Annotated in this window: 33 protein-coding genes (2 of these 33 only partly in view); 21 read left to right on the forward strand and 12 right to left on the reverse strand. The window is 67.0% G+C overall.

Translation table 11 applies throughout. From position 1 onward, the window contains the following. The 3 genes from ACY34H_RS11990 to ACY34H_RS12000 all read left to right on the forward strand — a co-directional run. Positions 1 to 2, forward strand: a 2-nt sliver of a protein-coding gene (locus ACY34H_RS11990) for a cation:proton antiporter (protein ID WP_464977717.1). The gene continues 1,207 nt to the left of window position 1, outside the view; just 2 of its 1,209 coding nucleotides fall inside the window; its start codon lies off the left edge, out of view; the stop codon is cut by the window's left edge — 2 of its three bases fall inside, at positions 1 to 2. Positions 3 to 11: 9 nt separating this feature from the next. Beyond that, on the forward strand, positions 12 to 596 hold the full coding sequence (locus ACY34H_RS11995; RefSeq protein WP_464977718.1) for a DNA-binding protein: 585 nt from the start codon (positions 12 to 14) through the stop codon (positions 594 to 596). A gap of 130 nt (positions 597 to 726) precedes the next feature. Beyond that, positions 727 to 2,127 (forward strand): DUF6630 family protein, encoded by a 1,401-nt coding sequence (locus ACY34H_RS12000; protein ID WP_464977719.1) that lies wholly within the window; start codon positions 727 to 729, stop codon positions 2,125 to 2,127. A gap of 63 nt (positions 2,128 to 2,190) precedes the next feature. Here ACY34H_RS12000 and ACY34H_RS12005 read toward each other — a convergent pair whose 3' ends face one another. Continuing rightward, positions 2,191 to 4,233, reverse strand: a complete 2,043-nt coding sequence (locus ACY34H_RS12005; protein WP_464977720.1) for a GDSL-type esterase/lipase family protein — start codon at positions 4,231 to 4,233, stop codon at positions 2,191 to 2,193. A gap of 120 nt (positions 4,234 to 4,353) precedes the next feature. Further along, positions 4,354 to 6,408 carry a GDSL-type esterase/lipase family protein gene (locus tag ACY34H_RS12010; RefSeq protein WP_464977721.1) on the reverse strand — a complete coding sequence of 685 codons (2,055 nt, stop codon included), beginning with the start codon at positions 6,406 to 6,408 and terminating at the stop codon, positions 4,354 to 4,356. Positions 6,409 to 6,490: 82 nt separating this feature from the next. Here ACY34H_RS12010 and ACY34H_RS12015 point away from each other — a divergent pair, with 82 nt between their 5' ends. Then, the gene (locus tag ACY34H_RS12015) at positions 6,491 to 8,083 is read left to right on the forward strand and encodes a MutS-related protein (protein ID WP_464977722.1); all 1,593 of its coding nucleotides are present in this window, start codon (positions 6,491 to 6,493) and stop codon (positions 8,081 to 8,083) included. Positions 8,084 to 8,113: 30 nt separating this feature from the next. Here the strand turns inward: ACY34H_RS12015 and ACY34H_RS12020 are convergent, their stop codons facing one another. The 3 genes from ACY34H_RS12020 to ACY34H_RS12030 are packed head-to-tail and all read right to left on the reverse strand — an operon-like array spanning position 8,114 to position 13,925. Beyond that, positions 8,114 to 9,490 (reverse strand): glycoside hydrolase family 88/105 protein, encoded by a 1,377-nt coding sequence (locus tag ACY34H_RS12020; protein WP_464977723.1) that lies wholly within the window; start codon positions 9,488 to 9,490, stop codon positions 8,114 to 8,116. Further along, positions 9,487 to 11,094, reverse strand: a complete 1,608-nt coding sequence (locus ACY34H_RS12025) for a glycoside hydrolase family 43 protein (protein ID WP_464977724.1) — start codon at positions 11,092 to 11,094, stop codon at positions 9,487 to 9,489. The genes ACY34H_RS12020 and ACY34H_RS12025 overlap by 4 nt, the downstream gene beginning before the upstream one ends. A gap of 8 nt (positions 11,095 to 11,102) precedes the next feature. Then, positions 11,103 to 13,925, reverse strand: coding sequence for a TonB-dependent receptor domain-containing protein (locus tag ACY34H_RS12030; RefSeq protein WP_464977725.1), 2,823 nt, complete (start codon positions 13,923 to 13,925; stop codon positions 11,103 to 11,105). A 270-nt stretch (positions 13,926 to 14,195) separates the two neighbouring features. Between ACY34H_RS12030 and ACY34H_RS12035 the strand changes: the two genes are divergently transcribed. From ACY34H_RS12035 to ACY34H_RS12045, 3 genes are all read left to right on the forward strand, one after another. Further along, complete coding sequence (locus ACY34H_RS12035) at positions 14,196 to 16,526, forward strand: pectinesterase family protein (RefSeq protein WP_464977726.1); 2,331 nt, start codon at positions 14,196 to 14,198, stop codon at positions 16,524 to 16,526. Between the two features lie 144 nt (positions 16,527 to 16,670). Beyond that, on the forward strand, positions 16,671 to 20,522 hold the full coding sequence (locus tag ACY34H_RS12040; RefSeq protein ID WP_464977727.1) for a beta-galactosidase: 3,852 nt from the start codon (positions 16,671 to 16,673) through the stop codon (positions 20,520 to 20,522). A gap of 113 nt (positions 20,523 to 20,635) precedes the next feature. Continuing rightward, the gene (locus ACY34H_RS12045; protein ID WP_464977728.1) at positions 20,636 to 20,830 is read left to right on the forward strand and encodes a hypothetical protein; all 195 of its coding nucleotides are present in this window, start codon (positions 20,636 to 20,638) and stop codon (positions 20,828 to 20,830) included. 13 nt (positions 20,831 to 20,843) lie between these two features. On the opposite strand, the gene ACY34H_RS12050 is transcribed toward ACY34H_RS12045, so the two are convergent. After that, positions 20,844 to 22,148, reverse strand: coding sequence for an SGNH/GDSL hydrolase family protein (locus ACY34H_RS12050; RefSeq protein ID WP_464977729.1), 1,305 nt, complete (start codon positions 22,146 to 22,148; stop codon positions 20,844 to 20,846). A gap of 254 nt (positions 22,149 to 22,402) precedes the next feature. On the opposite strand from ACY34H_RS12050, the gene ACY34H_RS12055 reads away from it, so the two are divergent. Together ACY34H_RS12055 and ACY34H_RS12060 are read left to right on the forward strand one after the other, a co-directional pair. Then, on the forward strand, positions 22,403 to 25,420 hold the full coding sequence (locus ACY34H_RS12055; RefSeq protein WP_464977730.1) for a TonB-dependent receptor: 3,018 nt from the start codon (positions 22,403 to 22,405) through the stop codon (positions 25,418 to 25,420). A 109-nt stretch (positions 25,421 to 25,529) separates the two neighbouring features. Further along, a complete protein-coding gene (locus ACY34H_RS12060; RefSeq protein ID WP_464977731.1) occupies positions 25,530 to 28,628 on the forward strand; it encodes a TonB-dependent receptor in 3,099 nt (1,032 codons plus the stop codon). Between the two features lie 191 nt (positions 28,629 to 28,819). On the opposite strand, the gene ACY34H_RS12065 is transcribed toward ACY34H_RS12060, so the two are convergent. Both ACY34H_RS12065 and ACY34H_RS12070 read right to left on the reverse strand, forming a co-directional pair. Beyond that, positions 28,820 to 29,644, reverse strand: coding sequence for an arylamine N-acetyltransferase family protein (locus tag ACY34H_RS12065; protein ID WP_464977732.1), 825 nt, complete (start codon positions 29,642 to 29,644; stop codon positions 28,820 to 28,822). Between the two features lie 37 nt (positions 29,645 to 29,681). Continuing rightward, a complete protein-coding gene (locus ACY34H_RS12070; RefSeq protein ID WP_464977733.1) occupies positions 29,682 to 31,112 on the reverse strand; it encodes a glycoside hydrolase family 28 protein in 1,431 nt (476 codons plus the stop codon). Positions 31,113 to 31,360: 248 nt separating this feature from the next. Here ACY34H_RS12070 and ACY34H_RS12075 point away from each other — a divergent pair, with 248 nt between their 5' ends. Further along, complete coding sequence (locus ACY34H_RS12075; RefSeq protein ID WP_464977734.1) at positions 31,361 to 31,747, forward strand: hypothetical protein; 387 nt, start codon at positions 31,361 to 31,363, stop codon at positions 31,745 to 31,747. Between the two features lie 42 nt (positions 31,748 to 31,789). On the opposite strand, the gene ACY34H_RS12080 is transcribed toward ACY34H_RS12075, so the two are convergent. Further along, entirely contained in the window at positions 31,790 to 32,890 is a 1,101-nt protein-coding gene (locus ACY34H_RS12080; RefSeq protein ID WP_464977735.1) for an NADH:flavin oxidoreductase/NADH oxidase, read from the reverse strand. A 91-nt stretch (positions 32,891 to 32,981) separates the two neighbouring features. Between ACY34H_RS12080 and ACY34H_RS12085 the strand changes: the two genes are divergently transcribed. From ACY34H_RS12085 to ACY34H_RS12135, 11 genes are all read left to right on the forward strand, one after another. Further along, positions 32,982 to 33,866, forward strand: a complete 885-nt coding sequence (locus ACY34H_RS12085; RefSeq protein WP_464977736.1) for a LysR family transcriptional regulator — start codon at positions 32,982 to 32,984, stop codon at positions 33,864 to 33,866. After that, complete coding sequence (gene hisN / locus ACY34H_RS12090; RefSeq protein ID WP_464977737.1) at positions 33,863 to 34,633, forward strand: histidinol-phosphatase; 771 nt, start codon at positions 33,863 to 33,865, stop codon at positions 34,631 to 34,633. Before ACY34H_RS12085 ends, hisN begins: the two co-directional genes overlap by 4 nt. 227 nt (positions 34,634 to 34,860) lie before the next feature. Then, positions 34,861 to 36,057: a XylR family transcriptional regulator gene (locus ACY34H_RS12095; RefSeq protein ID WP_464977738.1), complete on the forward strand. Its 1,197-nt coding sequence runs from the start codon at positions 34,861 to 34,863 to the stop codon at positions 36,055 to 36,057. Positions 36,058 to 36,062: 5 nt separating this feature from the next. Continuing rightward, positions 36,063 to 37,106 (forward strand): aldose epimerase family protein, encoded by a 1,044-nt coding sequence (locus ACY34H_RS12100; protein WP_464977739.1) that lies wholly within the window; start codon positions 36,063 to 36,065, stop codon positions 37,104 to 37,106. A 106-nt stretch (positions 37,107 to 37,212) separates the two neighbouring features. Beyond that, the gene (locus ACY34H_RS12105) at positions 37,213 to 40,563 is read left to right on the forward strand and encodes a GDSL-type esterase/lipase family protein (protein ID WP_464977740.1); all 3,351 of its coding nucleotides are present in this window, start codon (positions 37,213 to 37,215) and stop codon (positions 40,561 to 40,563) included. Next, positions 40,560 to 42,911 (forward strand): glycoside hydrolase family 95 protein, encoded by a 2,352-nt coding sequence (locus tag ACY34H_RS12110; protein WP_464977741.1) that lies wholly within the window; start codon positions 40,560 to 40,562, stop codon positions 42,909 to 42,911. The genes ACY34H_RS12105 and ACY34H_RS12110 overlap by 4 nt, the downstream gene beginning before the upstream one ends. Before the next feature lie 71 nt (positions 42,912 to 42,982). Further along, positions 42,983 to 46,015 carry a TonB-dependent receptor gene (locus tag ACY34H_RS12115; RefSeq protein WP_464977742.1) on the forward strand — a complete coding sequence of 1,011 codons (3,033 nt, stop codon included), beginning with the start codon at positions 42,983 to 42,985 and terminating at the stop codon, positions 46,013 to 46,015. Between the two features lie 10 nt (positions 46,016 to 46,025). Beyond that, a complete protein-coding gene (locus ACY34H_RS12120; protein WP_464977743.1) occupies positions 46,026 to 47,675 on the forward strand; it encodes a GH35 family beta-galactosidase in 1,650 nt (549 codons plus the stop codon). Further along, positions 47,672 to 50,551 carry a glycoside hydrolase family 31 protein gene (locus ACY34H_RS12125; RefSeq protein WP_464977744.1) on the forward strand — a complete coding sequence of 960 codons (2,880 nt, stop codon included), beginning with the start codon at positions 47,672 to 47,674 and terminating at the stop codon, positions 50,549 to 50,551. Before ACY34H_RS12120 ends, ACY34H_RS12125 begins: the two co-directional genes overlap by 4 nt. Continuing rightward, on the forward strand, positions 50,551 to 52,722 hold the full coding sequence (locus tag ACY34H_RS12130; protein WP_464977745.1) for a beta-glucosidase: 2,172 nt from the start codon (positions 50,551 to 50,553) through the stop codon (positions 52,720 to 52,722). Before ACY34H_RS12125 ends, ACY34H_RS12130 begins: the two co-directional genes overlap by 1 nt. A gap of 199 nt (positions 52,723 to 52,921) precedes the next feature. Next, positions 52,922 to 53,692: a ThuA domain-containing protein gene (locus tag ACY34H_RS12135; RefSeq protein WP_464977746.1), complete on the forward strand. Its 771-nt coding sequence runs from the start codon at positions 52,922 to 52,924 to the stop codon at positions 53,690 to 53,692. A gap of 96 nt (positions 53,693 to 53,788) precedes the next feature. On the opposite strand, the gene ACY34H_RS12140 is transcribed toward ACY34H_RS12135, so the two are convergent. From ACY34H_RS12140 to ACY34H_RS12150, 3 genes are all read right to left on the reverse strand, one after another. Beyond that, positions 53,789 to 54,877 (reverse strand): DUF4214 domain-containing protein, encoded by a 1,089-nt coding sequence (locus ACY34H_RS12140; RefSeq protein WP_464977747.1) that lies wholly within the window; start codon positions 54,875 to 54,877, stop codon positions 53,789 to 53,791. Positions 54,878 to 55,038: 161 nt separating this feature from the next. Beyond that, positions 55,039 to 56,190, reverse strand: a complete 1,152-nt coding sequence (locus tag ACY34H_RS12145; RefSeq protein ID WP_464977748.1) for a matrixin — start codon at positions 56,188 to 56,190, stop codon at positions 55,039 to 55,041. 166 nt (positions 56,191 to 56,356) lie between these two features. Continuing rightward, on the reverse strand, positions 56,357 to 57,671 hold the 3' portion of the coding sequence (locus tag ACY34H_RS12150) for a beta-galactosidase (RefSeq protein ID WP_464977749.1). 1,055 nt of this gene lie beyond the right edge of the window; 1,315 of the gene's 2,370 nt are visible here — the last part of the coding sequence; the start codon falls outside the window, past its right edge; the stop codon is at positions 56,357 to 56,359.

A 57,671-nucleotide genomic window follows, 5' to 3' on the forward strand; every position in this document is an offset into this window, starting at 1 on the left:
AGGAGAACCCCATGGCACGCAACGGGCTCACGAAAAACCAGGTCAGGGCGATCCGCGACCAGCTGGTGGCGGCCGGCCGCTACCCGTCCGCCGACGCGGTGCGGCATGCGCTGGGCGATACCGGCTCGAAGTCGACCATCCACAAGTACCTGAAGGAGCTGGCCGGCGAAGACCCGGACAGCGCGGCGCTGCGCGACGACACCGAAAACGCGCTGCTGGCACTGGTAGCGCAACTGGCGCAGCGCCTGCATGCGGACGCCGAAGGCAGCGTGCAGGCGCTGCTGGCCGAGCGCGACCGGGCATTGCGCCGGAAAGACGAGGAACTGGCCGAATTGCGGCGCACCGTGGCCGCGCTGGCCGCCCGCGTGGCGACGCTGGAAACCCAGGGCGCTCCCGGCACGGCGGCCACCGTTCCGCGCGAGCATCCCGCGCCGCGCCGCGGCCGCATCGAAGGCTTCGGCGATTTCAGCGCCTTGCTGTCGAATTCGCGCTGTGGTCACCGCGACAGTTCGCCGTTCAGCATCCTGCTGGCCGGCGGCCGTTCCGAAGTCTTCGACCCCGCCGAAGGCGCCTGGCCCGGCACGCAGCCGGTGTAAGCAAGTGCGGGGAGGCCGCGCGTGTGACAGTGTGCGAGTTTTGCGGTCCCGCCGGGCTGTTATGCTGGCCGCTTTCCCAGCGCCGCCGACCACGCGCGCCGGTCCATCCGTTTCGAATTCAGGGAGCAGCGTGAACCTTTCCTCAGTGACCGCCACCATCGCCGCGCTGTTCCGCCAGCGGCGCAACACCGAAGAGGCGGGCTATCCCGTGTATCCGGACGCGATGCGCGACCCGCAGGGCAACACGGAGCGCTACGCGGAATACCTGCATCGGCTGCTGGAGCGGCGGCGTACGCTGCAGACCGACCTGAAACGGCACAAGCTCGATACGCGCCTGCGGACGCTGAACATGCGCATCCACGACGAGCCGCAATACGTCGTCTACCTGCATGCCGCCGGCGCGCCCCTTGCCGACCTGGGCGCCGAAGCCGCGCAATGCATGGCCAGCCTGGACACGAATTCGCGCTATATCCGCGAGCACGGCAGCGAGGAATGGCGCGGCGTCTACGCCCTGGCGGGCCACAGCCGGTTCGCGCTCGGCTTCGCGGCCATCGCGCTGCTGCTCGTGCCGGATGCCGGGCTGGCGAAGGCGTTTCACCGGCTGGTGTCGCCGCAGGACGATACCCGCAACCAGCTGTTCGACCTGCTGGTCAAGGCGTTCGACCCGGCCCAGCCGGTAGCCGCTGCCTATGCGTGGAACGGCTACCTCAAGCCGTGGACGGACCCGGTGCTGCGCGCGCTGGCGCTGCCGGCGGAGCGGCGCGCGGCCGCGCTGGCGGCGCACATGGAAAACTGGACGCGCCTGATGCGGCCGCACGGCTGGAAGCCGGACCTGGACACCGGCGCCGGCAGCGACCCGCTGTTCAGCGACTTCGCCTTTGAAGTGGCGCTCGCGGTGTGCGGCTGGGACATCGACGACAGCAGCTTTGCCCACCATCCCTACTATCCGCGCGAACTGGTGCAGCATTATCGCGCGCACATCCGGCATACCCGCGACGCGTGGCGTGCCGGTGGAGCGGGGGCGGGCGTGCCGGTCGACGCGCCAGCCGCGCCGGTACGCTCCGGCCTGGACGGCAGCCGGCGCAAGGGACTGGCCCGCTGGTTCGAACTGGTCAGCGACGGCGACCAGGCCGCAACAGACGCCGCGCTGGCGATGGGCATTGACGCCGGGGCCATCGAGCCCTATGAGCTGGCGGAAGCGCTGAACGGCGTCCACCTCGGCATCGACGCCGACATCAAGGACGACGACAGCGTCGCGGCCCGGATCCACATTCTTGGCGATGCCCGCGGACTGGGCGACTTCACGGAGCCGGCCCAACCGCCGGCCGGTATCGACCGCTGCATCGCCCTGCTGCGCGCCTGGGATGGCTGGCTCGCGGCGCGCGGCTACCGCCTGGTTCCGGTCGACCTGGGCACCGATGGCTGGAATGCCGTGGTGGTGCGCGGCGAGTACCTGGAAGAGTTGCGTGAGCTGAGCAGCGACCTCGGCATCCCGCTGGCCGAACCCGCCACCGTCTACAGCGACGGCTGATCCTGCACGATGCGCCGGCTCGGCGCCAGATCAGCGCCAGATCAGCGCCAGATCAGCGCAAGGTCAGTGCCGGTCGTTCGCCGCCTTCGGCGGCTGCGCCAGCACCCACATGAAATACAGCGCCTTCGCCGCCTTCGCGCGGGTGACCACCGTGCGCGGTTCCAGCAGCGTCCCGTTGATCATCTTCCCGCGTGCGATGCCCGTCTCCGAACGGATCAGGCCCAGCTCGTAGGCTTCGCGCACCTTGTCCGCGTAAGCCGGCGAGACCGCGGCGGTGTCCTGCAACTGCGGCCAGCGCACCAGCGGGTAGTACATCGGCCCCTGCGCGCCGCTGCCCAGGTTCGTACCGTCGCCTGGAGTGCCGGGCAGGACGGTCTTGCCGTTGTAGTCGGTCATGTAGGCCGGCTTCGCCGTGAACTTCGCATGGTAGGCGTCGAGGAGGATGGCGCCCATCGCTTCGCGCGTCAGCGGGCCGGCCGCGTGGCCGGACAGCGACGCCGCCGGCAGGCCCATCGCCTTCCTTAGCGCGCCTGCGAACTCGCCGGCCTGCATCGGCGCCCCCGGGTTGAAGTTGCCTTGCGCGTCCTTGCGCAGCGCGCCCAGTTGCAGCAGCTTCTCGATCTGGTTGCGGTAGTAGGCCCCATTGCCGTGGCGAATGTCGCCGGCGATCTCGGGGTAGATCGCGGACCAGTCGTTCGCGGCCACCGCCTTGCGCACGTCGCCCTTCAGTTGCGCCACGATGCCGGCCGCCACCTTGTCGCCTGCCGCGGCCAGGCGTGCCAGTTCCATCACCACCAGCCGCGCATACTGCTTTGCCAGCGCCTCCTTGAAGTGCGTGTCGATCCGGTTGGCCGGGTGGCCGTTCGCATAGCTGCCCTGCGCGGTCCTGCCCGGCGATTCTCCGGCCTCGATCGACATCACCATCGCCGTGATCGCATCGGCACCTTCGGCATTGTGGTATTCCACGCTGCGCGCATTCAGGTCCACGGTCGTCACGCCCAGTTCGGCGCCGAGTTTTCTCATCACGTCGGGGAAACGGCGCCTGGCGAACGAATTCCCGTAGGGCTGGCCGGCCTTCTGGGCAACATTGACCCGCGACATCGGCGTCACGAACACCGGCACCATGCCGCGCGCGCGGATCGCCGGCAGGTAGACGTCGCGGATCATTTCCTCGTACATCGCCTCGGTTGCGCCGCGGCCGAAGCGCCGCGTTTCATCCCCGGCTTCATCGTTGTGGCCGAACTGGATCATGACGACATCTCCCACCCGGCCGGACATCAGCAGGTCGTTCAGGCGACCCTCGGCGTACGCGCTGCGGACCGAGCGGCCGCCCATCGCGTAATTGAGCACTTTCACGCGCGCCGGATCGAACAGGCTGTCGAACACCTGGCCCCAGCCGCTCATCGGCGCCTCGTCGAAGGTGTAGGTCTGCATGGTGGAGTCGCCCAGCGTGAACAGGGCCGGTGCCGTGCCGGCGGGGCGCGCCTGTGGCGCGATCGGCGTCAGCACGATTTCCGCCACGCCGACCGGCACGCCGGCCTTTTTCGGCTCGATCTCGATGTCGATGGCATCGCGCCCGTTCACGTAGCGGTACGACCAGTCGCGGCCCTTGGCCGTTACAGGCGTTCCGTTCGGCAGCAGGCGGACCGTGTCCCAGGTCAGGGGGGAGCCGAGCCGGCTGGTCTTCATGCCGTTGATCGATACCGAGGTATCGGCGGCGTCGGACGTGGTGCGTACCTTCACCGCGTAGGCGCCCGGCGCTGCCTTGATGCGGAAGGCCATGCCGAAGTTGTTGTAGTGGTCGGTGGCGGCCTTCGGGTCGATGGCCGTTTCCGTAATCGTGCAACCGTCGCTGCCGCAGCGGATGCCTTGCGTGTGCACCGCGCGGGCAGGCAGGGCGGCGGTCCGCTCGACGAAGCCATGGCCGGTGGCGGCGTCATACATCGGCGCCTGGCCGTCCGACTTGACCGCTGCCGCGCCGGGCGCGGGGCGGCCCGTGAAATCGAAGCGCAGTTCGGACGGCGTCGTCGCGGCGCGCACCGCGGGCATGGCCGCGCATGCGGCCAGCACGGCGGCGATCGCGCGGCGGTGACGATTGGTTGGCATGGACATCTTGTGGTTTCTCCTGTGATCGACGGATAGGCGGCGGTTCGGGACCAGCCGCCATACTACCGATTCGAGAGAAATCATGCCGGATCGCGGAGCAGGCGGAACCGCCAGCCGGCATCAGTGCCGGTCGTTCTCACCCTTTGGCGGCTGCGCCAGCACCCACATGAAATACAGCGCCTTCGCGGCCTTCGCGCGGGTGACCACCGTGCGCGGCTCCAGCAGCGTCCCGTTGATCATCTTTCCCCGCGCGATGCCCGCCTCCGAACGGATCAGGCCCAGCTCGTAGGCATCGCGCACCTTGTCCGCGTACGCCGGCGCGATCGCGGCGGTGTCCCGCAACTGCGACCAGCGCACCAGCGGATAGTACATCGCCCCCTGCGCGCCGCTGTCCAGGTTCGGATCGTAGCCGGGAGAGCCGGGCAGGATGGTCTTGCCGTTGTAGTCGGTCATGTAGGCCGGCTTCGCCGTGAACTTCGCATGGTAGGCGTCGAGCAGGATGGCGCCCATCGTTTCGCGCGTCAGCGAACCGGCCGCGTAGCCGGACAGCGCCGCCGCCGGCAGGCCCATCGCCTTCTTCAGCGCGCCCGCGAACTCGCCGGCCTGCATCGGCGCCTGCGGGTTGAAATTGCCTTGCGCGTCCTTGCGCAGCACGCCCAGTTGCAGCAGCTTCTCGATCTGGTTGCGGTAATAGGCGCCTTCGCCGGTGCGAATGTCGACGGCGATCTCAGGGTAGATCGCGGACCAGTCGTTCGCGGCCACCGCCTGGCGCACGTCGCCCTTCAGTTGCGCCACGATGCCGGCCGCCACCTTGTCGCCCGCCGCGGCCAGGCGCGCCAGTTCCGTCACCACCAGCCGGGCATACTGTTTCGCCAGCGCTTCCTTGTAGTGCGTGCCGTCTATCTTGTTGGCCGGATGGCCGTTGGCGTAGCTGCCGTCATTGGTCTTGCCCGGCGTCTCGCCAGCTTCGATCGACATCACCATCGCCGTGATCGCATCGGCGCCGGCGCAGTTGTAGTACTCCACGCTGCGCGCATTGAGGTCCACGGCCGTCACGCCCAGTTCGGCGCCCAGCTTCTTCATCAGCTCGGGGAAGCGGCGCCTGGCGAACGAGTTCACGTACGGCTCGCCGGCCTTCTGCGCGCCGTTCACGCGCGACATCGGCGTCACGAACACCGGCACCATGCCGCGCGCGCGGATCGCCGGCAGGTAGACGTCGCGGATCATTTCCTCGTACATCCCCTCGGTGGCGCCGCGGCCATAGCGCTGCGCTTCGTCGGTGCTTTCGTCGTTGTGGCCGAACTGGATCATCACCACGTCGCCCACGCGGCCGGCCATCAGCAGGTCGTTCAGGCGGCCCTCGGCATAGGCATTGCGGAACGAGCGGCCACCCATCGAGTAGTTCAGCACGGTGACGCGCGCGGGGTCGAACAGGCTGTCGAACACCTGGCCCCAGCCGCTCATCGGCGCCTCGTCGAAGGTATACGTCTTGACGGTGGAATCGCCCAGCGTGAACAGCGTTGGCGGCGTGCCGGCGGAGCGCGCCTGCGGCGCGATCGGCGCCAGCACGATTTCGGCCACGCCGACCGCCACGCCGGCTTTTTTCGGCTCGATCTCGATATCGATGAATCCCCGTCCGTTCACGTAGCGGTACGACCAGTCGCGGCCCTGGGCCGTCACGCGGGTCTGGTTCGGCATCAGGCCGGCCGCGTCCCAGGTCACGGGCGAGGTCAGGCGGCTGGTCTGCATGCCGGTCAGCGACACGACCGTATCGGCCGCGTCCGACGTGGTGCGTACCTTCACCGCATACGCGCCCGGCGCCGCCTTGATGCGGAACGCCATGCCGAAGTGGTTGTAATGGTTGCCGGTACCGGCTTCGATGGCCGGCTCGGTGATCGTGCAGCCATCGTTGCCGCAACGGATGCCTTCGGTGTGCACCGGGCGTGCGGGCAGGGCGCCGGTTTGGTCGACGAAGCCGTGGCCGGTCGCGGCGTCGTACAGGGGCACCCGCCCGTTGCCGCTGACCGGCACCGCGCCCGGCGCGGGCTGGCCTGTGAAGTCGAAGCGCAGTTCGGCCGGCGGCGCCGCGGCGGCCACCGCGGGCATCGCCACGCAGGCGGCCAGTGCGACAGTCCGTGCAAGGGCGAGCGCGCAGCGGCGATGATTATTTGGCATGGACATCTTGTAATTTCTCCCGTGATCGACAGATACGCGGCGGTTCGCATCGAGCCGCCATACTACTCATTTGAAAGGAACCATGTTCACCGACCTGCAGCACCTGCTGCCGCGCCTGCGCCGCCGCTACGACGATTTTCTCGAAAACGTGCTGGCGATTCCGGCTTCCGGCTCCGCCGACTTCACGTTCGACGAAGCCGAAGTTGCCCGCTTCCACGAAGCCGCCGGCGGCGCGAACGCCGTGGATGACCAGACATGGCGCGACCTGCTGGCCGGCCGCTACCTTGCCGGCCTGTCGGCCGGCACCGGCATCTTCGGACAGCAGATCCTGTATCGCCGGCTGCGCGCCGGCGTGGACGATGCCGCATGCCGGGAGAACGCGGACAGGGTCCGCACGCTGTCGGCCGACGGCATGCTGCGCGCCGGCCTGGCCGAAGCCTGCGCGCCGCTGCGCCGCGCCAGGGTCGAGGTGGCCACCATCCTGTTTGCGCCCGCCCCGGCGAAGGCCGAGCCGTGGTGGACCCGCTGCCTCGGCCTGCTCGGCCCGGCCTTCCTGCTGGCCGTGCTGGCATCGTTCGGCTGGCCGCTCGCCTGGGCAGCCGCGGGTCTGCTCGGCGTGCTGCTGGTGGCGGCCAGCATCGGCTACAGCAAGGCCGTGCGCGTGTGGGAAATGGAAGCCGAAGCGCTGCAGCTGATGCTGTTCACATGCGGTGCGCTGGGTACGCGCGACGATGGCGTGTGCGAGCGGTTCCGGGAACTGCGCGGCAAGGCAAACCGGCTGCGCCGTCTCCTGTCGCGCAGCACGGTCGTGATGACCGTGCCGGGCTTGAAGGAATACGTCAACTGGTTCCTGCTGGGCGACGTGCGGCATTGCCTCGCGGGCCGGCGCAACCTGCGCGCCAACCTGCCCGCGCTGCGCGAGTGCTTCCTGCTGGCCGCGAACCTGGAAGCGGACCTCGCGCTGGCACGCCACCTGGGTGCCGTGCCGAAGTCCTGCTGGGCCGAACGGCATGCCGGCAAGGCGCTCGCGTTCGGCGGCGTGGTGAATCCGCTGCTGGCGCAGGCGTTGCCGCTGTCGATCCGGGTCGAAGGCAAGGGCGTGTTCCTGTCGGGCCGCAACGGCGTGGGCAAGAGCACGCTGCTGCGTACCATCGGCCTGAACCTGCTGGCGGCGCGCGGGTTCGGCTTCTGCTACGCGGACAGCGCGGCGGTATCGACCCGCGTGGTGTACGCCAGCATGCAGAACGAGGATTCGCTGGCGGCGGGCGAAAGCCTGTACGTGGCCGAGCTGCGGCGCGCCCGCGAGCTGCTGGCATCGGCGCAGGAACCGCATGCCGGCATCTACCTGATCGATGAAGTCTTCCGTGGCACGAATCACCTGGAATCCATTTCGGCGGCCGCTGCGGTGCTCGACGAGATCGCGCAGAACGGACTGGTCATCGTCTCGTCGCACAACCTGGTGCTGGCGTCGATCCTCGACCACCGCCTCGCGCCGCTGCAGGTCAGCGCGGAGGACGGCAGCCTGGCGCTGCGGCCTGGCGTGCTGGTCGAAACGAACGGCATCGCGCTGCTGGCCGAGCGGGGCTTCGACCGGCGCGTGCAGGACCGCGCCAACAAGGTCTTCAACTGGCTGAACGGCTACCTTGCGCATCCGGCCGGCGCGGTCGAGCTGTGACGTTCGCGGCGAGTGCCGCGTGCGCGGTGTTCAAGGCTGCGGCTTCCTCGGCCCGTAGTGATAAGTCTTGACCTTGTCGGTAATGACCACGTCCGGGTTGTTCAGCAGCTTGATCATCTCGAAGCCGGCCAGCAGCACCGGGCCATAGCCGGCCATCGCATTGATGCTGGTCGGCCGGTTGTAGTAGTACACGTGGTCGCTGGCGAACGTGGTGGCCGTCACGCCGTCGACGACGCTGCCGTCCGGCTTGATGCGCGCCGAGATGCCGGCCCATCCCGCCTGCGCGATCGAGCCGTACGTGGTCGGACTGATCCAGCCCTGGTTGATGGCGTGCGCCAGCGCGTAGACGAACATCGCCGTGCCGGAGGTTTCCAGGTACGAGTCGTGCCGGTCCAGCATCTGGTGCCACATGCCTTCGCCGGACTGCTGCCTGGCGATGCCGCGCAGCGCCGCGCGGTGCTGCGCCAGCACCTTCTGGTAGCCGGGGTGGCTCTTCGGCAGCACGTCGAGCAGGTCGGACATGGCCAGCACCGCCCAGCCGTTGGCGCGGCCCCAGTAGAACTCGGGCGCATCGGGATTGTTCTGGTTCCAGCCATGCGTGTACAGCCCGATCTGCCTGTCGAACAGGTACTTCGAGATGCCCAGCACGTTCTTCACGGCGTCGTCGTAGTAGCGCCGCTCGCCTGTCATGCGGCCCATCTCGGCCAGCGCGGGAATGCTCATGTACATGTCGTCCGCCCACACGGACCACGCCTGCGGGCGGTTGCGCGCAAGCGTGCCATCCTTCAGTCGCACCTGCCTGCTGTGCACCCAGTCGGCCAGCGTGGCGATCACCGGCGACATGTCCGGCCCGATCTTCTCCAGGCGGGCGCGCACCAGCGCCGCGCACATCGAGCCGGAGTCGTCGAGCGCATGGGGTTTCACCCAGCGCGCGAAACTGTTCGCGCGGCCCAGCTTGAAGCGCTTTTCCTGTTCCGTGAAGTAGCCGATGCGCTCATTGAAAAAAGCCAGGTGGCGTTCGGTCATCGCCGTCCATGCCGGATCGCCCGTCACGCGGCGGCCCAGCATCAGGCCGGCGTGCATCACGCCCATCTCGTAATTCATGATGCCGAAATCGTTCGGCGACGGTTCCACGATCGCCGTCGCGACCGGCGTACTGAAATCGGTGACCGGCTGGCCTGTGGCCTTGTCGACGATGCGGCTGGGCGTGGCGCGGTCGATAAAGCCGCGCACGGCGGTCAGCTGGGCCGTGATCTCGGCCACCACCGGCAGCTTGTAGGGAACCGGATACGTGCCTTCCAGTGGATCGTTCAGGTTCTTGTTGTCGGGATTGCGGTACGGGCCGGCGGCGTGGGCCGACGTGGCCGCCAGTGCCGCCAGCAGCATGCAGAGCGTGATCTTCTTCATTTCGTCACCCGGAAGTAATCGGCATCGAGATACGCGCCGGAAGGCTGCGCGGCGTCGCTGGCGCTGTACAGGCCCATCTGGGCGCCGACCCAGTGGCCCTTGGTGGCGGCGAACGGCGCGCCGGCGTCGGCGAACGTCTTGCCGTCCACGCTGTACTGGAAGCGCGCATTGGCGCCGCTCGCCATCGCCATCCGCAGCGTCAGTTCCGACGGCGCTTTTTGCAGCAGCACCGTTTCCTTTTCCGTGCAGCGCGGGCCGAATGGCGTGCAGGTGGTATAGACCAGCTGCAGCCCGGCGCCGCGCTGGCGCAGGCCCAGTGCCGCATAGCTCCGGCCATTCAGGATCAGGCCCGCGCGGTCGCCGTCCTTCGCGCCGTGCAGCGCGATCCTGGTCTCCGTGGTGAACGTGGTGGCCGGCAGCTTCTGGGCGACGATGTTCGGCGCGGCGCGCACGAAGTCTTTCGATGCCGGCACGGCCTGCACCGGCAGGCGCAGGTGGCCGGGGCGGGCGGCCAGCGAATACCAGCCGTCCTGCGGGTTGGCGTTCCACTGCCATTGCAGGCCCAGCACCTTGCCGTCGAATTCATCGGTGGTGGCCGGCACGGCGACTGGCTGCCCGGCCACCGGCTTGTCGTACGTGGCGACCGGATTGCCGACGCCAGGCTTCGGCCCGGGCCGGCCGATGACCGGCCAGCCATCGCGCCACGCCATCGGCTGCAGGTGCACCACGCGGCCATAGGCCTGGCGGTCCTGGAAGTGCAGGAACCAGTCCTTGCCGTCCTGCGCGCGCACCCAGGCGCCCTGGTGCGGGCCGTTGACTGGAGTGTCGCCCTGTTCCATCACGATGCGGTCCTCGTAGGGGCCATCGATGGTGCGCGAGCGGAACACCGACTGCCAGCCGTGCTCCACGCCGCCGGCCGGCGCGAACACGTAGTAGTAGCCGTCGTGCTTGTAGAATTTCGGCCCCTCCAGCGTGCGGTAGCCCGGCAGCCTGTCGCCGTCGACGATGACCTTGCCCTCCTTGTCGAGCAGGCGGCTGCCGTCCGGCGCCATGCTGCGCAGGGTCAGGCGGTTGTTGATGCCGGCGCGGCTTTTCGCCCAGGCGTGCACGAGATACGCCTTGCCGTCGTCGTCCCACAGCGGCGACGGATCGATGATGCCCTTGCCCGGCAACAGCAGGCGCGGTTCGCTCCACGGGCCGGTGAAATCGGTGGCCGTCGTCACGTACACGCCGTGGTCCGGGTCGGGATAGAAGATCCAGAACTTGCCGTCGTGGTGGCGCAGGCAGGGCGCCCACACGCCGCCGCCGTGGCGCGGTGTCGCGAAATGCGCCACGGGCACCTGTTTCGGCAGCGCGTGGCCGACCAGTGTCCAGTTCACCATGTCCTTCGATTGCAGCAGCGGCAGGCCGGGCGCGCTGTTGAAGCTCGACGACGTCATGTAGTAGGTGTCGCCGACGCGCACCGCGTCCGGGTCAGAATAGTCCGCGTTCAGCACGGGATTCTGGTACTTGCCGTTGCCGAGATCGGGCACCCAGGCCTCGGCCGCGTGGCCGGACAGGGCCAGCAGGAGCAGTGGAATCGCGCGCAGCGTGGTGGTCATCATGGCGGTCCTCAGAAGGTGTAGTTGACGCGCACGTTGTAGGCGCGGCCGATCGGCTTCGAGACGTTCTGGGCGAACACCACGCGCGAACCGATGCGCTGGTTCGACAGCGGCGGATCTTCGTCGAGCACGTTGTTGATGCCGAACGTCAGGCGCAGCTGGTCCGAGAACTTCCAGTTCGTGGTCAGGTTGTACAGCGTGTAGTGGTCGATCTCGTTGAAGAACGGCTGGCCCGGTTTCTGGCTCGGCAGCGCGTTGGTGTCTTCATAGTGCGAGGTGTAGGCCTGGGTCAGCTGGGCACCGAATTTCTGGTAGTTCCACGACACGCGCAGGTTGTGCTTCCAGCGGTACACGTAGGTATTGGCCGAGGTGGAGCCGGTGGCCAGCGCGCCAGGCTTGCCGACGCTGTCGATCCACTCGCCGCCCGCTTCGTTCTGGCCTTCGTAGCGGTCGACATAGGTGCCGTCCATGCTGACGCCGAACTTGCCCCACGGCGTCGTCGGCCACGTATAGCTGGCGCTGGTATCGATCCCGCGCGTGCGCAGCCCGCCCATGTTCAGGCGCGTCTTGACGATGTAGTCCAGCGTGCCGTCGGCGTTGCGCACGAACAGGTCCTGGTAGCGGTCCAGGTTGTCGAAGATCGTTTCTTCGGTGATCTGCGCGATCGTGCCCTTCATCTTGATCGACCACCAGTCGAACGATACGCTCAGGTTCTTGACCGGCGAGAGCACGATGCCGGCGGTGACGGTACGCGCTTTTTCCGGCTCCAGGTCGGGATTGGCCCCCTGCAGCGTGACCAGGGTGGTGTTGCAGACGCGCGCCGGGTCCAGGTTCAGGCCCGCGAAGCGCGGGTCGGTGGTCAGGCTGCCCGTGCCGGTCACGGAAGGCGTCGCGCTCGGGCACAGCAGCGGATCATCCCAGCGGTTGGTCGACGGGGTCCGGGTCTGCGGTGTGCCGTACAGTTCGGGCAGCGTGGGGGCGCGGAAGCCCGTGCTGGCCGTGCCGCGCAGCAGCACGCTCTGCGACGGCTGCCAGCGCACGCTCAGCTTGGGATTGACGGTATTGCCGAAATCGCTGAAGTGGTCGGCGCGCACCGCGCCGGTCAGCGTCAGTTCCTTTGTCAGCGGCGCATCGGCTTCCAGGTACAGGGCCGATACCTTGCGCTCGCCGCGCGGGTAGGAGTTCGGCGTACCGGATACTTTATAGGTGACTTCGTTGGCGACCGGGGCGGTCGCGTCGCGGTACGTCTCGCGGTGCCAGTCACCGCCGATGGCCAGCGTCAGCGGGCCGCCGGCCAGGTCCATCAGCGGGCGGGCGATGTTGAAGTCGGTACCGACGTAGCCGACGCGGGCGACACGGTAGGTCAGGCCGTCGCGGCTGATGCTGTCCAGGTAGGCGGCGCCCTCGGCATCCTGCGCGCCGAACGGATTGAGCGTGCCGTCGGCCACGCCCTGGTAGATGCCGTCGGTGGCGAAGAAGCCGCTGCGCCAGCCGACCGCGCGCTTGCTTTCCGCGGCGGTCACGCCGACCCGGTAATCCCAGCCCATGAATTCGCCCTGGTCGGCGATGGCCAGGCGGCGCGTGTTCTGGCGGTCGTCCGTCTTCGCCGGCCCGGCTTCGTCCATGCTCCACGTCAGCGCCAGCGGCTGGTTCGTGATGCCGGCCACGGCGGGCACGCCGCCGCTGCCGCCCGGATACCAGTTGCTGGACGGCGTGATGAACAGCGGCTTGCGCACGCCGGGGTTGTACTTGTCGTAATCCGTCTGGGCGCCGAACACCTGCGGCGGGTTCTGCGCCTTGATGAACGACTCCGTCGCCAGCAGTTCCACTGTCAGCAGGCGGTCGCCGTGGTGGCGCAGCGAAGCGCGCGTAAACAGCGTGGCCTGCATGTTATCGGGCAGCAGCTGCGGGTACAGGTCCGGATCCAGCACGCATGTGCCGACGCCGGCGCCGCTCGCCTTGGTGGACGGGATCGCATATTGTCCGCCGCCATACGGCCCGGTGCAGCCGCTGGCGAAGTAGGGGTTGCCGGTCAGCGTGGTGGCCTTGCCGTTCTGGTAGGCCGTGAAGTTGGCCGGCGCCGACGACGATCCAGCCACCGCCGACGAGAACGGGTTGCCGCCCAGTTGCGCGATCAGGTTCGGATCGCTGATGTTCGGGCGGTCGCTCTGCGCCAGGCGCGCGCGCTGCTGGAAATCCACGCTGGCGTAGACGTTCCAGCCCTGTTCGTTCAGGTCGCCGATGCCGCTGACGATGCTGACGCGCTGCTGGTCGCCGCCGCCGTGGCGTTCCGGCTGGACCCAGCCGCCGGTGACGGTGGTACCGGTGTGCGTGCGTTTCGTGATGAAGTTGACCACCCCGGCGATGGCATCGGTACCGTAGATTGAGGAGGCGCCGTCGCGCAGCACTTCGACGCGCTCCACCGCGCTCATCGGGATCACGTCGACATTGACGGAACTGGCGCCGATCGCCTCGTTCGGCAGGCGCCGGCCGTTCAGCAGCACCAGCGAGCGGTTGGTGTTCAGGCCGCGCATATTGATCATCGTGCCGCCGCCACCGCCGCCGACCGGCTCATTGGTGGAGCCGACCGTCAGCGCGGTCGCCACCTCGGACATCGTGGTCAGGCCGCGCGCGACGAGTTCATCGGACTTGATGGTTGTCAGCGGCAGCGCGTTCTCGGTGGCCAGCTGGCGGATCGAGGAGCCGGTGACTTCCACGCGGGTCATCGGCGAGTCGGCCGGGGCCGCGGACTGCTGGGCTGCGGCCGTTTGCGCGAGCGTGGCGATGGCAAGGGCGATCGCGGACAACGCGATCCGATGGGGAATTCGGTGCATCTGGTCTCCTGTTTTCTTGACGGTGCTATTCATTGCACATTGGTCAGGCCGCTGATCATTTGGCCTGACCAACCTTTTTTTAGAATGGCTTAAAATGCATGATTACGCAAACAGTTTTTGTTCGGCCCTACCATGGACATTCAGGATTTCACTCTGGCGATAGCTGTTAGCGCAATCATTGACAGGCTGGCGCATGTGGCCTGACCTGCGGTAAAGTGGTCAGGCCAGAGGGTAAGCTTTGGCTGTCGACAAAAACTGGAGGAGACGAAGATGCGGTATTTCAGCGTGATGGCCTTGACGGTCTTGGTTTCAGTGCCCGCAGCCGCGGCCGACCGGCTTGCACGCATCGAGCCCGATGCGCCGGTGCGCCTTGCCGGCGCGGCCGGTGCCGATACCTGGGTGGAAGCGCGCTTCCGCCCACTCGCCGCGAATGGCGGCAACGGGAAACTGTACGTGGTCGGCCGCTACCAGGACGAGGGTAACTGGTATGGCGCGGGACTGGGCTACCAGCCGGCCACGGGACGCATGCAGGTCGAGATCGTGCGCATGCAGGGCGGCCAGATGACGCGCCTGAAGGGTTTCGGCCGCGCCGCCGCCGCCGACGGCCGCTTCCACACCGTGCGGCTGGAGATGGCGGGCAGCACGCTGGCTGTCTACCTGGACGGCGAACGCATCACGGGCGTGACCGATACCGCGCTGTCGCGGGCGGGCCGTTTCGGCGTCGTCGCCAGCGGAACCGCCTTCGAAGCCAGCGTGCCGGTGACCGGCGACGCCACGCTGAAGCCGGCGCGGCTGGCGCTGGCGCGCGCGCCGCAGGCGGCGCAGCTGGCCGTGGGCGATGGCCCGCTGCGGCTCGACGTCAGCGCGCTGGGCAGCTACAGGTTCGCTGGCGACCCGACCGCGGCGCCCTCTGATGGCAAGCCCGGCTCGTTCCTGACCGCCGCCAGCCCGCGCAACGCCACCGCCTTCGGCGCCGTGCCGTTCCGCTTCACCGCCGTGGCGGCCGATGCCGCGCTGGTTCGCGTCGAAGCCGGCAAGGAATCCGTCACCCTGACGCCGCTGGCGGCCGGCACCACCACGGTCACGCTGGCCAGCGCCGACGATCCGAATGTCCGCTCGGTGGTCGCGGTGCGCATCGCCGAACGGAAGGCGCCTGCCGGCGCGGCATACCGCCTGGGCGGTGCCGTCGCCCCGTCGCCCGGCGAGCGCGATGTGCCGTACGACACGCCGCTGCGCCTGCGCTTCGACGCGATGCCCGTGCTGGGTACCTCGGGCGCGATCCGTATCCACCGCAAGCGCGACGGCGCACTCGTCGACACGATCCACGCCAGCGGCGAGTACGACCGGCTGGGCTACGAAGGCCAGGAATATCGCCGCGCGGTGCGACTGCAGCCCATCGCCATCGAAGGCCGCAACGTCGTCATCCACCTGCACAGCGCGAAGCTGCAGGCCAACGAGGAGTACGCCGTCACCATCGACGACGGCGTCTTCGCCGGAAGTTTCAACGGCCAGCCGTTCGCCGGCATCGGCAAGGAGCAGGGCTGGACATTCCGCACCCGCGCCGCCATCCCGCGCAGCACGAAACTCGTGGTGGACGACGATGGCGCGGCCGACTTCCGCACCGTGCAGGGCGCGCTGAACCATGCGATGCAGCATGCCGGCCGCGCCACGCCGGTCACGGTGGACATCCGCAATGGCCGCTACCAGGAGCAGCTGTACCTGCGCGGCAAGGACAACCTGACCCTGCGCGGCCAGAGCCGCGACGGCGTGGTGATCGACGCGCTGAACGGCGACGGCCTCAATCCCGGTTCCGGCACTGCCCAGGATGCCCGATCGCCCGGCATCAGCGGCGGCCGTGCCATCTTCCTCGTCGAGGATGCCGACCTGCTCACGCTCGATACGCTGACGATCCGCAACAGCACGCTGAGGTCATCGCCGAATGGCGGCCAGGCCGAAGCGATCTTCTTCAACAGCGAAGGGCGCCTGGTCGCGAAGAACGCCAGCTTCTTCAGCGAGCAGGACACCATCCAGGTGCGCGGCTATGCGTGGTTCTACCGCACGCTCATCGCCGGCAACGTGGACTTCATCTGGGGGAACAACCGGGCCGCGCTGTTCGAGGACAGCGAGATCCGCACCGTGGGCGACAGCGCCAACTCGAGGAACGGTGGCTATCTTCTGCAGGCGCGCACCATGTCGTCCGGCGACAGGGGCTTCATGTTCGTCAACAGCCGTCTCACGCACGGCCCCGGCCCGACCGGCAACGACGTGCCGGCCGGCGCCACCTGGCTGGCGCGCAGCCCGGGCTATGCCTACACCTGGGATCACATCGCCTTCATCGACTGCCGCATGGGCCCGCACATCGCGCCGGCCGGCTGGGCCGGGCCGAACGCGAAGCAGCCGGTGCCGAATCCCGCGATCGCCACCGCCACGTCTGGGTGGCGCGAGTTCGGCACCATGGACCTCGACGGCAAGCCGCTGGATACGAGCCAGCGCGTGCACGGGCGCGTGCTCGGTGCCGAGGAGGCCAGGAAAGCCTATGGTTCGCGGGAAGCGTATTTCTCCGGCTTCGGTGGCGGGAAGGGGTGGAATCCGGTGCCGTGACGGCACCGGCGGGTGCGCGAATGCGCCGGTAAACAATCGCGCCGGCGGCGAAACGCTCAATGGATTGACCAATGAGGGCTCATGGCTCATGGGAAAAAGGCTTTATGATCTGCCACTGTCCCATAGACTAACCCAGAAGCCCCGATGCCCAAGATCCCTGCCTCGTTCCGTCGCCGCTGTGTTCCACACGTCCTTCAACTGAGTCTCGCCGCGCTGGCGCTGCAAGCCAACGCCCAGGAGCTGGGCATTCCGCAAGCTTCCGATATCCAGCAGCGCCAGGCGCAGGCCGGCATCGGCGCCAATGCGCCGGTGTTCCTGATGGCGGCGGTGCCGCTGTCGGCGGAAGGGAAGTTCAGCGTGTATTCGTCGAGCGACGGCGTGACGTTCACGACTCTGGCATCGGAGGCCCATGCGCCTGGCGGCGCCGCGCTGGCCGAGCCATCGATCGTGCGGCACGACGGCCAGTACTACGCGGTTTACGCGCAAGGCGGTGGCCTGGCCATCGCCCGCTCGGCCGACCTGAAGAATTGGGAGACGGTCCGCACGGCGCCACTGGCGCTGGCCGGCGGCACGCCGGATAGCACGTCCGTTTCGGCACCGCGCTGGGTGCGCGAAACGAACGGCGCGCTGAAGGTGGTGGTCGCGGCCGGCAAGCAAACGTTCATCGTCGCCCCGGACGCGGGCTTTACCGCATGGTCGGCGCCGCAGCCGGCGCAGGGCCTGGCCGGCGGCGCATCGATCGTCGCCACCGATGGCGGCTACACGGCGCTGGTGCGCAACCCCTCCAGCGGCATGCTGGAAGTGGCGACCGCGCAAACGCTCACGGGCCCATGGACCGTAACGCAGCAAAGCGGCCCGGGAGCGTCGTCGGGTGGCCAGTCGCTGGTCAGGCTGGCCGACGGTGCATGGCGCGCCTACTTCGCCGATGCCGATGGCCGCCAGTACTGGTATGCGGACAGCCGCGACCTGCGCACCTGGTCGCCGAAGGCGAGGGTGGGCGGCGTGTCCGGCATGATCGGCAGCGCCTCGGTCATCGCCGAGGAGCGCAAGGCGTTTGCCGCCGCCACGAAGCCGAAGGGCCAGCCGAAGAAGGTATCATGGGACCAGCATTCGCTGATGGTCGACGGCAAGCGCATCGTCGTCTGGTCCGGCGAAGTACACCCGTTCCGGCTGCCCAGCCCTTCGCTGTGGCGCGACGTGATCCAGAAGATGAAGGCGCTCGGCTTCAACGGCATCGCCTTCTATTTCCACTGGGGCTATCACTCGCCGGCGCCGGGCGTCTACGACTTCAACGGCATCCGCAACGTCGAACGCGCGATCGAGATCGCCGAGGAAGAGGGCATGTACATCATCGCCCGCACGGGCCCCTACATCAACTCGGAGCTGACCGGCGGCGGCTATCCGGGCTGGATGTTCCGCAACCGCGCCGAAGCGCGCACCGACGACCCGGTCTACCTGGCGGCGTCCGACGAGTGGATGACCCAGATTAACGCGATCATCGCGCGCCACCAGGCCACCGATGGCGGCGGCAATATCGTGGCCTACCAGCTCGAGAACGAGCTGGGCAAGGTGGAGCCGAAGCACGTGCGCCAGATGGAGCACCTGGCGAAGAAGGCGCGCGCCGACGGCATCACGGTGCCTTTCTTCCACAACGCGGCCGGCCGCCTGCCCGACTGGACGCCGAAGAATTCGACGGCGCCATGGGCCAACACCGGCCCGACCGACATCTATGCATTCGATGGCTACCCGGGCGGCAGCTGCAATGTGTTCGCAGATCCGTCCGGCCCGAACAAGGCGCCGGACTGGGGCATCTATGCACAGCCGGGACCGAAGGCGGGGGCCCTGTCGTCGCCCGGCACACCCGGCTTCGCGGCCGAACTGGGCGGCGGCTGGTTCGACTACTGGGGTTCGAACGGCACCTACAACTGCACGGCGGAACGCCAGGGCGCCGGCTACCAGCGCGTGTTCTACGGCACCAACCTGATCAACCGGATCACGATCCACAACGTCTACATGACGTTCGGCGGCACCTCGTGGGGCTGGCTGGGCGGGCCGGTGGTGTACACATCCTACGACTATGGCGCACCGATCTCGGAAGACCGCGGCCTGCGGCCCAAGGCGCTGGCGCTGAAGCAGCAGGGCATGTTCGTGCAGGCGGCCGAGCAGGCCATCGCGCAGATGGACAAGGGGCCGGCGATCAGGACGTCGTCCGACAAGGTGAAGGTCTACCACAACGTCAACCCCAAGCTGGGTGCGCACGTTCTGCTGGCCGTGCACAGCCCGTCGGACCTGCTGAGCGACGACAGCTTCACGTTCGAGCTGGCGACGAAGGACGGCAGCTACCAGGTGCCGCTGCGCCTGAACGGGCAGGATGCCAAGATGCTGCTGGCTTCCTATCCGATGGAGCGGCAGCACCTGGTGTATTCGAGTTCCGAGTTGCAGACGCACTTCAACAACGGCGAACGCGATATCGCGCTGCTGCACGGCCGCGCTGGCGAAACAGGCGAAACGGTGCTGCGTTTCACCGGTGCGCCGAAGGTCGAAGTCCTGGCCGGCAAGGTGGCATCGCGCTACGACGCCGCGAAGGGCGACCTGAAGCTGACCTACACGCACGACGGCCTGGCGCGCGTGCGCATCACCGGCGGCGGCCGCGCACCGCTGCTGCTGCTGCTGGCCGACGAGAAAACCAGCCAGCAGTTCTGGACGCAGAAAACCCCGGCCGGCCAGGTGCTGCAACTGACGCCGGCATTGGTGCGCAGCGCCACGCTGGCCGGCGACAGGCTGGCGCTGACGGGCGATACCACCGCCGCCGGCGCGATCGAGATCTGGGGGCCGAAGTTCGGCACCGCCTCCTTCAATGGCGAGGCGCTGTCGCTGAGCGCGCAGCCGGACGGGAGCTTCAGGTCGAACGACCTGAAGGGACCGGCCGCCGTGAAGCTGCCCGACCTGGCGGCGCTGCCGTGGACGCGCCGCGCCGACAGCCCCGAAGCGCAGCCGGGCTTCGACGACGCCGCATGGATCAAGGCGGACAGCCGCGCGTCGGCGGCGCAGACGTGGACGATGCCCGAGCGCGGCCAGCCCACGCTGGCGATGAGCGACTACGGCTTCCACCATGGCGACGTGTGGTACCGCGGCCATGTGGAGATCGCCGATCCAGGACGTGGCCAACCCGCAAACCAGCTCGAACTGTTCATCGGCGCCGGCGGCGCCGGCATGGCGCAGGTGTGGATCGACGGCCGCTTCGTCGGCCAGCACGAAATGGATACCGGCCGCTCGTTCCCGGAAACCACCGACAGCGTGAAGCTGGCGCTGGGTGAACTAAAACCGGGCAAGCACGTGATCGCGGTCATGGTGCGCAATAATTCGCACAACTGGAACCTGATGGCCGACGATTACCATCGCGAGGCGCGCGGCCTGATCTCGGCATCGCTGACATCGAAAGGCGGCAAGCGCTTCGGCGTGCCGATCGAATGGCGCATCCAGGGCCGCCGCGGCGGCGAAACCCTGGCCGACGTGGCACGCGGTCCACTGAACAATGGCGGCCTGCATGGCGAGCGCGAAGGCTGGCACCTGCCATCGGCCGGCAAGGACGGCGCCGGCTGGACCGCCGCGAAGCCGACCGACGCGCCGCCGGCCGCCGGCACCTACTGGGTCAGGACCAGCTTCGACCTCGACCTGCCGAAAGGGCACGACGTGCAACTGGGCCTGGCATTCGGCGATACGTCGAAGCCGCGCTCCGACCGGGAGAACCGCGCGCTGATCTTCGTGAACGGCTGGAACATGGGGCAATTCATCGCCCATATCGGCCCGCAGCGCACGTTCGTGATCCCGCCAGGCATCCTGAACCCGAACGGCCGCAACACGATCGCGCTGGCGGTGACTACCGACGGCAGGAAGGAAAACGCGCTGGAGCCAGTACGCCTGGTGAACCTGCGCACGGCGCGCGGCGGCGTGCCGCTGGAGATGGTGGCGACGCCGCAGGACGCCCGGCACTGACAGGTATCCGGCCGGGCGATCCGCCCGGCGGGGTACCTTCATCCCTTGGTGCGCCAGCTAACGGACGGCAAGCCACGATGGGTCCAACCTCTCGGTGATCGACGGGAGGACCCATGGACGCAGGTTATGTGAAGCTGAGCAATGACACCGCAGTCGCCCACCTGGTGACGCGCACCGATCCGGCGCTGGCCTGCTGGGCCGCGCTGGTGCAGGTGTGGGATGGCATCGAAGGCACCCTCGACGAGACCGACCCGCCTGGCAGCGCCGAAAATGCCACGCCGATGACCTCGGTGAGGCCATTCGGCTGAAGCAGGGTGTCGATCAGCGCGGCGCTGGCTGCGCGCCAAACAGTTCCAGCGGTACCGCCTCGGCCATCGCGGCCATGCCCGCATCGTTCGGGTGCAGGTGGTCGCCGCTGTCGTACTTCGCCAACAGCCGCGCCGGTCGCGCCGGGTCGCGCAGGGTGCGGTCGAAGTCGATCACCGAGTCGAATTCGCGGCTTTCCCTGATCCAGCGGTTGACGGCCTGCCGCACGGCCTCCTTCGCTGCCGTGTAATAGCCGGGGAACACCGTGCCTTCGAACGGCGTCAGCGTGGCGCCGTGGATGGCGATGCCTTGGGTGCGGGCGCGCGCGATCAGCTGGCGGTAGCCGGCGATCAGGTCTTCCGCGGTGGGGCCTTCGGCGGCAGGCATCGAACCGGTTCCCGGGTGGCCGATGTCGTTGATGCCGATGAGGAGCACGACGTGGCGCACGCCGGCGGTGGCCAGCACGTCGCGGTCGAAGCGGGCCAGCACGGCGCGGCCGAACGGCGGCCATTCGCCCGGATCGCGCAGCAGCCGGTTGCCGCCGATGCCGCGGTTGACGACGCCGAATCGTGCACCTGACGGCATCTCCGGACGGCTTGCCTGCAGGCGCTGCGCCAGCATGTCCGGCCAGCGCTGGTTGGCGTCCACCGTCGTGTTGGAACCGTCGGTGATCGAATCGCCCAGCGCGACGATGGCGCCTGCGCCGGCGGCCGTCACGTCCACTGCGGTCAGGAACGGCCATGACGTCATCGTGCGCTGGGTTGGAAACGCCGCGGTGTCGGTAAAGTTGCCGGGACCGGAAACGTAGCTGGTCTGGAACGCGTTGCCGTGCACCGTCGTTGCCGGTGCTTCGCCCGGCAGGTGCAGGCTCACGGCGAGATCGGTTCGCGCCGGTACGGACATCTCCACCGGATCGGACAGCACCGGTGCACCGGGCGGTATCACCACGAATGGCCAGCCGCCGAATGTCAGCGCGCGGCTGGAACCGGCAACGGTCCCGGCACCGCCGGCGCGCAGCGCCACGTGCGCCGCGCCGATGCGCAGCGGCGTGCTGCCCAGTTCGTTCGACAGCCGGATGCGCACCTTGCTGCCGCCGATGCTGGTGCGCACGATCAGCCGCACCGTCTGGTTGTTGAACGTCTGCAGCGTTTTCGGCGCCGCATCGGCCGGTGCCGTGCCCCAGGTGCCCACCCAGTCCTTGCCGGGTTCCTCCTTGCCGGGTTCCTGCGCACCATGGGCGAACGGCACGGCGGCCCATGCCGCCAGCGTGAATGCGGCGGCCAGCAGGTTGCGCCGCGCGGGCGCAAACGTGTTTTTCAAATCGGTCTCCTTGTTCGTTGAAGCCCCGCGGTGGCGGAACAGGCCACACTGTAAGCAGCGCTGCCTCGGTGCGCAAGAGGTGCATGGCGTTGCTTCCAGCCGACAGCATCGTCATCTTTTGCGCCAAAACCGGCCGTAACGGCTCAACTGCGTGAGTGATTGCTGCGTGTACCTCCTTCATAAAAAACAATCGTCCTAAGATCGAAGCGACTCCGGCAAACGGGGCGTGACAATTAAAAGAGTGAGGAGACGGGATGAAGTCCACGAAGCACATGGGGAATCGCGCGCTGCCGGCCGTGCGGTTGACGAGCCTGGCGCTGGCGATCGCCACGCTGGCCGCGCAGGCAGCCGCGCAGGAAGCACCGGCCGCGCAGGGAGCACCGGCGGCGCAGCAGGGCGCACAGGCGGCGCAGGATCCGAACGTCGTCGTCGTGACGGGGTTCCGGGCGAGCCTGAACAGCGCGCTGAACACGAAAAAGAATTCCGACGGCATCGTCGACGTGATCAAGGCCGAGGACATCGCCAAGTTCCCGGACGCGAACCTGGCCGAGTCGCTGCAGCGCGTGCCCGGCGTGGCGCTGGCGCGCGGCGACGGCGGCGAGGGCAAGCAGATCACGGTGCGCGGCCTGAATGCCGGCTTCACGCGGGTGCGCATCAACGGCATCGAAGGCGTGGCCGCCACGGGCTCGTCGGACATCAACGGCAGCACCAACCGCGGCCGCGGCTTCGATTTCTCCGTGTTCGCATCGGAACTGTTCAACAGCCTGGAAGTCCGGAAGACCTCCGAGGCCGCCGTCGAGGAAGGGTCGCTTGGCGCCACCGTCGACTTGCGCACGGGACGGCCGTTCGACTTCAAGGGCCGCACCGTCAGCGTGGGCGCGCAGGAGTACTACAACGACCTGTCGAAGAAGACCCAGCCGCGCGTGACGGCGCTGCTGTCGGACCGCTGGGAAACGCCGTACGGCAAGGTCGGCGCGCTGGTTTCCGGCGCATGGTCGAAGCGCCGCGCGCTGGAAGAGGGCTACGAAGCGGTGGACCTGCTGTCGGCCAATGCCGACGGGGGCTTCTGCTCGCCGGCCGGCGTGACGCCGCAGAACCCGGCCAGCAGCGCGGTGAAGGGGATCGACGCGGCCAACTGCGGCTTCGGCGAACCGCGCACATCGAACCTGGCGGCCTGGAACGACGTGATGGGCCGCACCGACAGCAACGGCGGCACGATCGCCAGCCCGGCGGCGGGTTCGGGCGCATTCCACCCGCGCATCCCGCGCTACCGCCGTTCGATGACGGACTATGAGCGCACCGGCATCACCGGCGCCCTGCAATGGCGGCCGTCGGCGGACACCGATGTCAATCTCGATCTCATGTACGGCAAGTTCGAGAACCGCCGCTACGACAACTACATCTCCGCGATCTCGTTCGGCCGCACGCTGCAGACGGCGAATGGCAAGCCGCAGACGTCGATCGTGGAATCGCACTTCAACGAGAACGGCAGCTGGGACTACGGCAAGTTCAACGGCGTCGATATCCGCAGCGAAGGCCTGCTCGACGTATATACCACTACGTTCAAGCAGTACGTGTTCTCGGGCGGCCACCGTTTCAGCGACCGCTTCAAGGTCAATTTCCTGCACGGCACGTCGAATTCGGAGCTGGACGAGCCGATGCGCGCCACCGTGCAGTTCGATTCGCCGAACGTGGATGGTTTCTCGTACGACTTCCGCGATAACCGCAACGTGCCGGCGCTCAATTTCGGCATCGACGTGTCGAACCCGAACAGCTTCACGTTCGGTCCGCAGGAGGCTGACGGCACGCTGCATGGCCAGTTCGTGGGCCGCTTCCTGAACACCCGCAACAAGCTGAAGACCACGGAGCTGAACGGCTCCTTCGAACTGAACGACAACCTGACCCTGCGCGGCGGCTACTCGAACCGCAAGAACACCTGGAGCAACGTGGAAATCGGCTCGGGCGGCAACGGCCTGGCATTGCCGTCCGGCGTGAGCCTGGCCGACATCTCGCAGCAGGTGTCCGGCTTCGGCAAGGGCCTGGGCGCAAACGTGCCATCGTCGTGGGCGGCGGTCGACTTGGACAAGCTGCGCGCCATCTACGACATCGAGTGCCATTGCGACGCGGTGCCCGGTTCGCAGTATGCATACCTGACGCAGGCCAACCGCGCCGTCGAGGAAAAGATCGATGCGCTGTACGGCATGGTCGACTTCAACTACGACCTGTTCGGCATCGGCTGGCGCGGCAACGTGGGTGTGCGCGGCGCCGAAACGAAGGCCACGTCGATGGCGCTCATCAACGTCAACGGCCAGCTGCAGCCGAACGTCGTCACGAAAAAATACCGCGACTGGCTGCCGGCCTTCAACCTGACGGCGCAGTTGCCGAAGGACGTGTACCTGCGCTTCTCGGCGGGCAAGACGCTGTCGCGGCCGGAGTACGTGGACCTGGCGCCGTCGGCCACCGTGTCCGGCCAGTCCGGCACGGTCAGCATCGGCAACGGCAACCTCGATCCGATCCGCGCCAAGACCTACGACCTGCAGGCCGAGTGGTATTACGCCAAGAACGCGATGGTGTCGGTGGGCGTGTTCCGCAAGGAGATCGACAGCTTCATCCAGACCGTTTCCGAGCGCGCCGTGTACAACACGCTGGGCCTGCCGAACGACCTGCTGGTCTTCAACGGCTGCTCGATCACCGGCGGTACGCCGGGCTGCCCGACGTCGCCGACCGACTCGGTGGTGGTGAGCCGCAAGGTCAATACGCCGGGCGGCCCGCTCAACGGCCTGGAGTTCAACCTGCAGGCGCCGTTCACGTTCCTGCCGGGCGTGTGGAAGAACTTCGGCATGCTGGCCAACTACACGCACGTGAAATCGAAGATCACCTACATCACGCGGGTCGACAACCCAAGGACCGAGGCCAACGAGCTGCTGAGCGTGCGCGCCAACTTCACCGGCCTGTCGCCCCGTGCCCACAACCTGACGTTCTTCTACGAGGACGAGAAATTCTCGGCGCGCGTATCGAAGGCGCACCGCTCGTCCTACCTGCTCGCCGTGCTGGGCGACGTGCAGGGCCACGACTTCACGATCGTCGACGGCTCGACCAATATCGACGCCAGCATTTCCTACCAGCTGACGCCGAACCTGCGTATCTCGCTCGAAGGCCAGAACCTGACCGACGAGCCGTTGCGCTACGGCCGCGACACGCAGCGCAACGACACGCTGCTGTACGTGCATTCCGGCCGCTCGGCCGTGCTGGGCCTCAGCTACAAATTCTGATTCCGCAGTAACGCCAAGCCCGCAGCCGCGGGCTTGGTGCATTCACAAGTGTCTTGAATCGGTAATAAACATTCACGGCGCCTGATAACAACGCAAGAGAGGATGAGACATGCAAAGACCGCAACCGAAGTTGATAGCGCTTGCAGCACTGGCTGTGTGTGCGATGGCCGCCCACGCCAATGCCCAGCAGGCGACGGGTGACGCGGGGCAGCTGGATGGGCAACAGGTCGCGCAGGCAACCGTGCCGGCGGACCCGCAGCCGGGCGCGCAATCCAGCGGCCAGTCCGGAACGCAGGGCGCAACGGGTTCCACGGCCCAGCCGGCCAGCCAGGGTAGCGGCGCGGAAGCCAACACCGTCGTCGTCACCGGTTTTCGGGCCAGCCTGAACAGCGCCCTGAACACGAAGAAGAACGCCGACGGCATCGTCGACGTCATCAAGGCCGAGGACATCTCCAAATTCCCCGACGCGAACCTGGCCGAGTCGCTGCAGCGCGTGCCCGGCGTGGCACTGGAGCGCGGCGACGGCGGCGAGGGCAAGCAGATCACCGTGCGCGGCCTGAACTCGGGCTTTACGCGGGTGCGCATCAACGGCATCGAAGGCGTGGCCGCCACCGGCGCATCGGACATCAACGGCAGCACGAACCGCGGCCGTGGTTTCGACTTTTCCGTATTCGCCTCTGAGCTCTTCAACAGCCTGTCGGTGCGCAAGACCGCCGAAGCGGCCGTCGAGGAGGGCTCGCTGGGCGCTACCGTCGATCTGCGCACTGGCCGGCCGTTCGACTTCAAGGGCCGCACGATCAGCTTCGGCCTGCAGGAATCGTACCGCGAGATGGGCAAGAAAACCCAGCCGCGCGTGACGGGCCTGATCTCGGACCGCTGGGAAACGCCGTATGGCCGCTTTGGCGCATTGATCTCGGGTGCCTGGTCCAAGCGGCGCGCGCAGGAAGAGGGCTACGAGGCCGTCAGCATCGTGGCCGCCAACACCGACGGCGGCTTCTGCTCGCCGGTCGGCGTCAGCCCGCAGACCCCGCCGAACGACCCGGTGAAAGGCGTCAACGCCACGTCCTGCGGCGTCGGCGCCGACCGTCCCACCGACGCCACCGCCTACAACGAGGTGTTCGGCCGGCGCGACGACTACGGCGGACTGCTGGCCAACCCCGCGGCCGGCAATGGCGCGTTCCACCCGCGCATTCCCCGCTTCCGCCGCTCGATGACGGACTACGAGCGCCTGGGCATGACGGGCGCCCTGCAGTGGAAGCCGAATGCCGACACGGACGTCAACCTGGACCTCATGTACGGCAAGTTCGACAACATCCGCTACGACAACTACATCTCGGCGATCTCGTTCGGCCGCACCATGGCGCAGGCCAACGGCAAGCCGCAGACCTCGATCGTCGATGCGGAATTCAACGAGGACGGCCGCTGGATGTACGGCAAGTTCAACGATGTCGATATCCGCAGCGAAGGCCTGGTGGACGTGTACGAGACCATCTTCAAGCAGCACGTGTTCACGGTCGGCCACCGTTTCAGTGACACGCTGCGCGCCAACTTCATGCACGGCGTCTCCGACTCCAAGCTGGATGAGCCGATGCGCGCCACCGTGCAGTTCGACGCGCCGAACGTGGACGGCTTCTCGTTCGACTTCCGCCAGAACCGCGACGTGCCGATCCTGAACTTCGGCATCGATGTGGCGAACCCAGACAACTTCACCTTCGGGCCGCAGGACGCCAACGGCACGCTGCATGGCCAGTTCGTGGGCCGCTACCTGAAGACCACCAACCGGCTGCAGACCACGCAGGCCGACGTGGAATGGGAAGTGAACGACCACATCACCTTGAAAACCGGCCTGTCGGCCCGCAAGAACCGCTGGACCAACCTGGAACTGGCCTCGGGCGGCAACGGCCTGACGCTGCCGGCCGGCACCACGGTGGGCGACTATACCCAGCAGATCACCGGCTTCGGCAAGAACCTGGGCGGTACCGGCGTGCCGACGTCGTGGGCCACGGTGGATCTCGACAAGTTCCGCTCCGCATGGGATATCGAGTGCCACTGCGCCGCCGTGCCAGGCTCCGAGTACAACTACCTGACGCAGTCGAACCGTGCGGTAGAGGAAAAGATCAACGCGGTGTTCGCCAGTGTCGACTTCAACTACGACGTGGGTCCCGTAACGCTGCGCGGCAACCTGGGCGTGCGCGGCGCCGAGACCAAGCTCAATTCGCGGGCGATGATCAACGTGAACGGCCAGCTGCAGCCGAACTATGGCTACAAGAAATACCGCGACTGGCTGCCGGCGCTGAACCTGACGGCGATCCTGCCGAACGACGTGTTCCTGCGCTTCTCGGCCGGCAAGGTGCTGTCGCGCCCCGACTACGTGGGCCTGACGCCCTCGGTCTCCGTCAACACCACCGGCCAGTCGGTCTCGATCGGCAATCCGAACCTGGACCCGATCCGCGCCAACACGTTCGACCTGCAGGGCGAGTGGTACTACGCGAAGAACGCGATGGTGGGCCTGGGCGTGTTCCGCAAGGACATGAAGTCGTTCATCCAGGGCGTCTCGGAACTGGCCACCTACTCGTCGCTGGGCATCCCGAACGACCTGCTGCAGACGCCGACCGGCTGCTCGATCACCGGCGGCACGCCGGCGTGCCCGACCACGCCCGATACGGTCGTGACGGTCAGCCGCCAGGTCAACACCAGCGGCGGCCCGCTGAACGGCGCGGAATTCTCGTGGCAGACGCCGTTCTCGTTCCTGCCGGGCGCCTGGTCGAACTTCGGCATGATGGCCAACGTGACGCGCGTGAAGTCGAAGATCAAGTACCTGACCCGCCTCGACAACCCGCGCACGCCGGGCAACGAGGAGCTGTTCATGATCACCAACTTCACCGGCCTGTCGCCGCGCGCGAACAATCTCACCGTCTACTACGACGACGAGAAGTTCAGCGCCCGCGTATCGCGCGCCAACCGTTCCAGCTACTACCGGGGCATCCGCGGCAATGTCGACGGCCACGACTACCTGGTCGCCGACGGCACCACCACGTACGACATGAGCACGTCGTACCAGGTCACGCCGCACCTGCGCATCTCGTTCGAGGCGCAGAACCTGTCGAACGAACCGACCCGCTACTACAACGATACGCAGCGGCAGGACACGCTGCTGTTCGTGAAGTCGGGCCGCACCTTCGTGCTGGGGGCGAGCTACAAGTTCTGATGTAGCGGCGCCGCCAGAAAAAAACTGGGGACGGACCCTGGTTTCCAGGAAATTTTCTGGAAACCAGGGTCTGTCCCCTTTTTTTCTGCCGGCATTGGCGCGCTTCCTGCTCGAACCGGCGGTGGCGCGGCCGCGGGAAGGCAGCGTGGCGCAACCGGCCGGCTGCGCGGCTCATGCCTCGTGAACCGCGCTCAAGCCGGGCGCCGGGCGATGCCGTCGAGCTTCGCCGCCAGCCCGGGGATGCCGGCGGCGGCAAGGCCGAAGGTGTCTTCCAGCACCTGCGCGATCTCGTCCCCCGATGGCAGTTCGCGGCGCACGGCCGGCAGATCCGTCGGCTGGAACGAATAGCGCGTGTTGTGCAGCACGTGCCGGCCCCCGTCGACCGTGCGCACGGCGATCAGGTCGCGGGTGAAGTGGGACACCGGATTGGTCGACACGTACCAGTTCGACATCTCGACATCCACCGGATAGGCGGGGCGCAGGTCGAACACGTACAGGTGCAGCCAGCCGCCATCGGCTTCCGCTTCCAGCCGCCATTCGTCGCCCGGCCCCCCCAGGCTGGCAAGGCGGTAGCGGCCGTGCGGCGTATGCTGGACGACGTCTGGAACCAGTTGCAGCGGCGCGGTCGGGGTCATCTTGCCGAAGCCGGTGTCGGAAACGAAGCGCTCGCCACCGATCTCCGCCAGCAGCAGCATGTGCGTGCGCGGCGTGACCGCGTCGGGCGGCGCCGTCATGCGCACGCGCGCCAGCAGTGGCGTCGCGTCAAAACCCAGCGCGGCGAGCGCGTGGCGGTACAGCGTGTTGTGCTCGAAGCAGTAGCCGCCCCGGCGCGCCGTGAATTTACTGACCAGCGCCGGGATTTCCAGTGGCACGGCCAGCCCGGCCAGGGGATTCAGGTTCTCGAACGGGATGGCCTGGATATGGCCGCGCTGGAGGCGCGCCATCGTGTCGAGCGATAGCGCGGCGCCGGGCGCGACACCGAGCATGTTGAAGTAGGCGGTGATGGAATCGGACACTGGAAGCTCCCGGAAACGATGACGGGAGCAGTGTAATTCAGGCGCGGACGAAACCCTCGACGTTCTCCGTCGTCACTGGCGTGCCGTGTACTTTTTCCACCGTCACGCCGCGCATCGACACGTTGCGCACAGGCGCCTCGCGCTCGGCCTTGATCAGGCAGACGAACTTCGCCTCGCCCACGGTGATGTCGGAAACGTGGAGGCCCTCGATCGGTGTCAGTCGCCGCTGGTAGGTCGGCAGCAGGTTCTTCCACTGGTACAGCACGTCCGTTTCCACCGCCAGCACACCACCCTTGATGCTGGTCGCCGTCACGTTCGACACGTGGATGTTCTTCACGAAGCCGCCGCGCCGCTCGTTGGTCTTCACGTACAGGATGTTGTTGATCGTGCTGGCCGCGCCGGAACCCTGGTTGTCGAAGTGGCAGTTGTCGACGAAGACGTTCTCGATGCCGCCCGACAGTTCGCTGCCGATCGCGCACAGCTGGTGGCCGTTCTTGATGCGGCAGTTGCGCATCACGATGTTGCGTGCCGGCGTGGCCAGGCGCCAGGCATCGCGGTCGCGGCCCGATTTCACGGAGATCGCATCGTCGCCCTGGTCGAATACGCAATCCTCGATCAGCACGTTCTGCGCCATTTCCGGGTCGACGCCATCGTTGTTGTGGCCATGCGCGGCGATCTTTACGCGGCGGATCACCACGTCGTTGGTCAGGTAGGGATGCATGACCCAGAACGGGCTGTCGTGGATCGTGATGTCCTCCACCAGCACGTGCCTGCAGCGGTTGAACTGCACGAACTGGGGGCGCAGGTTGGCCGCGCCGACCGTCATGTCGCGCTGCTCGACCGGCAGGGGAGTCCCCTTTGCCGACATGTCGTACAGCTTCACCAGCGCATCCATGTGCGGCTTCGGGCGCTTGTACCAGATGCTCCACACGTCCAGCTTCGCGCGCAGCGTGCCTTCGCCGGTCAGTGCCACGTTCTCGCACTGGTAGGCGTACACCAGCGGCGAATAGTTGTAGCACTCGAGTCCTTCCCAGGTGGTGTGCACGGCGGGCAGGTAGTCGGCAGGATTTTCCGAGAACAGCAGCGTGGCGCCTTTTTCCACGTGCAGGTTGACGTTGCTTTTGAGGTGGATCTTCGCGGTGGGCCACACGCCTTCCGGGACCACGACGATGCCGCCGCCTGCCGCATGGGCGGCATCGATCGCGCGTGCGATCGCGGCGGACGTCTTGCGCTGGTCGGCCTGGTCGGCGCCGAAAGCGGTGATGGCGAAACGCGGCATGCCGGCGAAATCGGGAATGCGGATGGCCGGCATCTCGAACGGCGCGGCCACCCGTACTTCCTGGTGGCGCATGCCACCGGTGGCGCGCGGCGAGGAACAGCCCGAAGCCGCCAGCAGCGGCATGGCGGCACCGGCGAGCATGATCCTGCGGCGCCGGACGTCGATGGATGGCTTGCTGAAGGACGGCACGGTTCTGTTCTCCTGTGGCTGCGGAATGGCGCATGGTACTTCGCGCATCCGTCCTATGGAGGCGGGGCAGGGGAATCGCTCAGGAGGTTGACGCATGTACGCGGCAGGGAAGCGGGATGTCATCCCGACACGCTCGAACGAGCCGATCCCGCGGGCCATGTTGCAGCGAGTTTGGAAAAGTGCAGCAGAGAGTGCGCTTTTATCGCCAGGATATTGCTTTGTGGAATCTTTGGCGCTAGCATGGTGCCATGGCCATCTCCGCAACCAGCGCGCTCGCTTCCGGCGTCTATACCCCGACCACTACGACGGTCGCCCGCACCAGCAATCCCGCGCTGGCCGCCAGGGCGGCCAGCCTGTCGTCGACGGCCGGCATCGTCGCCACGCTGGGCGGATCGTCCGGCGCGCAGGTGTACTCTCCGGCCGGGCTGCTGAACACCCTGGCGCACGCCGGCACCGCAGCGGCGCTGCCCGGCAATGGCGATACGGGGACCGGCACAGGCACAGGCACCGGCAACAACGCAACCGACCTCGCCAACAGCGGCCAATGGGCATCGATCCTGAAGGCCAATCCCTCCGCCGCTGCGTTCGTGATCGGCGCTTCCTACACCAGCGGCATCATCGACACGCTCGCCTGAGTCGGCAGCGGGAGATAGCGACCGCTATCCCCCGATGCCGACTCAGGCCTGCATCGCGTAACGTTCCAGCCAGTGCGCATACGGCGCCGGCAGCACCCACGACGGCCGTGCCAGGCCCAGGTCCTTCGCCGCGCGGTACGGATAGTGCGGATCGGCCAGCAGCGCGCGGCCCACCATCACGAGGTCCATCTGGCCGTCGGCAACCACGCGGTCGGCGTTGGCCGGCGCGTCGATGCCCCAGGATGCGGCGACCGGCAGGCCGGCTTCGCGGCGCACGCGTTCGGCGACCGGCGCCAGGAAGGCCGGGCCCCAGGGAATCGCCGTCTTCGGGATCGTGAAGCCGACCGACACATTCAGCAGGTCGAGGCCGCCGGCGCGCATCTTCTGCACCAGGGCGATCGATTCGCGCAGGGTTTCCTCGTCGCGGCCGTCGTATTCGAGAACGCCGAAACGGGCCGTCAGCGGCAGGTTTTCCGGCCACACCTCGCGCACGGCGGCCAGCGTCTCGAGCAGGAAGCGGCCACGGTTTTCAGGCGTGCCGCCGTAGATGTCGTCGCGCTGGTTCGAGTGGGCCGAGAAGAAGGTCTGCGCCAGGTAACCGTGCGCGAAATGCAGCTCGAGCCACTCGAAGCCGGCGTCGCGGGCACGCCGCGCGGCCTGCACGAAGCCGGATTTCACGCGCTCGATGTCGGCGATCGTCATCGCCTGGGGCACTTTCGGCAGGTTGGCGCCGAAGGCGATCGCCGACGGGGCGATGGTCTGCCAGCCGCGCTGGTCATCCGCGGCAATGTGGTCGTCGCCTTCCCACGGGCGGTTGGAACTTGCCTTGCGGCCCGCATGGGCGATCTGTATGCCCGGCACCGCGCCGCCGGCCTTGATCGCCGCGGCGATGCGCGCCATGCCCTCGGCCTGGCCGTCTTCCCACAGGCCCGTGCAGCCCGGCGTGATGCGGCCTTCCGGCGACACGGCGGTGGCCTCGACGATCACCAGGCCGGCGCCGCCGCGCGCGATGCTCGTGTAATGGGCCAGGTGCCAGTCGTTGGTGTAGCCGTCGACGGCGCTGTACTGGCACATCGGCGGCACCGCGATACGGTTGCGCAGCGTGACGTCTTTCAGGGTGAATTCGGTGAAGAGTGCGGACATGTCTGTTCTGGAAAATGAAGAGGAAGCACTGTAAGCGTCGCCCGGCATCATGTAAACTGATGGCACCTTATCTCTCCCATTAGAATTCATTATGCATCCGCCACAATGGCTGCAATCGTTTACCGCGCTGGCCCATACCGGCAGCTTCACCCGCGCCGCGGAACGGCTGGGGCTCACGCAGGCGGCTGTCAGCCAGCACGTGCGCCAGCTGGAAGACCGGCTCGGCCCCTTGCTGCTGCGCCGCCCGCGCGCCATCGAGCTGACACCGGCAGGTACGGCACTGCTGCAGTACTGCGCCGAAATCGAGGAAGCGGACCGGCGCCTGGCCGTGCGCATCGCCGACGAGGAAGCCTGCTGCGGCGACGTCGGGCTGGTCACGCCCGGCAGCCTGGGCCTGTTCCTGTATCCGCTGCTGCTGGACTTCCAGCTGGCCCACCCCGGCCTGGCGATCCGCCACCGCTTCGCGCCCGACCGCGAAACGCTGGCCCAGGTGCTGGACAAGCGCTACGACCTGGGCATCGTGGCGCTGAAGCCCGACGATGCGCGGCTGGCCGCCACGCCGTTCGCCGAGGAAGCGCTGGAGCTGGTGGTGCCGGCCGCCAGCGAGGTGCGCGGCTGGCAGGACCTGCACGCGCTGGGCTTCATCGACCACCCGGAAGGCCATGCGATGGCGACGCGGCTGCTGAGCCGTGCGTTCCCCGGCAATCCCGGGATCGCCACGGTGCCGGCGCGCGGATTCTCGAATCAGGTGGGACTGCTGCTGGAGCCCGTCGCGCGCGGGCTCGGTTTCACCGTCATCCCCACCCACGCGCGGCGGGCGTTCGCGCGGCAGGAGGCAATCCGCGTCATCGACATGGCCGCGCCGGTCGTCGATACGCTGTGGCTGATCCACCGCGCCGAGTGGCCGCTGCCGGCGCGCGCCCGGCGCGTGGCCGACTACCTGCAAGAACATATTTCAACAAGGAGTATTCGATGAACGACTACCTGGACTTCGCCCGCCAACTGGCCGATGCCGCCGCCGCCGCGGCCATGCCGCACTTCCGCACCCGGCTGGAAGTTGAAAACAAGGAGCAGGGCGCCTACGATCCCGTCACCATCGCCGACCGGGCTGCCGAGCGGGCGATGCGCGAGCTGATCCGCGCACGCTATCCGGAACACGGCATCGTCGGCGAGGAAGAGGGCATCCACCAGGGCAGCGGTCCGTATCACTGGGTGCTCGATCCGGTCGACGGCACGCGCGCATTCATCTGCGGCCTGCCGCTGTGGGGCACGCTGATCGCGCTGAACGACGGCGCCCGGCCCGTGGTCGGCGCGATGTACCAGCCGTTTACACGCGAATTCTATGCGGGCACGCCGGACGGCGCGTGGCTGAACGGCGAGCGGCTGCGCACGCGCCCCTGCGCCAGCCTGTCGTCCGCCCGCCTGATGACGACGGCGCCGGAAATTCTCCGCGTGCCCGCGCAGCGCGCCGCCTGGGACGCGCTGGCCGCCGAAGCCCAGCTGGTGCGCTTCGGCGCCGACTGCTACGCCTACTGCATGCTGGCCGCGGGGCACATCGACGCCGTCGTCGAGGCGGGGCTGAAGCCGTTCGACATCCAGGCGCTGATCCCCATCATCGAAGGCGCCGGCGGCGTCGTCACCTCCTGGGACGGCGGCGACGCCCAGCACGGCGGTACCGTGCTGGCCTGCGGCGACCGGGTGCTGCATGCGCAACTGGTTGAACGGCTGCGCCACGCTGCCTGAAGACAACATTGCCAAAAACCGGGGTCAGACCCCGGTTTATGGAAACACTATTAAGTGTCGATGTCGCCACAGGGGCTTGCAAACGTTGTCAAGAAACGCAATGATGGCCGGTCATTTTCACAATTGCGGCTGGATCTTGCTGTGAGCAAAATGCCAAGAAGTCATCCGTTGCGCCCCGACTACAACTACAATGGCGCCCACGAAACGGAGCATGGGGGACATACCAAATGCTGAGAACGCATCGCATTGCGCTGCTTTTCAATGCAAACAAGATTTTCGACCGCGAAGTCATCACCGGCGTCGCCGGCTACCTGGCCAGTACCCGCACCGCGTGGGACCTGTTCCTGGAAGAGGACTTCCGGCTGCGCCTGTCCGGCATCGACCAGTGGCAGGGCGACGGCATCATCGCCGACTTCGACGATCCGCTGGTGGCCAGCGCGCTCGCGTCCGCCCGCGTGCCGCTGGTGGCGGTCGGCGGTTCCTACGAGAACCCGGCCGACTACCCGGCCGGGGTGCCGTATGTCGCGACCGACAATTTCAAGCTGATCAAGCTGGCCTACGACCACCTGATCGAGGCAGGCCTGCGCAACATCGCCTGTTTCAGCCTGCCCGAGGCAAGGGAAAACCGCTGGGCGCAGGAACGCGAGAAGGCGTACTGCAGGCTGCTGCTGCGCGACAAGCTGCAGCCCGAGGTATACCGCGGCCATGCCACCAGCGCGCAGCACTGGAACGAGGCCGTCGAGCAGCAGATCGCCTGGCTGCACAGCCTGCCCAAGCCGGTCGGCATCATCGCCGTCACCGATGCGCGGGCGCGCCAGCTGATGCAGGCGTGCGCGCTGGCCGGCATCGAAGTGCCCGAGCAGGTGGCCGTGATCGGCATCGACAACGATCCGCTGGCGCGCATGCTGACCCGCATCCCGATGAGTTCCGTGATCCAGGGCGCCCAGGAAATGGGCCGCACCGCGGCGCACTTGCTGGACCAGATGCTGCACGGCGTGCGCCTGCCCGATACGCGCATCCTGGTGCCGCCTTCCGGCATCAACGTGCTCGCGTCGAGCCGGCACGAGGCGGGCAAGCACCCGCACGTGATGCGCGCGCGGCACTTCATCAGGCAGTACGCCTGCCAGGGCATCAAGACCGACCAGGTGGCCGAATACGTCGGCATATCTCGCTCGTCGCTGGAAGCGCACTTCCGCGCGGAGCTGGGCCGCAGCGTGCACGACGAAATCCTGCGCCTGCGCCTGGAAGCGGCCACCGGCTTCCTGGCCCGCGGCACGTGCAACCTGGCCGACGTGGCGGTGCGCTGCGGCTTCACGTCCAGCCAGTACATGCATTCGGTGTTCAAGCGCGAACTCGGTTGCACGCCGCGCGCCTGGCAGGAGCGCCAGCGCAGCGCCGAACCGGCCGGCGACCTGCAGGAATGAACCTCATGCCGCCCATCGCCGCATCCGCCGCCATGGCCCAGCAGTTCACGCTGACCAACGCGTGGGGCATGCGCGTGACGATCAGCGAGCGCGGCGCGGCCCTCGTCTCGTGGCTGGCGCCGGACCGCTATGGCCGCATGGCCGACATCCTGCTCGGCTATCCGGACCGCGAGCAGCTGCGCCTGAACGGCATGCTGCACCATGCCTGGTTCGGCGCGATCATCGGCCGCTGGGCCAACCGCATCGCCCATGGCCGCTTCACGCTCGATGGCCGCGTGGTGCAGGCCGACGTCAACGACCGCGGCAACCACCTGCACGGCGGCGATACCGGCTTCCATGTCGCGCACTGGGACGGCGAGCTGGCGCACGGCGGGCTGGCGCTGTCGTACGTGTCGCCGGACGGGCATGGCGGCTTTCCCGGCACGCTGGCCGTGCAGGTGTTCTACCAGCTCGACGACGACGGCAGCCTGACGATCGAATACCAGGCCACCTGCGACGCGCCGACGCCGGTCAACCTCACATCGCACCCGTGCTTCAACCTGAACGGCGGCACGGCCGACGTGGGCGATCACATGCTGCGCATCGACGCCGATCATTACCTGGCCACCGACGATGTGGGCATCCCCACCGGCCGCGCCGAAGTGGCCGGCACGCCGTTCGATTTCCGGCAGCCGGCCGCCATCGGCCCGCGCATGCGCTGGCCCGATCCGCAGATCCGCGCGATCGGCGGCTTCGATCACTGCTACTGCCTGCCCTCCGATCCGCGCGAACCGGGCCGGCTGCGCAACGTGGCGCGCGTCATCGATCCCGGATCGGGGCGCCAGCTGGACGTGTCCACCACCGAGGCGGGCCTGCAGTTCTACAGCGGCAACGGCCTGACGGGCATTCGCGGCCGCCATGGTGTGACATATTCGCGACACGACGGTTTTTGCCTGGAAGCGGGCGCCTACCCCGACCAGCTCAACGGCAAGGGCGCCGCGGCCGTGATCCTGCGGCCCGGCCAGGTCTATCGGCAGACCACGGTGTACAAGGTGTCGCTGCAAGCGTGAAATATCGTTTGGCCGAATGGTGAATTTCGTAATTGATGCGTGTTACCGTCCGCAGCCAGAATGCTGTCAGAACGATACGCTGCCAAAAACATAACGACGAGACACCATGCGTCCTACCTTTCCGCTGTTGCTGGCGGTCGCCGCCGCACACGCGGCGGCTGCCGGCGCGGCCACCCCCGACCAGCTGACGCTTTTCAAGAACCGCCCGGGCGCCGGCTGGCAGGTCACGATCGCCGATCCGGAAAACGCCGTGCCGCTGAGCGGCGCAAGTGCCGCCGTTCCCCCATCCGTCAAGCAGCCCGAAGCCGCCGTGCGCGGCGCTGCCGGCAAGGTGGCGGGCCGCGATGCCCTCACGCTGGCCTGGCGGAAGACCTGGTACGCCAGCCTGCGTTTCGAGCATGCCCCCGTGGATCTGCGGCCGTACCTCGACAAGGGCATCGTCGCCTTCGACCTGAACGTCCGCGAGATGGCCCAGGGCGGCATCGACTTCAAGCTCGACTGCGGCAAGGATTGCGAACGCAAGGTGCCGTACGTGCTGCCGGGCCGCGCCGCGGCGGGCCAGGGCTGGAAGCCTGTCTCGTTCGCGCTGAAATGCTTTTACCGCGACGGCGATATTTTTGAAACGGTCATGAAACCGTTTTCAGTGGAAGCGACGGGGCAGGGCGAAGTGGCCATCGCCAACCTGCGCATCCTGAAGACGGGCACGCCGAACACCGCCTGCCCCGACTACCGCACGCGCTCCGTCACGCCGGAACCGCTGAACGAATCGTGGGCCATCGACTGGTGGATGCCGCGCCACGAACAGCGCGTCAGGGAAAACGCCGAGCGCCGCGCCAGCGGCACGCTGCCGCAACTGGTGTTCATCGGCGATTCGATCACCGAAGGCTGGGCCAAGGACGGCAAGGAAGAATTCGCGCGCCGCTATGCGCGCTACCACCCGATCAACCTGGGCTTCGGCGGCGACCGCACCGAGAACATCCTGTGGCGCGTGCAGCACGGCGAAGTCGACGGCATCGACCCGAAGGTGGTCGTGCTGATGGCCGGCACCAACAACACCGGCAGCCGGCAGGAAGACCCGTCGACGACGGCGGCCGGCCTGCGCCGCGTCATCGACGAGCTGCAGCAGCGCCTGCCGAACGCGAAGATCCTGCTGCTCGGCGTCTTCCCCCGCGATGCGGCGGACAGCCAGTCGCGCCGCATCAATGGCGCGATCAACGAGCGCATCGCGAAGTTCGCGGATAACCGCCGCGTATTCTTCGCCGACATCGGCAGCGCCTTCCTCGACGAGGCGGGCACGCTGTCGAAGGACATCATGCCGGACCTGCTGCACCCGAACGCGCGCGGCTACGAGATCTGGGGCAAGGCGATGGACCCGATCCTGCAGCCGCTGCTGACCGGCTACCGCTGGGACAGCGTGCCGATCGGCGGCGGCGGTTTCGTGCCGGCCGTGATCCCGACCACGGAGCGGGGCGTGGCGTATGCCCGCACCGATGTCGGCGGCGCTTACCGGTGGAGCAGCGACAGGTGGGTGCCGCTGCTGGACTGGGTGTCCGAAGACCAGACCGGCCTGCTCGGCGTGGATTCGCTGGCGGCCGATCCGCGCGACGCCTCGAAAGTGTACCTGCTGGCCGGCATCGCCTACCACAACGGCGGCCGCTCGGCGATCCTGCGTTCGCGCGACTACGGCAAGACCTTCGCCGTTACCGACGTGACCGCGCAGTTCAAGACCCACGGCAACGGCGCCGGCCGCAACAACGGCGAACGCCTGGCCGTCGACCCGGGCGCCGGCAATGTGCTGTACGTGGGCACGCGCGCCAACGGCCTGTTCCGCAGCGATGATTTCGGCGCCACCTGGAAGCACCTGCCGGGCCTCGACGTGACGACGACGCCGAACGGCGCCGGCATTGCCTTCGTGATCCCCGATCCGGCCAGCGTGAAAGCGGGCGGCACGGCGCAACGCCTGTTCGTCGGCGTGTCGCGCGCCGGTACGAACCTGTTCCGCAGCGACGACGGCGGCGCCACCTTCGTGCCGATGGATGCCACGTCGGACGGCCTGATGCCGCAGCGTGCCGCGCTCGACGGCGCCGGCCACCTGTACGTGACGTTTGCCAACGGCGCCGGCCCGCACCCGCGCGGCGACGAAAAAATGGACCGGGGCGCGATCCGCAAGTACGGCACCGCCTCCGGCGGCGGCCAGGACGTCACGCCGAAGGGCCCGATCGCCTCGTATTCCGGCATCAGCGTGGACCGCAACGATGCGCGCCGCCTGCTGGCCTCGACCATCAGCCTGTATGCACCGCAAAGCAAGATGAAGGGTGACGCCAGGGGCGACCGGATCTACCTGTCGACCGACGGCGGCACCACGTGGACCGACGTGATCGCGCGCGGCTTCGCGATGGACCGTGCCGGCGTGCCGTGGGTGAAGGGCCATGCGATCCACTGGGCCAGCACGGTTGCCTTCGATCCGTTCGATGGCAAAGCCGCCTGGGTCACGTCCGGCAACGGTGTATTCAAGACGTCGGACCTCGGCGCGGTGCCGACGACGTGGCGCTTCGATGTCAAGGGCCTGGAGGAAACGGTTCCGCTGGGCCTCGTCAGCCGCCCGGGGGCGCCGCTGGTGTCGACCATCGGCGACTACGACGGTTTCATCCATGACGACCTGAAACAGTATGGCCGCATCCACGAACCGCAGATGGGTACCACCTTCGGCCTGGCGTACGCAGGCCTGCAGCCGCAGGTCATGGCACGCGTGGGCAAGTCGGTCTACGTGACCCGCGACGGCGGGACCACCTGGCGCCTTGCGCGCGGCATGAACGGCACGAACGGTATAAAAGGCCAGCTGGCGCTGTCGGCCGATGGCAGGGTGCTTCTGCATTCTCCCGAAAAGTCGCGTGTGACTTACCTTTCGAAAGACGATGGCGACACGTGGACGCTGGCGCAGGGCATCGCGGGCGTGCGCCCGGTAGCCGACCCGGTGGACCCGCAACGCTTCTATGCCTACCAGGATGGCGCCTTCCTCGTTAGCCGCGATGCCGGCCGCACGTTCGCCGCCATCTCGCAACTGCCGAAGGGCGGTTCGGACCTGGTGCGCGCCGCGCCGGGCCGTGCCGGCGACGTGTGGGTGGCACTGAAGAACGGCGGCCTGGCGCGTTCGGTCGATGCCGGCGGCACGTTCGCGACGATCAGGGACGTGACGTATGCCGGGGCGGTCGGCTTCGGCAAGGCCGCGCGCGATGGCGCGTATCCGGCGGTCTACATCTGGGGCACCGTCGACGGCCTGCGCGGCATCTGGCGCTCCACCAACGAAGGCGCCGACTGGGTGCGCATCAATGACGATGCGCACCAGTACGGCGGCCCGGGCGACGGCCGCTTCGTGGCCGGCGACATGAACGTCTTTGGCCGCGTCTACATGAGCAGCGCCGGCCGGGGCATCGTCTATGGAGAGATCGCACAATGATGCGGATCGTGTACACCGCACTGCTCATCGGCGTGCAAACCATGGCTGTGGTCCAGGCCGCGCCCGACCTGACCCTGCGCTACGACCGCCCGGCTACCGACAATGCCGACGGCTGGGAGCGCGAGGCACTGCCGGTCGGCAATGGCCGCATCGGCGCGATGGTGTTCGGCCAGCCCGCCCGCGAGCACCTGCAGTTCAACGACATCACGCTGTGGACCGGCGATGCGAACTCGATGGGCGCATTCCAGCCGTTCGGCGACGTCTTCGTCGACCTGCCGGGCCACGCCGCCGCGACGGACTATTCGCGCACGCTGGACCTGGCGCGCGGCCTGCACACGGTAACGTACGTGCACGGCGGCGTGCGCTATCGGCGCGAAACCATCGCCAGCCACCCGGCGGACGTGATCGTGCTGCGCTTCACCGCCGACAGGCCCGGCGCCCATAGCGGCGTGGTGCGGCTGACCGACCAGCACGGCGCGCACATCAATGCCTTCGGCAACCGCATCCATGCCACCGGTTCGCTGGCCGGCTTCGTGGTGCCGCGCGAACGGGGCAACCAGTGGACGCCGGCGCAGCAGCCGCTGACCGGCAACCAGATGGACTATGCCGCCCAGGTGCAGGTCGTGAACGAAGGCGGCAAGGTCACCATGGAAGGCGACACGGTGCGCTTCGAGAACGTCGACGCGCTGACGCTGGTGCTGGGCGCCGGTACCAGCTACGTGCGCGACGGGTCCGTGGACTTCCAGGGCGCGCACCCGCTTTCCCGCGTGTCGGGCCAGGTGGACCGCGCCGCGGCACGCCCGTGGTCCGTTTTGCAGGCCGAGCAGGAAAACGATTTCAAGAATCTGTTCGGCCGCCTGGGCCTCGATGTGGGCAGCGCTTCCGGCGAGCGCCGCGCGCTGACGACCGACCGCCGCCTGGCCGCCTACACGAAGAGCGGCAACGATCCCGAACTGGAAGCGCAGGTGTTCCAGTACGGCCGATACCTGCTGATCGGCAGCTCGCGCGGCCCGCTGCCGGCCAACCTGCAGGGCCTGTGGAACAACAGCCTGACGCCGCCGTGGAACGCCGACTACCACACCAACATCAACATCCAGATGAACTACTGGCCGGCGGAGACGGCCAACCTGTCCGAGCTGGCGCTGCCGCTGTTCGGCTTCGTCGAATCGATGGTGCCGTCGTACCGCCGGCTGGTGGCGCAAAGCGCCGCCAATCCGTCGCGCGACGTCGAGGACGGGCAGGTGGTCGAGACCTTCCAGCGCAAGGACGGCAAGCCGGTGCGCGGCTGGACGGTCCGTACCGAAACCAATCCGTTCGGCTACATGCGGTGGAAGTGGAACAAGACGGCCAACGCCTGGTACGCGCAGCACTTCTGGGAGCATTACGCATTCACCCGCGACAAGGCCTTCCTGGCGAAGGTCGCCTACCCGCTGATGAAGGAAGTCAGCCAGTTCTGGCTCGACTACCTGAAGGAACTCCCCGATGGCCGGCTGGTGGCCCCGAACGGCTGGTCGCCGGAACACGGCCCGGTGGAAGACGGCGTGACCTACGACCAGCAGATCGTCTGGGACCTGTTCCAGAACACGGTGGAAGCCGCCGGAGAGCTGAAGACGGATGCGGCGTTCGCCCGCCGGGTGGCCGCCGCGCGCGACCGGCTGGCCGCGCCGAAGGTCGGCAGCTGGGGCCAGCTGCTCGAATGGATGGAAGAAAAAAAGGATCCGGTGCTCGATACCCCGAACGACAACCACCGCCACGTGTCGCACCTGTTCGGCGTGTTCCCGGGACGGCAGATCACCCCGGCCCGCACGCCGAAGCTGGCCGAGGCGGCCCGCGTATCGCTGGCGGCGCGCGGCGATGCCGGCACCGGCTGGTCGATGGCCTGGAAGACCGCGTTCTGGGCGCGCCTCGGCGACGGCAACAAAGCCCATGCGATGCTGCGCGGCGTGATCGCCACCCCGGGCGCAAGGGCACAGGAGCATAAACCGGGCACCGAGGAAAACACCGCGGGCGGCATGTATCCGAACCTGCTGGATGCGCATCCGCCATTCCAGATCGACGGCAATTTCGGCGTCACCGCGGCCATCTGCGAAATGCTGCTGCAGTCGCACGACGGCGTGCTGCACCTGCTGCCGGCCCTGCCCGCGGCATGGCGCGACGGATCGGTAACGGGGCTGCGCGGGCGCGGCGGCTACGAAGTGGACATGACGTGGCGCGACGGGCAGTTGACGTCGGCGACCGTCAGGGCGAAACCGGGCAACGGGACCGGCACCGTGCGCGTGCGCACGGGTGCGAAGACCGTGATTCTGAAACTGAAGCAGGGCGAGGCAAGGGAGCTCGGCGCGCTGTAGCGCCGGGCACGCCGCCAGACAGGCGGTGGACGCCCTGGACACCAGGGCCCGGAGAATTATTTTTTTAGGAGATGCAGGTGAAACAATTCAAGCTCAATGCGATGGCCCTGGCCGCCGCGCAGATCGCGTTCATGGCCGGTGCGGCCCATGCGCAGACCGCCGATGCCGGCAATAGCGCCACCACCGCGACGGTCGTCGTGACGGGCCAGCGTGCGTCGCTGGAAAACGCGCAGAAGATCAAGCAGAACTCGGACGAGATCGTCGATTCGATCGTCGCCGCCGATATCGGCAAGCTGCCCGACAAGTCGGTCACCGAAGTGCTGCAGCGCGTGGTCGGCGTGACGATCGACCGCACGATGTCGCGTTCCGATCCGGAACACTACTCCGTCGAAGGCTCCGGCGTATCGATCCGCGGCCTCTCGTGGGTGCGCTCGGAACTGAACGGCCGCGATTCGTTCTCGGCCAACGGCGGCCGCTCGCTGAACTTCGAGGACGTGCCGCCCGAGCTGATGGCAGGCGTGGACATCTACAAGAACCCGTCCGCCGAGCAGATCGAAGGCGGCATCGGCGGCCTGGTCAACCTGCGCACCGCGCTGCCGTTCGACTTCAAGGGCCGCAAGGTCGCGCTGTCCGCGTCGACCACCTATTCGGAACTGAAGCAAGGCAAGTGGTCGCCATCCGCCTCGATCCTGCTGTCGGACCGCTGGAAGACCGGCTTCGGCGAGTTCGGCGTGCTGGTCGACTTCGCGCACTCGGAAAGCGGTACCCGCACCGACGCGTTCCAGGTGGAGCCTTACTACCCGCGCGACAACATCGTTGCCGGCCGCACCGTCTGGATCCCGAAGGGCGCGCAATGGCGCACGCTGAACTTCAACCGCGAACGCCAGGGCATGTACGGCGCGCTGCAGTGGAAGAAGGATGCCAACCTGCGTTCGCACCTGACCTTCTTCAAGTCGAAGTACGACATGCAGTGGGATGAGAACGCGATCTTCGCCGCTTCCAACCCGTATAACTTCCAGGTCAGCCCGGACGCGACGTGGGGCGCCAACGGCCAGTTCCTGACCGGCACGTTCAGCTCGCCGCTGGACGGCGGCATCGACTACGGCGCCGATACGCGTATCGCCAGCCGCAAGTCCGACACCACCGACATTTCGTGGAATGTCGAATGGCGCGCAAACGACAGCTGGACGTTCACCGGCGACCTGCAGCGCATCAAGGCCAAGAGCAACGGCTTCGACTCCACCGTGGCCACCGCGGTGAAGATGCAGACGCAGACGCTGGACCTGACCGGCCGCCGTCCCAACCTGATCTTCAACGACGCCCAGCGCGCCCAGCTGGCCGACCCGGGCAAGTACTACTGGAACTTCACGCAGGAACACCTGGACCAGAGCGAATCGGAGTCGAAGGCACTGAAGCTCGATGCCAAGTACACGTTCGACAATCCGGTGCTGCGCGACCTGCGCTTCGGCGTGCGCTTCACCAAGCGCGATGCCGTCACCGAAGTGTCGAACCCGGATTACCACTGGGCCGCCGTGACGGCGCCGTGGATGGGCACGTCGATCAGCGGCCTGGCCTACCTGTCGGACCCGCGCTTCTCCGGCAATACCCACGTGCACAACTTCGAGAACTTCTTCAACGGCAAGGCCAGCGTGCCGTCGCTGGTGTTCCCGGACGTGTCGGTGGCCACCGGCTTCCCGCAAAGCTACGCGGCACTGCACGAGTACTACCAGATCCTGTGCCGCGAGGCCGCGGCCAACGCCGGCACGGCACCGAACTGCGCCGCCTGGACGCCTGCGGCGTTCGGCGACAATCCGTCCGGCATCAACGAACAGTCCGAGAAAACCAAGGCGTTCTACACGCAGCTGCGCTTCGGCTGGGATGACCTGAAGATGCCGATCGACGGCAACGTGGGCGTGCGCTACGTGAAGACGGACATGGATGCCGGTGGCTACACGGTGTTCAACAACACCAGTGCCATCGTCAATCCGCCGCAAACCCTCACCGGTGTGCCGATTCCGAATATCCCGGCCTACTCGGCCGCGCAGAACTACGAGAACTCGTACAGCAACGTGCTGCCGAGCCTGAACCTGCGCCTGAAGGCGCGCGACGACCTGCAGTTCCGCTTCGCGCTGGCCCGGGCCATCTCGCGTCCGGACTTCTCGCAGCTGCAGGGTTACACGACGCTGTCGCAGTCGACCGACACGACGACGACCATCTTCCCGGACCGTCCGTCCAACACGAACGTCAACTTTGTGAACCAGACCGGCGAAGGCAAGGGCAACCCGATGCTGAAGCCGATCAAGTCCGACCAGCTGGACCTGACGGGCGAATGGTACTTCGGCAAATCCAGCTCGATCACGCTGGCCATGTTCCACAAGCGCCTGAAGGACATCATCGTCAACCAGACGTACCAGTACGCGATCCCGGACGTGAACGGCCGGATGTACAACTTCAACGTCACGGCACCGGTGAACGGCGCGAGCGGCCGGGCCACCGGCTTCGAGGTCGCCTACCAGCAGTACTTCGACAAGCTGCCGGGCGCCTGGGCCGGCCTTGGCGTACAGGCCAACTACACCTACGTGGACAGCAACACGAAACTGTCGACCAGCACGTTCACCGCCTACTGCACCGGCGGCAACAACGCGGCGAACGTCAACCTGAACCAGAACGGCTGCGACACCAACGGTCAATCCTTCGGCGACCTGCCGCTGCAGTACCTGTCGAAGAATGCCTACAACCTGGCGCTGCTGTACGACTACGGCAAGTGGTCGGCCCGCGCGGCATGGAGCTGGCGTTCGAAGAACCTGCAGGGCGTCAACGTGAACGGCACGAAGGGCGGCGACGGCACGGACACCAATCCGAACAGCGCCACGCCGGGCGCCACCAACATCGGCTGGGCATTGCCGACGTGGGCGGACGACTACGGCCAGCTGGATGCTTCCGTGTCGTACCAGTTCAACGAGCGCGTGCAGATCGTCGTCGATGGTTCGAACCTGACGGACTCGAAGTACAAGCAGCTGATGCAGCAGGGGATCGGCATGATGGGCCGCGCATGGTTCGTCTCCGGTCCGCGCTATTCCGCGAAACTGAACTACACGTTCTGATAGGGAGCCGATGAAAACCGCCAAGCAGATTTTCACGAAGAGCTTGCTGGCCGGTGCGTGCATGATGGTGGTATCGGCGGCCATGGCCGCCGAGCTGCCGCGTGTCGTATCGAAGGACGGGCGCCACGCCCTGATGGTCGATGGCGCGCCGTACCTGATCCTGGGGGCGCAGGCGCACAACTCCAGCAATTACCCGAAGGCGCTGCCGCAGGTGTGGGCCGCCGTCGCCGATGCGCAGGCCAACACACTGGAAATTCCGATCGCGTGGGAGCAGGTCGAACCGGTCGAAGGAAAGTTCGACTTCAGCTTCGTCGACACGCTGGTGAAGGAAGCGCGCGAAAAGGATGTGCGCCTGGTGCTGCTGTGGTTCGGCACCTGGAAGAACACCGCGCCGGCCTACCTGCCGGAGTGGGTCAAGTTCGACAACAAGCGCTTCCCGCGCATGGTCGACGAGAAGGGCAAGAGCAGCTACAGCCATTCGCCGTTCGGTACCGAGACGCTGAAGCTGGACAAGCGCGCCTTCGTCGAGTTCATGAAGCACCTGAAGGCCATCGACGGCGACAGGCAGACCGTGATCATGGTGCAGGTTCAGAACGAAGTCGGCACCTACGGCCTGGTGCGCGATCACAGCCCGGCCGCGCAGAAGGCGTTCAACGGCCCGGTGCCGTCCGCCGTGCTGGCGAAGCAGAAATCTCCCGTCAAGGGCAAGTCCAGCGGCACGTGGAAGGAAGTCTACGGCGACTACGCCGACCAGTACTTCCACACGTGGGCGGTGGCGAACTACATCGAGGAGATCGCCAAGGCCGGCCGTGCCGTCTACGACCTGCCGATGTTCGTCAATAATGCGCTGCGCGATCCGGTGGAACCGATGGCGCCGTGGAAGGGCAACTTCGCCAGTGGCGGCCCGACCTACGACGTGCTGGGCATCTATGAAGCGGCCGCCCCGCATATCGACGTGGCTGGTCCGGACATCTACCTGCACGAGTCCGACAAGGTGGCGAAGACGCTCGAGCAGTTCCACACGAAGGACAATCCGCTGTTCGTGCCGGAAATCGGCAACTCGGAAGATTTCGCGCGCGTGGCGTATGCGGTGTTCGGCCAGGGCGGTATCGGTTTCGCGCCGTTCGGCATCGACTATTTTGCGTTCTCCAACTATCCTCTCGGTTCGAAGGCCACCGACAAGACGATGACCGCGCCGTTCGGCAAGGTGTACGGCGCGTTCCGGCCGATGATGCGCGAGTGGGCGAAATGGGGCTTCGAAGGCCGCACCCGCGGCGTGTTCGAGCATGATGACCGCAAGCCGCAGGATATCGCGCTGGACGGCTGGAAGGCTACCGTCAGCTTCCGCCAGCGCCAGTTCGGCGATTCGATGGAAAAGAACGATCCGGTCGAAGGCACGGAAAAACCGAACGGCGGCCTGGCCATCGCACAGATCGCCGACAACGAATTCTTCGTCGTGGCGCAGAACGCACGCATCAAGTTCGACCCGGCCGGCCGCAATGCCGGGAAATCGTCGATGTATGCACGCGTGGAAGAAGGGCAGTATGCGAATGGCAAGTGGGTGATGGAACGCGTGTGGAACGGCGACCAGACGGACTACGGCCTCAACTTCGGCAGCAAGCCATTCGTGCTCAAAATTAAACTCGGGACATATCAATGATCAAATCGAATATCAAAGCAGTGAGCCTGGCGTGCCTGATGGTCGCCGCGGGTGCCCCGGCATGGGCCGGCACCTTCCAGCAGACCGCCGCCGGCGTGACGATCGCGCCGGACAATGGCGCAGCGAAGGAAATCCGCCTGCAAGTCATGGCCGACAACATCATCCACGTCGTGAAAGTCGACCAGGCCGGCAAGGAACTGACGCCGTCGCTGATGACGATTGCCAAGCCTTGCGCCTGTACGTTCGATGTGAAGAAGAGCGGCGATGCCGTGACCTTGACGACGAAGAAACTGGTGGCCACCGTGTCGCTGAAGGATGGCCGCGTGCAGTTCGCCGACAAGGGCGGCGCCGTGTTCCTGAAGCAGGATGCCGAGGACCTGCAGCCGGTGTCGGTGGGCGGCAAGCCGTACCTGGCCGTGAAGCAGGGCTTCAACTACGGCACCAGGGATGCGTTCTACGGCACCGGCCAGCACCAGAACAACCAGATGAACCTGAACGGTGAAGACGTCGACCTGCTCCAGCACAATATGGACATCGCGATCCCGCTGGTCGTCTCGGACAAGAACTACGGCATCCTGTGGGACAACAACGGCATCACCCGCTTCGGCGATGCCCGTCCCTACGGCCCGATCGGCCGCGACCTGAAGCTGACGGACGCCGCCGGCAAGGAAGGCGCGCTGACGGCCCGCTACTACATCGGCGGCAAGCTGGCGCTGGAACGCCGCGAAGACAACATCAACTACCAGTACCTGAAGGATGTCGCCGAGTTCTGGCCGAAGGAACTCAAGCCGCTGAAGGAACTGAAGGACGTCAAGGTGGTCTGGGAAGGCAAGCTGTCCAGCGACAAGCCGGGCGTGCACAAGATGAAGCTGTACTCGTCCGACTACGCCACGCTGACCGTGAACGGCAAGCAGGTGATGGACGTGTGGCGCCAGGGCTGGAACCCGTGGTACCACAACTTCGAGGTGGACTTCGCCGCCAGCAAGCCGGTGGACTTCAAGCTGGAGTGGAAGCCGGAAGGCGGCATGATCTACGTGGCGCACAACAACCCGCTGCCGAAGGCCGAGCGCCACTCGCTCCAGTTCTCGTCCGAGATCGCCGAAGGCCTGAACTACTACGTGATCCGCGGCACCAGCATCGACAACGTCATCGGCGGCTACCGAGTGCTGACCGGCACCCAGCCGCTGATGCCGAAGTGGGCCTACGGCTTCTGGCAGTCGCGCCAGCGCTACGAGACGCAGGAGCAGCTGCTCGACACCGTGAAGACCTACCGCCAGAACGGCTGGCCGCTGGATAACATCGTGCAGGACTGGTTCTACTGGCCGGAAAACGGCTGGGGTTCGCACGACTGGGATCCGAAGCGCTTCCCGAACCCGAAGGGCATGGTCGACGAGGTTCACAAGATGAACGCGCGCATCATGCTGTCCGTGTGGGGCAAGTTCTACGAGAACACTGACAACTACCAGGAGCTGAAGGCCAAGGGCCACATGTGGACCAAGAACGTCGAAGATGGCGCGCTGGACTGGGTTGGCCCGGGCTACAAGAACAGCCATTATTCTCCGTACACGCAGGAAGCGCGCGACATCTACTATCGCCAGATGAAGGCCAAGCTGGTCGACCTGGGCTTCGATGCATGGTGGCTCGACAACACCGAGCCGGACGTGCTGTCGAACACGCGCCTGGAAGACTTCAAGAAGCTGATCGGCCCGACCGTCTACGGTCCCGGCGAAATCACGTTCAACTCGTACAGCCTGGTGCAGACGCAGGCGCTGTACGAGGGCCTGAAACGCGACCAGCCGAACAAGCGCCAGTTCATCCTGTCGCGTTCCGGCTTTGCCGGCGTGCAGCGCAACTACGTGGCGACGTGGAGCGGCGACACGGTGGGCCGCTGGAACAACCTGTACGACCAGATCTCGGCCGGCGTCAGCTCGTCGATGTCCGGCGTGCCGAACTGGACGCACGATATCGGCGGCTATGCGCAGGAAACCCGTTTCCAGAGCGGCGAACTGGGTTCGGCCCAGGAAAACCGCGGCATCGGCGGCGTGGAAATCAAGCCGGAAGACCTGAAGGAATGGCGCGAGCTGAACCTGCGCTGGTGGCAGTTCGGCGCGTTCACGCCGCTGTTCCGCTCGCACGGCGAAGTGGTCAAGCGCGAGATCCACAATATCGCGCCGGAAGGCTCGGCGATGCGCGACTCGATGGTGTGGTACCTGAAACTGCGCTACCGCCTGATGCCTTACATCTACGCGACCGCGTCGAGCACCTACTTCAACGACGGCTCGATCATGCGCGGCCTGGTGATGGACTTCCCGACCGACCCGGGCTCGAAGGACGTCAAGGACGAATTCCTGTTCGGCCATGCCTTCCTGGTGGCGCCGGTGTCCGAATACGGTGCCCGCGAGCGCAAGGTGTACCTGCCGAAGGGCGCGCAGTGGTACGACTACCATACCGGCGAGCGCCTGCAGGGCGGCCGCACGGTGACGGCCGCTGCGCCCGAAACCCGCATGCCGCTGTTCGTCAAGGCCGGCTCGATCGTGCCGATGGGTCCTGTTACCCAGTACGTGGACGAGAAGCCGGACGCGCCGATCACGCTGAAGGTCTACACGGGCGCCAACGGCCAGTTCAGCTTCTACGAGGATGATGGCGTGACCGAGGACTACCAGCGCGGCAAGTACTCCCGTATCCCGCTGTCGTGGGACGAGAAGAGCGGCACGCTGACCATCGGCCAGCGCGGCGGCGACGGCTACCATGGCATGGTGGCGAAGCGCACGTTCCGCGTGCACTTCGTGAAGCCGGGCGTATCGAGCGCGGACACGTTCGACACGGCCGACAAGGAAGTGACGTATGAGGGCAAACCAGTGACGGTGAAACTGTAATGGCGTTGATGAAGAAAGTGGTGGCCGTCGCCCTGGCGGCGGCCTTTGCAGGCGCGGCGCATGCTGCGCCCGATGCCGACAAGCGCGCCCAGGACACCGTGGCGCAGATGACGCAGGCGGAAAAGCTGCTGCTGGTGTTCGGCTATTTCGGCGCCGAGTTCGGCGGCGTGAAACCGCCGAAGGACGCGATTCCGTACACGGCCGGCTACGTGCCGGGCATCCCGCGGCTGAACATCCCGCCGCAGTGGCAGACCGATGCCGGCCTGGGCGTGGCCACGCAGCCGTCGCCGGCGCCGCGCGAGCGCACCGCGCTGCCGTCGGGCATGGCCACCGCGTCGAGCTGGAACACGAAGCTGGCGTACGAGGCGGGTGCGATGATCGGCCGCGAGGCGCGGCTGTCCGGCCACAACGTGATCCTGGGCGGGGCCGTGAACCTGATGCGCGATCCGCGCAACGGCCGCAACTTCGAATATGCGGGCGAGGATCCGCTGCTCGCCGGCGTCATCACCGGCGAACAGATCCGCGGCAACCAGTCGAACAATCTGGTCGGCACGATCAAGCACTTTGCCTTCAACGACCAGGAAACCAACCGCAACACGATCGACGTGAAGATCGACGAGCCGGCCGGGCAGATGTCCGACCTGCTGGCGCTGCGCATCGCGATCGAGCGTGGCGACCCGGGTTCGGTGATGTGCTCGTACAACCTGGTCAACGGCGTGTACGCCTGCGAAAGCGACTGGCTGCTGAACCAGGTGCTGAAGAAGGACTGGGGCTATAAAGGCTTCGTGATGTCCGACTGGGGCGCCACGCACTCGACCACGCAGGCCGCCAACGGGGGCCTGGACCAGCAGTCCGGCTGGCCATTCGACAAGTCGATGTACTTTGGCCCCGCGCTGAAGGAAGCCGTCGACAACGGCCACGTGCCGAAAGAGCGGCTGGACGACATGGCGCGGCGCATCCTGCGCGCGATGTATGCGAATGGCCTGATGGACGCACCGCAGCCGAAGGTGGAGCCGGAGAAGATCGACTTCGCGGCGCATGCCAAGGTGACGCGGCAGGTGGCGGAAGAGGGCAGCGTGCTGCTGAAGAACGCCGGCAACGTGCTGCCGCTGGCGGCCGACGTGAAGTCGATCGTCATCATCGGCGGCCATGCCGACAAGGCGGTGATCTCCGGCGGCGGCGCGGCGCAGGTGCACCCGCATGGCGGCAGCGCCGTGAAGGGTGAAGGGCCGAAGGGCTTCCCGGGGCCGATCATCTGGCTGCCGTCGTCGCCGATGAAGGCGCTTGCATCGCGCACCAAGGCGCGCGTGACCTACGTCGACGGCAAGGATGCCGCCGCCGCCGCGAAGGCTGCGGCGTCGGCCGACGTCGCGATCGTGTTTGCCACCCAGTGGGCGGCCGAGAGCCTGGATGCGCCGTCGATGGCGCTGCCGGACAATCAGGATGCATTGATTTCCGCCGTGGCCGGTGCCAACAAGCGTACCGTCGTCGTGCTGGAGACGGGCAACCCCGTCACCATGCCGTGGCTGGACAACGTGAGCGCCGTGCTGGCCGCGTGGTTCCCCGGCTCCGCCGGCGGCGAGGCGATCGCCCGGCTGCTGGTGGGCGAGGTCAACCCGTCCGGCCGCCTGGCCTTCACGTTCCCCGCCTCGGAAGCCCAGCTGCCGCGGCCGAAGATCGACGGCGACCCGACCAGCCGCGATGGCCGCTTCACCACCGACTACAACATCGAAGGCGCGGCCGTCGGCTACAAGTGGTTCGAGAAAACCGGCAAGAAGCCGCTGTTTGCATTCGGTCACGGGCTGTCGTACACCACGTACGAATACCGCGACCTGAAAGCACGCAACGACGGCGGCAAGGTGGTGCTGTCGTTCACCGTCGCCAACACCGGCAAGCGCGCCGGCCAGGCGGTCGCCCAGGTGTACGCCGGCCCCGCCGCCGGTTCCGCCAGGGCCGCCGGCTGGGAAGCCCCGCGCCGCCTCGCCGGGTGGGACAAGGTCGCGCTGCAGCCGGGCGAAAGCAAGAGCGTCAGCGTCACCGTCGACCCGCGCATGCTGACCGTGTGGGACGCCAAATCCCGCGACTGGCAGCGCGCCCCCGGCACCTACGAGTTCCACCTCGGCGGCGCCTCCGACGCCATCACCTCGCGCACCACGCTGGCCTTGCCATAGTAAAATATTTCTGCAAACCGGGGTCTGACCCCGGTTTCAGGAAATTAATTGCCCAGACCTTGGTCGCATTGCCGGAACAGGCAGCCAGGCCAGTCTGGGCAATTTTTTTGCTGCAACCGAGCTCACACAGCCAGATTTGACAACAATTTCCAGAACATGGGGTCAGACCCCGGTTTCAGGAAATACTCTCGGAGGAGACATGAAATTTGCTGTAGCTGCAGTACTTGCCCTGGCAGCCACACCTGGCCTGGCGGCGCAGTTCGATGTGCTGGTGTTTTCGCGCACGGCGGGGTGGCATCACGAGTCGATCCATGAGGGCGTGGCGGCGCTGCGCGAGCTGGGAAGGCTGCATGACTTCAATGTGTTCTGGACCGAGGATGCCAAGCGCGTCTTCAACGACGGGGAGCTGGCGAAGTACAAGGCCGTCGTGTTCCTGTCGACCACCGGCGATGTGCTCGACGACGAGCAGCAGCGCGCCTTCGAGCGCTATGTCCGCGCCGGCGGCGGCTATGTCGGCGTGCATGCGGCGGCGGATACCGAGCATGGCTGGCCGTGGTACCGCCAGCTGGTCGGGCACATGTTCGTGACGCATCCAGCCGTGCAGTCGGCCGTGCTGAAGGTGGAGGACCCGAATTTCCCGGGCATGGAGCGCTTCGCGCCGCGCACGCTGGTGACGGAGGAGTGGTACGAGTACGGTGGCGCCGAATCGAAGGGCCTGCGCTACCTGCTGTCGGTCGACGAATCGACCTACCGGCCGGAAACCGCGAAGACCCGGGGCATGGGCGCCTTTCACCCGGTCAGCTGGTACCAGCAGTTCGACGGCGGCCGGTCGTTCTATACGGCGCTGGGCCACCTGCCGGCAACCTACGCCGACCCGGTCTTCCGCCACCATCTGTACGGCGGCATCTACTGGGCCGCGACCGGCAAGGGATTCCAGGCCTTGCCGGCGGGCGGCAAGGCGCCGAGGTAGCGCGGAGCCACTTCCGGGCGGTTGCTGTTAATCAACAGGTGTTTTAGCGAAACTGGAGCCTGTCACCGGTGGTGTCGCCGGTGACAGGCCGGCACGCTAGACATGCGGCTCCCACACCTGGTACGCCATCCCGTCCTGCATCACGCCGACCAGCTGAGCATAGTTTTCCTGGCTTTCGCTGAACGAGGCCAGCACGCCGGCGACGGTGTCCTTGCCGCCATTGAGGATGCCCAGCCAGTATTCCATGCCAGGGGCGTCCGGCGTGCGGTTCAGCACGTGCTCGTAGAAGCCGGTGATGATCGTTGCGTTGTTCGGGTTGCTGCCGTAGACGGTGCGGAACTCGTTCGAGTTCACGAACGACGCGGCCACGTTGCGCACGCTGGCGCCGGCATCCATCTGGGCGATCCAGTAGCCGAGGCCGTCCTCGTCGGGCGTGCGGTCGAACGCGGCCTGGTACAGCCGGTAGGCTTCGCCGGCGGGGCCGTCGACATCGAAGGCGAGCGCCACGTCGGCGAAGTCCAGCCGCTCGATATTGACCAGCGTGTCGCTGCCGTCCAGCCCCACGGTGTCGGTGACGAACAGGCGGTGGCCGGCGACGGCCACGTCGTAATCCTCCAGCCTGCCTTCATACCACGCGGTATCGATGCCGGTACCGCCGTCGAGCAGGTCGCTGCCGCCTTTGCCTTCCAGCAGGTCCCAGCCGGCATGGCCGTACAGCGCATCGTTGGCGTTGGTGCCGGTGATGTCGTCGTCGTTCGCGGTGCCGTTGCCGATCGCCAGCGGTACCGTGTCGAGGTCTTCCAGGATGTCCAGCCGGATGCCGCTGTTCGGCGGCGCCCCCTGGTCCCAGGAAGCGTCCACGTAGTAGGTGCCGGAATAGGGCGCGATGAAGCTCAGGCCGTCCTGGCCGATGGGGCCCCAGCCGTCGTCCTCGGCCAGCGCGTAGCCGTCCTCGTCGTACAGCACCAGGTTATAGGGATCGAACCAGCTTTCCGAGGTGACGGTGTACAGCGCGCCCGCCACCGCCGCGAAACTGAAGATCGGCTGGTTGCCGGCGCCCGGCGCCGTGCTGGCCACTTGCGCACCGTTGTCATAGCCGTCGCCGGCGGTGCGCGGGGTGAAGGTCAGGTGCGCCGCCGTCGCCATGTCGGCGTTGGTCAGCTGCAGGTAGGGAAACGATGCCATCGGAGTCCTCGCGTGTGGGTTTGCGTCAGCATAATCCCGCCGCGCACGGCGCGCGCGGCGGGATTACACTTTGTTGCAATGCGCGGAGAACCGGCAATATGGCGACGGCCCGGCGCGACGGATGTTGCCGCCGAACCATGCCGCCGAACCATGCCGCCACATCACGCCATGTCGTGATGCCCCAGGCCGTGCTCGTGGCGGCCCACCAGCTGCACGTCGATGCTGTCCTCGGCCGCATGCGTCTCGGCGCGAACCATGGCCTTCGATTGACCGGATTGCAGCGCAACGGTGTCGGTGGCGGGAAACGGCGTGGCCAGCGCAACCGTGGCGGTGGACGGGGCGGTCATCGTGACGGCACCGGTGGCCAGCGTGACCGTCGCGTCCGTAAAGCGCAGCAGCTCGATGTTCGACAGCGTGTCGCTGCCTTCGGCGCCGGTCACGTTCCACGAGCCGGTGCCGGTGCGGGTCACCATGTAGGCGCTGCGGGCACCGTTGTAGAACGCCGTGTCGGTGCCGGCGCCGCCATTCAATGCGTCGTTGCCGCCGGCGCCTTCCAGGATGTCGTTGGCGACGCCGCCCGCCAGCGAGTTGGCCGTGCTCGTGCCGGCCAGCCAGCGCGCGCCGGTGACCGAATTGACGCCGAGGTTGCCGGCCAGGCCGTCGCCGCCGTACAGCCACTTCAGCGCGGCGATGTCGTTCTCGCTGAACGTCGAATGGATACCGCCGGCGTGCGTGTACGACATCAGCGTGTGCGACGTGTCGTTCGTGGTGGACGGCAGCCTGATCGCGCCTTCGAACGGGTGCTTCAGGCCCAGCATGTGGCCCAGCTCGTGCAGCAGCGTTTCATGGCCCTGCGTGCCGGGCGCGAGGTTGGCGTTCATGCCGGCCCACTCCGCGTTGTCGAGGTAGACATAGGAGGCGGCGCTGAACTTCGTCACCACGCCGCTGCCGTTGTACGAATAGCCGATGCGGTTGCTGTCCAGCCCCGTGGTGCCGGAACCGGCCAGGTTGGCGTTCGCGAAGTGCACCTGCGCCAGGTTGGCATCGGCCGTTTCCACGAACTTGATGCCGGTGAGCTTCGATAGATAGGACATGGCGCCGCGCGTGGCGGCCGCCTGCGAAGCCGTAAACGCCTGCGGGGCGCTCAACAGGGAAGAATTGCCCGCTTCCAGGTTGCTGGCGACGGAGAACGAGTAATACAGCGTGTTGGTGCCGGGGGTGACGTAGTTCCAGTTCGGCAGATTGCCGAGCAGCGCGTCGATGTGGTTGTAGCCGGAGAGAGTGGTGCTGGTAGCTTGTGCAACGGTTGCCATGAATGCCGAAAGACCTCAAAACGTGTGGAAGGCCTCCAGTATTTCCGGCGCGCACAGCCGGGTCAACCGTGCGCGCGGTGAGTGTGCACTCATGGGCAGAGTGTCCAGTTACCGTTCAGTCAAGCGTGCGTTCCTTTAGTTCATGCCGCTTGTGCATGCCTATCGTTCAAGCCTCTTCCGTAACGAGCTTGTCGCCGACGTAGACGCGGTAGCGGCGGATACGGCCTGTCACGCCCTCCGGCCCCTGCCGCGGCGTGTAGCGCAGGCCCGCCACCTCGAACGGCGTGCCCAGGTCGAGCACCAGACGGTGCGGCGGCTGCGCCACCGACTTGCTGTAGGCCGAATGCCAGAAGTCGGTGTTCTGGCCATTGATGGCGTTGAGCGCCGTGCCGTCTTCCTTCGACGCTTCCTCGCTGCTGGCATAGGCGATCGTCCACAGCGTCTGGTTCAGCGTCTTGCCATCCTTGCCCAGCAGTGCCAGTTCGGCAATGGCGGCGAACGGCTTGCCGTCGAACGCATCCAGCGCCTCGATGCACAGCTGGCGGCCGCGGGCCGGCTGGGCAAACGGCACGTCCTGCGTGGCGCCGCCCGGCTGGAAGCGGCCTTCGTGCACCGGCTTCACGTCCTGCAGCGCCAGGCGCGCCGTGCTCGGCGGGCGCACCAGGTCGCGCTCCGGACGCAGCCGGTCGAGCACCGGCTTTGCCACGCCGGCGATGCGGTTGTCCTGCGGGCCGGTCAGGTCCAGCACCACGACCTCGTTGCGACCCGCCTTGATCCACGGGCCGGGCAGGTACATGGTCTGCGTCGGGCCGATACTCCAGTAGCGGCCCAGGCAGCGGCCGTTGATCCATACGATGCCCTGGCCCCAGCTCGTCATGTCGAGGAAGGTGTCGGCGGCGCTGGCGGCATCGAAACTGCCGCGCCAGAAGGCCGGGCCCCTGGTCTTGCCGGCTTTCCACTCCAGCGGCGGCAGCACGCCGTCCGCATCGAAGTCGATGGCCCTGATCTCCCAGTTCTCCAGCGCGATCGCTTCCTTCCCTTTTGCGCGCAGCGTCACCGGTCCGTGCAGGCCCTTGCGGTCGTGGATTTCCACGCCGAAGTTGACGCGGGCAATCGTGTACAGCAGGATTTCCAGCGTGGTGGTCTTCGTGCGGGCCGGCAGGTTGACGCGGAAACGGCGGTAGCGCGTATCCAGCGTGCCGACTTCCTTGCCGTCGATGTAGACCCACGCCAGGTCGCGCACCTTGGCCGCTTCCAGCACGGCGGCCGGCCCGGCGGGCAAGGTGACGCGGTAGACGATGACGCCGCGGCTGATGTCGTACTGCTCGATCGGTTTCGGCGTGACATCCCGGATGACGCGCGACGGCAGGTTGGCGAATACCGGCGCCGTCTCGGCCAGCGTAAAGGCGGGGATCGTCGTCACCGGCATGTGCGCGGGCGGCTGCGGCAGCGTCTCGCCGGGCGCCAGGTGCTTGCCGATG

It is taken from the genome of Pseudoduganella sp. jia 9 (genome assembly GCF_055502615.1).

What these genes read in the sequence shown, in the direction of transcription:
- ACY34H_RS12010 (WP_464977721.1), bottom strand. Translation starts at nt 6,408, where the DNA reads ATGCCAAATAATCATCGCCGCTGCGCGCTCGCCCTTGCACGGACTGTC.
- ACY34H_RS12115 (WP_464977742.1), top strand. Translation starts at nt 42,983, where the DNA reads ATGCAGGTGAAACAATTCAAGCTCAATGCGATGGCCCTGGCCGCCGCG.
- ACY34H_RS12080 (WP_464977735.1), bottom strand. Translation starts at nt 32,890, where the DNA reads ATGTCCGCACTCTTCACCGAATTCACCCTGAAAGACGTCACGCTGCGC.
- ACY34H_RS11995 (WP_464977718.1), top strand. Translation starts at nt 12, where the DNA reads ATGGCACGCAACGGGCTCACGAAAAACCAGGTCAGGGCGATCCGCGAC.
- ACY34H_RS12110 (WP_464977741.1), top strand. Translation starts at nt 40,560, where the DNA reads ATGATGCGGATCGTGTACACCGCACTGCTCATCGGCGTGCAAACCATG.
- ACY34H_RS12100 (WP_464977739.1), top strand. Translation starts at nt 36,063, where the DNA reads ATGCCGCCCATCGCCGCATCCGCCGCCATGGCCCAGCAGTTCACGCTG.
- hisN (WP_464977737.1), top strand. Translation starts at nt 33,863, where the DNA reads ATGAACGACTACCTGGACTTCGCCCGCCAACTGGCCGATGCCGCCGCC.
- ACY34H_RS12140 (WP_464977747.1), bottom strand. Translation starts at nt 54,877, where the DNA reads ATGGCATCGTTTCCCTACCTGCAGCTGACCAACGCCGACATGGCGACG.
- ACY34H_RS12030 (WP_464977725.1), bottom strand. Translation starts at nt 13,925, where the DNA reads ATGCACCGAATTCCCCATCGGATCGCGTTGTCCGCGATCGCCCTTGCC.
- ACY34H_RS12020 (WP_464977723.1), bottom strand. Translation starts at nt 9,490, where the DNA reads ATGAAGAAGATCACGCTCTGCATGCTGCTGGCGGCACTGGCGGCCACG.
- ACY34H_RS12130 (WP_464977745.1), top strand. Translation starts at nt 50,551, where the DNA reads ATGGCGTTGATGAAGAAAGTGGTGGCCGTCGCCCTGGCGGCGGCCTTT.
- ACY34H_RS12025 (WP_464977724.1), bottom strand. Translation starts at nt 11,094, where the DNA reads ATGATGACCACCACGCTGCGCGCGATTCCACTGCTCCTGCTGGCCCTG.
- ACY34H_RS12095 (WP_464977738.1), top strand. Translation starts at nt 34,861, where the DNA reads ATGCTGAGAACGCATCGCATTGCGCTGCTTTTCAATGCAAACAAGATT.
- ACY34H_RS12135 (WP_464977746.1), top strand. Translation starts at nt 52,922, where the DNA reads ATGAAATTTGCTGTAGCTGCAGTACTTGCCCTGGCAGCCACACCTGGC.
- ACY34H_RS12125 (WP_464977744.1), top strand. Translation starts at nt 47,672, where the DNA reads ATGATCAAATCGAATATCAAAGCAGTGAGCCTGGCGTGCCTGATGGTC.
- ACY34H_RS12055 (WP_464977730.1), top strand. Translation starts at nt 22,403, where the DNA reads ATGAAGTCCACGAAGCACATGGGGAATCGCGCGCTGCCGGCCGTGCGG.
- ACY34H_RS12085 (WP_464977736.1), top strand. Translation starts at nt 32,982, where the DNA reads ATGCATCCGCCACAATGGCTGCAATCGTTTACCGCGCTGGCCCATACC.
- ACY34H_RS12120 (WP_464977743.1), top strand. Translation starts at nt 46,026, where the DNA reads ATGAAAACCGCCAAGCAGATTTTCACGAAGAGCTTGCTGGCCGGTGCG.
- ACY34H_RS12035 (WP_464977726.1), top strand. Translation starts at nt 14,196, where the DNA reads ATGCGGTATTTCAGCGTGATGGCCTTGACGGTCTTGGTTTCAGTGCCC.
- ACY34H_RS12040 (WP_464977727.1), top strand. Translation starts at nt 16,671, where the DNA reads ATGCCCAAGATCCCTGCCTCGTTCCGTCGCCGCTGTGTTCCACACGTC.
- ACY34H_RS12045 (WP_464977728.1), top strand. Translation starts at nt 20,636, where the DNA reads ATGGACGCAGGTTATGTGAAGCTGAGCAATGACACCGCAGTCGCCCAC.
- ACY34H_RS12060 (WP_464977731.1), top strand. Translation starts at nt 25,530, where the DNA reads ATGCAAAGACCGCAACCGAAGTTGATAGCGCTTGCAGCACTGGCTGTG.
- ACY34H_RS12105 (WP_464977740.1), top strand. Translation starts at nt 37,213, where the DNA reads ATGCGTCCTACCTTTCCGCTGTTGCTGGCGGTCGCCGCCGCACACGCG.
- ACY34H_RS12005 (WP_464977720.1), bottom strand. Translation starts at nt 4,233, where the DNA reads ATGCCAACCAATCGTCACCGCCGCGCGATCGCCGCCGTGCTGGCCGCA.
- ACY34H_RS12015 (WP_464977722.1), top strand. Translation starts at nt 6,491, where the DNA reads ATGTTCACCGACCTGCAGCACCTGCTGCCGCGCCTGCGCCGCCGCTAC.
- ACY34H_RS12145 (WP_464977748.1), bottom strand. Translation starts at nt 56,190, where the DNA reads ATGGCAACCGTTGCACAAGCTACCAGCACCACTCTCTCCGGCTACAAC.
- ACY34H_RS12075 (WP_464977734.1), top strand. Translation starts at nt 31,361, where the DNA reads ATGGCCATCTCCGCAACCAGCGCGCTCGCTTCCGGCGTCTATACCCCG.